Here is a 56,628-nt window from a genome sequence, read left to right on the forward strand (position 1 = left end):
GGCATCGTTAACTTAAGATACAAAAGCTGTCCGGAAATGGCGGGTCAAGATCACCAGCGGCGCAACGCTGAGAATCCGACATACTGTGTTCATCTCCTCACACAACAGGACTCTCACTATGAACATTACCCAAATCCGCAACGCCACCCAGTTGATTCACTACGCGGGTAAACGCTTTCTGATTGACCCGATGCTGGCGGCCAAAGACACCTACCCGGGCTTTCCCGGCACGGCCCGCGCCGATATTCGTATCCCGATGGTGGAACTGCCTCTGCCGATCGGCGAGATTATCGACGTGGATGCGGTGATTGTGACGCATACTCATCTCGATCATTGGGATGACGCGGCCGCCGCTGCTCTTCCAGGGTCGATACCGATTTATGTGCAGAATGCCCATGATGAAGCACTCCTGCGCGCTAAGGGCTTTAGCGAAGTGCGCCTCCTTTCAGCTGACAGTCATTTTGGCCACATCCGTTTGCTCAAAACCGACGGGCAGCATGGATCAGACGCCGCCTACGCGATACCTGAACTGGCAGAACGACTTGGCGAAGCCTGCGGCGTAGTATTTCAGCATCCGGAAGAAAAAACGCTCTATCTGGTTGGCGACACAATCTGGATCGACGCCATTGCTGAAAATATGCGCCACTATCAGCCGGAAGTGCTGGTGATGAATACCGGATGGGCACACGTGCTGGGATTTGGCCCGATTATTTTTGGCAATGAAGATCTGCTAAAAGCACATGCACTATTGCCGCAGGCGCAGATCGTTGCCACCCATATGGGGGCGATTAACCATTGTCTGGTGACGCGAGAAGCGCTGCTGGAATATGCTCGAGATAACCAGATAGAGGATTTCGTCTGTGCCCCAGTAGATGGTGACACTGTCACGTATTAAAGAGTGAGAACATAATGACCCCCACCTCCGTTGCGATTGTGGCCAGTGAAGGGTTCAGCACCTTTCATTTTTCGGTACCGCTAATTTTGTTTGGCGACAGCGCCAGCATTTCGCCGTATCATATGCGCTGAAACGCCTGGGATGGTCTGGTCTAAGGAAGGTACAGCGGTATTGGCCACGGCAGATTTTACCGCGCTGACACAAAGCGATATTGTCATCGTGCCCTTCTGGCGAGACGTGAACGAGAAACCGTCGACCGCATTGTTGGCCGCGTTGAAAACCGCACGTGCTAACGGTGCGACAGTGGTCGGTCTGTGCCTGGGAACATTTGTTCTGGCCTATGCCGGGTTACTCGACCACCGTCGAGCCGCGACGCATTGGGAATATGAGCCTGACTTTTCACGGCTTTTCCCTCAGGTAACGCTCGATGTCAACGTTCTGTATACCGACGACGATGGTCTGATTACCTCGGCTGGCACCGCCGCCGCGCTGGACTGCTGCCTGTATGTGATTCGTCAGCGTCTTGGTGCGAGCGTCGCAAACCAGATAGCCCGGCGTATGGTCACGCCGCCACACCGTGAAGGCGGCCAGGCCCAGTTTATTGAACCTACGGTACCACTGCGAACTGACGATACGCGGATTAATCAGCTTCTTCTTTTCCTGCAAAATAACCTCGGTCAGACACTTAACATCGACTCACTGGCCGAGCGAGCGGCGATGAGCCGCCGTACGCTAACCCGCCATTTTCAGAAAGCTACCGGTATGTCGATTGGTGAATGGATCACCGCTGAGCGGTTAAGACGGAGTCAGAGCCTGCTGGAGAGCAGCCAGCTTTCCATTGAGCAGGTCGCGGAGCGCGCAGGCTTTCAGTCATCTATTACGTTTCGCCAGACCTTTCGTGAAAGAATGGGCGTCAGCCCGGGGGAATGGCGTAAAACCTTTCGCGGATAACTTCGCTGAGGTTATCCACAGAAACGGTGCACAACCTTGTGGGTAATTAGCCTAAAAGCCGTTGATTAATGAGGCGTTCATGAAATGTACAGGGGCGCAGCGTGTCCTGCGCCCGTTTCAGCCGAGCGTACCGCTTACCAGCCAAGCGCGCGTACCAGCGACAGATCCCAGGCGGTAGCGAACAGTGAAATGAACAGAATGATGTTAACGGCAGTCTCGATTCGTTTTTCCATTTTGATTCTCCTTATGTCGGTGCAACCATTAAACAGGGAAAACCTTAATGATTTATTCTGCATCCTGGCTTTACAGCCTAACACAATAACGTACGTAATCATCTGCGGAGATGAATTCATCATAAAGCTTACGGGCAGGATTATGAATACGCGTATGCCAGTAGAAACGCGACCATTTCTGTTCTTTGGCTTCATTTAGCACGAAATGCATGAGTTGCCGGGCAATGCCCAGGCCACGAAATGACGGGTCCACGAACAGGTCTTCCAGATAACAGATGGGTTGGGTCACCCACGTGCCTTCGTGTAATACGCACAGGGCAAAACCGGTCACGCGCCCTTCTACCACCGCCACTCGGCCAAAAACAGGCGATTGCGGATTGAGCATTCGCTGCCACGTGTTTTCCGTGACATCGTCGGCCAGTGTCGCGCCATAAAAAGTGTTGTAACCCTGCCATAGCGCCAACCACTGCGCTTTATCTTCAGCCTGTATGGCACGAATGATTACGGTCACGCGTTTTTCCTCTTAGCTGAGCTGGTAATGCTTATCGACGGTAAGGCGCTCAGGTATCTGGGGTTCATCGTTCATTTGCAGCAGATCGATTTCGATAGCGTTGCAGATAGCATCCAACGGTAAATCATTATTTTCCATACCGAAGGGTTCTTCAAGCTCTTCCGCCAGCGTATCCAGAGAGATAAAGGTGTACGAAATCAGCACCGAGACAAATGGCGTCATATAGTGTAAGTCAACAACCAGCGCGAACGGCAGCATGATGCAGAACAGGTACACGGTGCGATGTAAAATCAGGGAATAGGCAAAAGGCACCGGCGTATTGGCAATACGTTCACAGCCGGCCAGCACGATGGACATATCGTTGAGGCGAATGTTCAGACTATGGTACAGAATATCCGACAGTTGCCCTGCCCGACGCCTCTGAGCCAGCCACTCCCCCATAATCAGCAAAATACGATTTGCCGGCGACTGGGCGGTCATCACCTCATGAAGATGCGATTCGGAAAGATACTTCGCCAGCACCGCACGCGTAGGCTGGCGGCGTAGCGTCAGACGCAGACAGTGGGCAAACGCAATTTGCAGACCCACAAATTCATTCAGATGCGGATCGTCGTGCAGCGTGTTTTTTACCTCACGCAGCAAAGAGCGTGAGGCAATCATCAGTTGTCCCCAAAGCTGACGGGCTTCAACGTAGCGGGAATAACAGGCGTTATTGCGAAAACCCAGGAATATGGCAATGGCCACGCCGAGAATACTGAACGGGGCGACCGTCAGCTTCACCCCCAGCGAAGAATACCAGGGCAAAATCAGGATCACGACTATCGATAGCAGGAAGTTAAGCAGCAACCGCGAAAAGATTTTCGGCAGCACGGAACCGTGCCAGACAAAGATACGGGCCAGCCAGTGCTGGTGAGGACGAACGATCATTTTGATATCAATCAGGTTAATGAATTGTATATTAAACGTGATCTACGTCATGTATTCAAGCGGTACTGACGGTGAAATGGTATGCTAGCGAAGCCCTTTATGGGCTGTTACGCGGTTTATGCTCGGTGTTTCAGTGGGATAGTGATAAAAGAAAATATGTATGTTGTAACTAAGTTGCCTTGTTACGGCCATAGAAAACCCGGCCGGAGCCGGGCTTGATAAGCGTTGAACCGCCGTTAGCAGAGCGGTTGCACGGCTTTACGCATTCCCTGAGTCAGAATCGCGTCAAGATCGGTTGCCACCTGTTCGACCAATCCGGAAACCTGTGTAAGATCTTGTTCCCAATGTTCGCTCACGGAAAGTACCGCGCTGACCAGATCGCGGGTAGTAATCTGGTGGTCACGATGCTGCGCCCATAGCTGCTGATAACTCTCGATCCAGTGCGCGTCGTCTTGTACCGGATACGCTTCCCCGTTACGTTCCGCGCGATAGAAAGCGATCAGCGCAGCCAGCGCAAAGGTCAAGCGTGCAGGCAGCTTACCGCTGGCCTTCTGCCCTGCTAGCAGCTGCGGCAAAATGCGGGTACGGAATTTTGTCATACCGTTCAGGGCAATAGACAACAGCTGATGCTTGATGTACGGGTTACGAAAACGACCGGTAACCGCGCTGGCAAAGGATTCCAGCTCGTCTTTCGGCAGATCCAGCACCGGAATAATTTCCTGATAAATCGCTTTTTCAACAAATGCACAGATTTCCGCATCATTCATGGCTTCACCCACGGTATCGATACCGGCCTGATAGGCCACCGGCACTAGGGCGGTATGTGCACCGTTCAGAATCGCGACTTTACGCTCTTTATACGGTTTAATATCGTCAACAATCAGTACGTTAAGTGCAAGCTTGTCGAGACGCAGTTCGCTGGCGAGGGATTTTGGCCCCTGAATCACAAACAGATAGAAGTGCTCAGCGGTATCGAGGAAGCCGTCTTTGTAACCCAGCTCCGCTTCCAGTTTTGCCGCTTCATCACGCGGGTATCCTGTGACGATACGGTCCACCAGCGTAGAGCAGAAAGCGTTTGATTCATTCAGCCAAGTCATGAATTCGGCCGGCAGCGCCCACTCCTGCGCATAGCGAACCACCAGCTCGTGCAGCGCCTCACCGTTATAATCAATCAGTTCGCAAGGAATGATCACCCAGCCTTTATCGGCTGCGCCGTTGAAATGGTTGAAGCGTTCGAACAGCAGGCGTGTCAGTTTCGCCGGATAACTTACCGCCGGGGCGTCATCAAACTTGTCGCCCGCGTGATAGCTGATACCCGCTTCGGTGGTATTGGAAAACACAAAACGCATGTCCGGGTTGTGAGCCAGCTTAAGGAATTCTGCGTAATCGTTATAAGCGCTGATTTCACGGTTCACCGAACGGATCAGGCGAGCATCGCTGACCGCCTCACCCTTTTCATTCAGACCACGAATAATTGTGGTGTACAGGCCGTCCTGAGTACTCAGAGAAGGCGGGAAGTCGCTGGCAATCGGGCGAACGATAACCACGCCTGAATTCAGGTCAGTGTGTTCGTTCAGCAGGTCAATCTGCCAGTCGACAAACGCGCGCAGGAAGTTTCCTTCGCCAAACTGGATAATACGTTCAGGGTATTGGGCACCGGGGAAATCATGGCGGTTCAGTGTTTTCACAATGGGTTCCTTTCTGGATTAGTCATACAACCTGCTCAATTGGTCTAATAACTTATCAGATTTTCCGCTTATGAAACCCTGTTTTGATCAAAAGTGAGAGAATAAATAGCGAGTCTATAAAAATTTGTAAAAAATCGACGTCGCCGTCAACTCACCGTCCGGCATACAGGCATAGCGCGGAATTTCCCCCACCTTTTGCCAGCCGCAGCGCTGATAGAAACTTTCCGCCCCGCTACCGGTCGCCGTATCCAGCACCAGCACGCTTTTATGCCTGTCAACGGCGACCGCTTCCAGGCGCTGCATTAGCGCACGGGCAATCCCCCCGCGACGAGCACGTTCATGCACTAACAGTTTCGCGACATCGGCGCGGTGCGGCTGGTTTTCCGGCTGGTCAACAATCAGCTGTACGGTCCCGACGATATGCTGGTCGACATCTTTAGCGACCAGCACGACACGCTCATCTCGCGCCACGCTACCGGCAGTCCGCTGCCAGAACTGCTGTGCGGTTTCCGGGCTGAACGGCAGCATAAAGCTGACGGATGCGCCGCCGTTAACGCAGTTTGTCAGCACGCCGGACAACGCATCAAGATGTGAAAGGATATCGGATTCAGAAAAGATATGAAGCGAGTACATTGAATTCATGGCGATCTCCGAAAAAGGGGTACCACCGATTTTACGTTAACAAGTTGACAACACAACAGAAGCCGCCATCGCATTTTCTTATCGGTATTAATGGGCAAAAATCTGGTTCTTACCGCGCCGTTTGGCCTCATACAGCGCATTGTCCGCCGCCTGCAACCAGTCCGAAACTTCAAGCATCTCCGGCAGCGCTTCGGCAATACCGATACTGAGCGTCAACGTTTGAGAGTGGTCCGGACGTTCGGTGACCAGCGATGTAGCATCCATAATCCGCTGAGCTATCGACCGCCCTTCTTCCAGCGACGTATCGGGCAGCAGGATAACAAACTCGTCGCCGCCTAAACGCGCGGGCGTATCGGTAGCACGCGTCGCCATCTGCAAAATTTGTGAGACGGTTTTAAGCATGACGTCGCCCACTTTATGCCCATAGCGATCGTTGATCTCTTTAAAGTTATCCAGATCGATAAACATCAGCAGCGAGTGGCCACAGTGCTGTTGCAGGCGCACCAGTTCCCACGCAATACGCTGTTCCAGCAGGCGGCGGTTGGCGATATCCAGCAGCGGATCGAGCATCGCAATACGCTCCAGTTCCTGACTCTTCAGCCGCAGCCTGACGGCAATACCATCTGTCAGCAGGCTTAAGGCAAGTACATATAAGGAAATCAGCGGCAGCGTCGCCAGCATAGTGCGTTGAGAAACATAGCCAATAAAAGGCATGCCGGTCAGAACCCAGCTAAGGGCGAAGCAGGAAACCAGCATGAATGCCGCTTTACGCATCAGCGTCACCCCACCGGCGGAAAGCCTGTCGGTGAGCAGAATGGTCGCTATCGTTACCGAGGGTAGCGGGTTCAGTGACATCATGGCTATCCAGAAGCCACCGACGCCAGCATCCAGCAGCAAATTTTGCTGCTCCACCAAACGCGGTATCGGCGCACGTATCGCGCGCAGATAGGCAACCGTCGGCCAGATAAAGGCATTAATGGCAAGCAAGACCTGAAGATAAACCGGCCGGTGATGCTCAGACAGGACGGAAAGAATCGGTAGAAAACACAGGAAAGTGCCGAGCATCCGCATCAGATACATCCGTCTGACAAACCGGGCTCCCGCCACCTCACTATTCGTAATAAGTTTGTCAAAACTATTCATAACGCAATTTATTCCGATACGACGCCCGGCTCATCTTATTAAGAGCCGGAACGCCGATCAAGCTATCAAAATCGATAGCTATTCAGAATAATCTTAGACGTGCTACCGATCCTGACGATTCATCTGAATCACCAGCCAATGGTGAATAACACTGACAATATAGCGCTGCGCCTCATCGCTGAGGACCTGACCTTGCGGAATATGGTGCCACTTTGCCAGACAGCCGCGGCAGCAGGTCGCCGTGGCATGCTGGGCGATAAACACCGGATGACCGCGCATTGGCGTCTGCTTACCGTCGTTGATCGGCTGTGCAGGTGCTAAGCGGTTGGCGATAAAATCTGCCGCGTGGCTATCAATCACCTCCGGCCCTTTATCAATACAATACTGCCGTTCTTTCACCCCAAGGCGAAAACGGCTGCGAAACGTTGAGCGCTGCAGCCGGGCAAATAAGCTATCAAGCGTGTCCATCAGTAAACTGAACGTCCTATCTGCTGAGTGAGTTTTTCCAGGGCAGCAACGCCCGCCAGCGAGTTGCCCGCTTCATCCAGCTCCGGGCTCCAGACGGCAATCGCCATTTCGTGCGGCACGATGGCGACCACCCCGCCGCCGACGCCGGATTTTGCCGGCAATCCCACCCGCCAGGCAAATTCGCCGGCATTCTGATACATGCCGCTGGTCGCCATCAGCGCATTAACCTGACGCGTCTGCATCGGCGTGATCACCGGCGCGTCGAGGTGCAGCGCCTGCCCCTGATTCGCCAGAAACAAAAACGTCTTCGCCAGCTCCACGCAGTTCATTTCCAGGGCGCAGTAGTGGAAATAGTTCTGCAATACCGTCGTGACATCCTGGTGGAAGTTACCGAACGATTTCATCAGCCAGGCAATGGCCGCATTGCGCGCAGAATGTTCAAACTCAGAGCGCGCCACCTGTGCGTTATAACCAATACTGGATACGCCGCTCAGCTTACGCACAATTTCCAGCATCCGCTGACGCGGCGCGCTAAGACGCCCTTGTAACATGTCGCAGACCACCAGCGCCCCGGCGTTAATAAACGGGTTGCGCGGGATCCCCTGTTCTATTTCCAGCTGTAATAGGGAATTAAACGGCTGCCCGGACGGATCTTTACCAACGCGGGACCAGATCTCCTCAGCCTGATAGTGGTTCATCGCCACCACCAGACTCAGGACTTTAGAAATTGACTGGATAGAGAATCGCTCGTTCGCATCACCGGCGCTAAAGTGCTGCCCGTCAACGGTGCTGATCGCGATCCCCAGTTTTTTGCCGCTGACGCAGGCCAGCGCCGGAATGTAGTCCGCCACCTTCCCCTGTCCAATCAGCGGCCTGACGTCGTCGAGGACAGACGCCAGCATGGCATTATTGATAACCGTAGCCACTCACACTCCTTGCCCACAGGCTATTTTCGGCCTGGAAGTATAACAGAGCGAAATGGCTACGTCGTTTCGCTTATCGGCGATCTTTCCATACCGTCTGAACGTTACAGAATTCACGCAGGCCAAAATGCGACAGCTCGCGGCCAAAGCCGCTCTTTTTCACGCCGCCGAACGCCACTCGGGCATCGCTCGCGCTATAGCCATTAATAAATACGCCACCGCACTCCAGCTCATCAGCAAAATGCTGCGCCTGCGCCGTATCGGCAGTAAAGACGGTAGCAGAGAGCCCAAACTCACTGTCGTTGGCTAACGCCAGCGCATGATCGGCGTCGCGAGCAACGGTGATCGCAGCGACCGGGCCAAACATTTCCTGTCGGAAGGCGGTCATCGTCGGCGTTACGTTGGCAAGCACGGTTGCCGGGTAGAAGTTACCTTCCCCGCCGCACTTCTCCCCCCCCAACAGCAGGCTAGCCCCTTCTTTGACGGTGGCCATCACCTGACTGTGAAGCTCATCGCGCAAATCAAAACGGGCCATCGGTCCAAGATAGTTGTCTTCCTCACGCGGATCGCCCATTTTCAGCTGCGCGGCGGCATCGACAAACTTCCGGGTAAAGGTATCGGCAATACCCGCTTCGACAATAAATCGTTTCGCCGCGGCGCACACCTGCCCGGTATTCTGATAGCGCCCCGTTACCGCCGCCTGTACCGCCAGGTCGATATCGGCATCATTCAACACGATAAACGGATCGGATCCGCCAAGCTCCAGCACGCATTTCTTCAGCGCCGCACCGGCCTGAGCGCCTATTGCTTTACCCGCACGAACGCTACCGGTGACCGTGACCGCCGCAATGCGCGGATCGTTTATGATCTGCGTGACGCCATCGTTAGTGGCATTCACCCAATTAAAAACGCCAGCGGGTACGCCTGCCTGGGTGATAATCTCACCAATCAGCGCCGCGCAGCCCATCACGTTCGGCGCATGTTTTAATAAATAGCTATTCCCCGCCAGCATAATCGGCACCGCACCGCGCAGCACCTGCCACAGCGGAAAGTTCCACGGCATCACCGCCACCACCGGTCCCAGCGGACGGTACTCAATCACCGCCTGATGATTTTCAACCAGGGTCGCTTCGGTGGCGAGCATGGCCGGGCCGTGTTCAGCATACCAGTCGCACAGGTGGGCTGATTTCGCCACTTCGCTACGCGCCTGTTTAATAGGTTTTCCCATCTCGCGGGTAATACATTGCGCCATCTCTTCGGCACGCTCGCGCAGCACGCGGCCAATCGAACGCAGCGCATCGGCACGCTGCGCAACGGAGGTCTTACGCCATTGACGGAAAGCCGTCTCCGCCAGCGTCACCGCCCGATCCACGTCAGCAGAGGACGCCCACGGCAGCGCGGAAATCGTTTCGCCATTCATCGGGTTCACGGAGACGGCATGAGTTGCAGGTGAAGTCATCTTTTTCTCTCTGATTGATTGCGTTGTGGTCACATACTCACCTATTCTTCCGTTTATGAAAACTGAATAATATTAACCACCCCATTCACGATACGAGAATACGCATGGATTTAACTCAGTTGGAAATGTTTAACGCTGTCGCCCAAAGCGGCAGTATCACGCAGGCCGCAAAGAAAGTTCACCGCGTACCGTCCAACCTGACGACCCGTATTCGCCAGCTGGAGGCCGATCTTGGCGTTGAGCTGTTTATTCGGGAAAATCAGCGCCTGCGTCTGTCGCCCGCGGGACACAGTTTCCTTCGTTACAGTCAGCAAATTCTCGCCCTGGTCGATGAAGCACGCATGGTGGTCGCCGGTGACGAACCGCAGGGGTTATTTGCACTCGGCGCGCTGGAAAGTACCGCAGCGGTGCGCATCCCACAGACGCTGGCCCGCTATAATCAACGCTATCCGCGAATCCAGTTCGATCTCGCTACCGGCCCATCCGGTACGATGACCGATGGCGTACTGGAAGGCACCCTGAGCGCGGCCTTTATTGATGGACCGGTGATGCACCCCGGCCTTGATGGCATGCCGGTCTATCAGGAAGAGATGATGATTGTCGCCGCCCACGGTCATCCTCCCATCACCCGCGCCAGCGACGTCAACGGCGCCAGCATTTATGCGTTTCGCGCCAACTGTTCTTATCGTCGGCACTTTGAAAGCTGGTTTCACGCCGATCGAGCCACGCCCGGGCGTATTCATGAGATGGAGTCCTATCACGGTATGCTGGCCTGCGTTATCGCTGGCGCCGGGCTGGCGCTGATGCCGCGCAGTATGCTGGAAAGTATGCCCGGTCATCATCAGGTCAGCGCCTGGCCGCTGGCGGAGAAATGGCGCTGGTTAACCACCTGGCTGGTGTGGCGACGCGACGCGATGAGCCGCCAGCTGGAAGCGTTTATTGCGTTGCTGGATGAGCCTCAGACGCCAGCGGTTTCATCATAAATACGCTGAGCGGGTCCGGCGAGTACGGTGCAAAGGCTTCGCAGTTGCGATAGCCGCATCGCGTGTACAGGCGAATTGCCGCATGCTGATGAATTCCGGTTTCCAGGCGCAACAGAGTGCAGCCACGCTGCACCGCCACCGTTTCAAGCTCCACCAGCAGCCGCTCGCCCAGTTGCTTACCCCGGTGCGTCGGCTCGATAAACACCCGCTTCATTTCACCATGGCCGTCTTCCCCCATCACCACGGCACCGCAGCCGATTGCCTTCTCGCCATGACGAATGAGCAGAATGATCACCTGTTCGGCAGGTAGCATCGACAAGTCCAGAAGATGGTTACTTTCTGCTGGATAAAGCATGGACTGATATTGGTCTAGCGCAGCAATCAGGCGCACTACGGCGGGTTCAGCGGGAGATGTAAGCATGAAAGCGTACATAGCAGGCTCCTGTTTGTGATTATCTTGCCACTCTACCATTCCCTCTCGCCGCCGCTCATAGCATTAACTTATATTGTCCGCAGACACTTGCGCTAACCGCTTGTTAACGAGTAGCTTTATTCCCGTCGTTTGGCCATACAATGGAAGATTCATGAATACGAAAGCCCGTAAAGTGATGATCATCGGCGCCGGCAACGTTGGCGCATCCGCAGCCTATGCGCTGCTGAATCAGAATATTTGCGAAGAACTGATCCTGGTCGATCTCAATAAAACCCGCGCCGAGGCCCACGCGCAGGATCTCAGCGACGCGGCCGCTTATATGCCCGGCATGATGACGATTTCCTGCCGCGACGCCAGCGACTGCGCCGATGTGGATATCGCCGTCATTACCGTTTCCGGCGGTGCGCTGAAACCCGGCCAGACGCGGCTGGATGAATTAAAAAGCACGGCCAAAATCGTCCACAGTATTGTGCCGCAGATGATGGCCGGCGGATTTAACGGTATTTTTTTGATTGCTACGAACCCGTGCGACATCATTACGTGGCAGGTATGGCAGCTTTCCGGTCTGCCACGCAGCCAGGTGATCGGCACCGGCGTCTGGCTCGATACTACCCGCCTGCGCCGCAAGCTGGCGCAGGATCTGGATATTGGCGCACAGAGTATTGATGCCTTTATTCTCGGTGAGCATGGCGATAGCCAGTTCCCGGTATGGTCGCACTCCTCGGTGTACGGCTCTCCGATTGGCCAGGTTTATCAACGTCGTACCGGCCGCGAGCTCGATCGTCAGGCAATGGCCGATAGCGTGCGCAAGCTGGGGTTCGAAATCTATGCGGGTAAAGGCTGCACCGAATACGGCATCGCTGGCACCATTGCCGAAATCTGCCGCAACGTCTTTACCGGCAGCCACCGCGCGCTGGCTATTTCCTGCATTCTTGACGGTGAATATGGCGTGAACGGCGTGGCCATTGGCGTGCCGGCGGTTCTGGCGCAAAGCGGCGTTCAGCAGGTCATTGAGCTACAGCTGGCGGCGGACGAACGAGAGAAATTCGCCCGCTCGGTCGAGGTGATTAAGGCAAATATCGCCTTGCTGCCGTAGCCGTGTCAATTCTCTGACCCGGTCAAGAGGCCGGGTTAATCCAGCAGCACCTTACCCTGCAAATAGGTTCGCGCTTTTCCCCCCATCAGCACGCGGTCGCCTGCCCACTCACAGCGAATATCGCCGCCCCGCGTCGACACCTGCCGCGCCAGCATCTGCGTTTTACCGAGCTTCTCCCCCCAATACGGGATCAGCATGGTATGCGCCGAGCCGGTAACCGGGTCTTCCCATACCGCCTCGCCGGGTGAAAAGAAGCGGCTGACAAAATCACATTCGCCCTCACCGACGGCCGTTACCGACACCTTATGTTCGCCGGGGGTCATCGCGCCGATATCCGGCTGAAGCGCCTCTACCTGCTCGCGGTTATCCAGTTCAATCACCCACGCGCGCCCGCGACGCGCATGACGATAGGTACTGATGCCCAACGCACGCAGCATCGCGGGGGGCGGTGCCGCCGCTTTGGTGCCGCCGGCCGGAAAATCCAGCGTCAGCCAGTCACCGCTGCGCGTCACGGTTAAGCGCCCCGATAGCGTCTCGAAATGGATGCGATCATCCGGGTAGTTGAGATGGTTAAACACCACATGCGCGCTGGCGAGCGTACCGTGACCACACAGGTTGACTTCATTGCGGGTGGTGAACCAGCGTAGCGCAAAACCTCCCGGTTGATTGACGATAAAGGCCGTCTCGGACTGATTATGCTGCTGGGCCATACTGAGCAGTAGCGCATCCTCTGGCCACTCGCGAAGCAGACACACTGCCGCCGCATTGCCGCCGAACGCCTTGTTGCTAAAGGCATCAACCATAAAAAAATCAATCTCGTGCATCTGCTTCTCCGTGTTGTCATGGCGTTAAGGCAAACTGACACAGAACGTTAACAGCAACAAGTCTCTTTTGTCCGCCTAAACGTGACACTGTCACCACAATGTAAAAATGAGATGTAAATCACATAATGATTGTATTTGCGGCGGTAATAGCTTTAAGATCGTGCGTCTCTTCATTCCTCTCATACTCCCGGTGCATTTACCTATGACAACGAACACGGTCTCTCGTCGGATCGCGTGGCTTCGGGTAGTCACGCTGGCTATCGCCGCCTTTATTTTCAACACCACGGAATTCGTTCCGGTGGGCCTGCTTTCCGATATTGCGCAAAGTTTTGGTATGCAAACCGCCGAAGTGGGCATCATGCTGACCATCTATGCCTGGGTGGTGGCGCTGATGTCATTGCCGTTTATGCTGCTCACCAGCCAGATGGAGCGACGTAAGCTGCTTATTGGTCTGTTTATTTTATTTATCGCCAGCCACGTTCTTTCCTTCCTTGCATGGAATTTCACCGTGCTGGTGGCCAGCCGTATCGGTATTGCGTTCGCACATGCGGTGTTCTGGTCAATTACCGCCTCGCTGGCTATTCGCATGGCACCAGCAGGTAAACGCGCGCAGGCGCTGAGTCTGATAGCCACCGGCACCGCCCTGGCGATGGTCTTCGGTATCCCGATTGGCCGGATCGTCGGCCAGTACTTCGGCTGGCGTACCACCTTTTTCGCCATTGGCGTTGGCGCGCTGCTGACCCTGCTGGCGCTGATCAAACTGCTGCCGCGTCTGCCAAGTGAACACTCTGGCTCGCTGAAAAGCCTGCCGGTACTGTTCCGCCGACCGGCGCTGGTCAGCATCTATCTGCTGACCGTGGTGGTGGTGACCGCGCACTACACGGCCTACAGCTACATTGAACCGTTCGTGCAGACCGTGGCAGGCCTGAGCGGCAATTTCGCCACGATCCTGCTGCTGATTCTGGGCGGCGCGGGCATTATTGGTAGCATTGTCTTCGGCAAACTGGGTAATCAACACGCCTCCGGGCTCATCAGCAGTGCGATTGGCATGCTGCTGATTTGCCTGCTGCTGCTGCTGCCTGCCGCGCGCGACGCGAGTCACCTCGCGGTGCTGAGCATCTTCTGGGGTATTGCCATTATGGTGATTGGTCTGGGAATGCAGGTCAAAGTGCTGGCGCTGGCGCCGGATGCAACCGACGTCGCCATGTCGCTGTTTTCCGGGATATTTAATATCGGTATTGGGGCCGGTGCGCTGCTCGGTAGCCAGATCAGCACCCACTGGTCGATGTCATCTATCGGCTACGTGGGCGCGCTGCCGGCACTGGCGGCTTTTATCTGGTCAGTGGTGATTTTCCGCCGCTGGCCAGCGGCGTCGTTGGAAGAACAAGCACATCAGCATTAATGACCCGCGACCGCAGCGCTGTTCCGTGCTGCGGTCGCGGACTGTATCAGGCGGGATAGGTCTTAATAATTTCGAGTACGCCGTTAATAATAAACTGTACCCCCATACATACCAGCAGGAAGCCCATCAGGCGCGAGATCGCCTCGATGCCACCTTTGCCAACCAGCCGCATGATCGCCCCAGAGCTGCGCAGGCACCCCCACAGAATCACCCCGACCAGTGCGAAGATTATCGGCGGTGCCACCAGCACCACCCACTCCGGGAAGTTAACCCCGTGTTTCACCGTAGATGCCGAGCTGATAATCATGGCAATGGTCCCCGGACCTGCCGTGCTGGGCATCGCGAGCGGCACAAACGCGATATTGGCAGTAGGCTCATCCTGAAGCTCTTCCGATTTACTGCGCGCCTCCGGGGAGTCATGCGCTTTTTGCTGCGGGAACAGCATCCGGAAACCGATAAAAGCCACGATAAGCCCACCGGCAATACGCAGCCCTGGTATTGATATGCCGAATGTATTCATCACGACCTGGCCCGCATAATAGGCCACCATCATGATAGCGAAGACGTAAACTGACGCCATCAGCGACTGGCGGTTACGCTCCGCGCTGTTCATATTCCCCGAAAGCCCAAGGAACAGCGCAACGGTCGTTAGCGGATTAGCCAGCGGCAGCAAAACCACCAGCCCCAGTCCAATAGCCTGAAAGAGTTCCTTCATAAGCGTTCAAAAATCCTGTCTGTGTTACGGAAAATGGCCTTTACGCCGCGCTGTCGCTTTTTACACAGCATGTATGACTTCAAAGCGACACTTTAGAGGATATCCTATTTGGGTCGATTTGGAGCGTTTTAGCAATTCGTGGCATCGCCCAATCCATTCAGTTGACTTATGGTTGCGTGAGAAATAATATCCACCGCAACTAAAGTACTTGCCAGGGCAACCATCGTGAACAGCACAAGCAATCTCTTCAATGAAATGATTCCACTTGGGCATTTGATTCACCTGGTTAACCAAAAAAAAGATCGCTTACTCAACGAGCATTTATCGCCGGAAGACATTACAGCCTCACAGTTCAGAGTGCTTTGCTCTATTCGTTGTCAAGGCAGTATCACCCCCGTGGAATTGAAAAAAACCTTGTCGGTGGATCTGGGCGCGCTCACCCGCATGCTCGATCGCTTGCTGTGCCGGGGCTGGATTGCCCGGTTACCCAATCCAAGCGATAAACGCGGTGTGTTGATTCAGCTGACGCCTGAAGGCGCAGCCATTTGTGAACAATGCCATCTGCTCGTTGGGCAAAACCTGCACCAGGAATTAACAAAAAACTTAACGGCAAATGAAGTTGCAACGCTCGAACTTCTCCTTAAAAAAATATTGCCGTAAACAGAAGAAGAGGTAAGACGATGTCCAGACGCAACACTGACGCTATCACTATTCATAGCATTTTGGACTGGATCGAAGATAACCTGGAATCACCGCTGTCGCTTGAGAAAGTGTCAGAACGTTCCGGTTACTCTAAATGGCACCTGCAGCGGATGTTTAAAAAAGAAACCGGCCATTCATTAGGTCAGTACATTCGCACCCGCAAGCTGACGGAAATCGCCCAGAAACTCAAAGAAGGCAACGAGCCGATTCTCTATCTGGCCGAACGTTACGGGTTTGAGTCGCAGCAGACGCTGACGCGGACATTTAAAAACTATTTTGACGTGCCGCCGCACAAGTATCGCGTCACCAATATGCACGGAGAGTCTCGCTATCTCCACCCTATTAATCACTGTGTTTGTTAATCGCCTGCAAAAGACGTATTGAGGAAATCATGAAACTGTTCGCTTCCGTTGCCTTCGCCCTACTGGCGATGGCCTCCATGCAGAGCTACGCGGAGCAACTTCCAGCCCACAAGAACGCGCACGACACCATGCTGATGCCGTCCGCCAGCAGCCAGTCACCGTTTGACTTTAATCATATGGGTTCCGGCAGCGATAAATCCGATGAGCTGGGCGTACCGTATTACAATGAAAACAATCGCTAAACGCTAATTGCCCCGCCTTTGCGGGGCTTTTTTTAGCCCTTCACCGCTCGCCTCAGTCCCGGCAAACGCAGCCCGAAGACATTAATAAACAGCCCGGCCATAATCAGCAGCGCACCGATGAGCTGCATTACCGATAGCGTTTCATCTAACAGCAGCGCTGCGCTGGCCAGCCCCACCACCGGCACCAACAGCGACAGCGGCGCCACGCGCCAGGTTTCATAACGCCCCAGCAACGATCCCCAGATGCCATAGCCGACAATACTGGCGACAAAGGACAGATAGGCCAGCGACAGCGCGGTAGTCAGATCAATATGAATCAGGCTCTGCGCCATTTGCTGCGATCCTTCAAAAATCCACGAGCTGAGCATGAAAGGTAAAATAGGAATCAGCGCGCTCCATACCACCAGCGACATCACGCCCGGCTTCGAATCATGGTGCATGATCTTTTTATTGAAGATATTGCCGCAGGCCCAGCACAGTGCCGCCGCCAGCGTCAGCATAAAACCTAGCAGCTTGACATGCTGGCCGGTCATGCTGGTTTCTATCAGCACCAGCACACCAAACACCGCCAGCGAAATGCCCACCAGCTGCTTGCGCTGCAGTCGTTCACCGAACGCGAAGGCACCGAGCACAATAGTAAAGAAAGCCTGTGCCTGGAGGACCAGCGAAGCCAGACCGGCCGGCATACCGAAATTAATGGCGCAAAACAGGAAGGCAAACTGGCCAAAGCTAATGGTCAGCGCATAGCCCAGCAGCAGCGAGAGCGGCACCCGCGGACGCGGCACGAAGAACAGCGCCGGGAAGGCAACAAATAAAAAACGCAGACCTGCCAGCAGCAGCGGCGGCATACCGTGCAGCCCCACTTTGATAACGACAAAGTTCAGCCCCCATACCACGACAACCAGCAACGCCAGCAGTCCATCTTTACGCGTCATACCCGCCCCGTCATTTATTAAATTTATGTAAACACAATCAAAGTAACGAAAAATTCACCCCAGGAATAGATCATTATTTCTGGCAGGCTGAAATCGCACTTCCCGACAAGACCCTGGCTATACAAGCCGCTTATGGCGTGATATTTCTGAAAGCGATAACAAAAAATAAGCCAACCACACTTCTCGGGCAGGAAAATGAAACCAACGACAAGGCGATCCACGATTGCGCTGCTGGCATCGTCGTTACTGTTAACCATCGGGCGCGGTGCCACACTTCCCTTTATGACCATTTACCTCACGCGCCAGTACGCGATGACGGTAGATACCATCGGCTACGCGATGTCTATCGCGCTGGTGATTGGTGTGGTGTTCAGCCTCGGCTTCGGCATTCTGGCCGACAAGTTTGATAAAAAACGCTATATGCTGATCGCCATCGCGTTCTTCATCTGCGGTTTTGTGGCTATCCCTCTGGTGCACAGCGTCACGCTAGTGGTGTTTTTCTTTTCGCTGATCAACTGTTCGTACTCGGTGTTCTCCACCGTGCTGAAAGCCTATTTTTCCGATACGCTTGCGCCTACCACTAAAGCGCGCGTGTTCTCGCTGAACTATACGTTCCTGAACATCGGCTGGACCATCGGGCCGCCGATCGGCACGCTGCTGGTCATGAGCAGCATCAACCTGCCGTTCTGGCTGGCAGCCATTTGCGCGGCGTTCCCGCTGCTGTTTATCCAGCGCTACGTTGAGCGTGTCTCAGCGGCCGAAATGGCCGAATCGCCGGTCGCCTGGTCACCGTCGGTTCTGCTACGCGATCGGGCGCTGCTGTGGTTTACGCTTTCCGGCCTGCTGGCGTCGTTTGTCGGTGGTTCATTCGCTTCCTGCCTGTCACAGTATGTGCTGGCCATCGGCGACAGCACCTTTGCTGAAAAAGTCGTGGCGGTGATCCTGCCGGTCAATGCCGCCGTGGTGGTGACCTTGCAGTATGCGATTGGCCGCCGGCTTACCTCGACCAACCTGCGTCCGTTGATGACCTTTGGCACCGTCTGCTACGTGCTGGGCCTGGCGGGTTTTATGATGTCGGGCAGCAATCTGCTGTTCTGGGGGCTGGCGGCCGCCGTCTTCACGTTGGGCGAGGTTATCTACGCCCCGGGAGAATATATGCTCATCGACAACATCGCCCCGCCGGGAATGAAAGCCAGCTATTTTTCCGCTCAGGCGTTGGGGTGGTTAGGGGCGGCGCTGAATCCGCTGCTGACCGGGCAGATCCTGACGCATTTCGCGCCCCTTGCGCTCTTCCCCATCATGATGGTGGTGATTGTGCTGGCCTGGCTGTTGATCTTCCGCGGCATTAAAGCCAGCGGCTGGCACCCTGAGCTTAACGCCGTGTGATAGCGCAATCGGCCGGATAAGCCTGCTGCCTAATCCGGCCTTTGCCTGCGCGAATCACCAGACCTGTGCGGCAATCCCCGTCACCAGACGTACCTTATCCCACTGTTGCTGTTCACTCAGACTATTGCCCTCTTCAGTGGAGGCAAAGCCGCACTGCGGGCTCAGGCAGATTTGATCCCGCGCCACGTAGTTTGCCGCCTCTTCCAGGCGCGCCTTCACCCCTTGCGGATTTTCCAGCTCACCGTTTTTGGTTGTAATCAGACCCAGCACCGCTTTTTGATGCCCAGGACGGATGAAGCGCAGCGGTGCAAAGTCGCCAGAACGATCGTTGTCATACTCCAGGAAGAACGCATCAACGTTCACACGGCCAAACAGGATCTCGGCTACCGGTTCATAGCCGCCTTCCGAAATCCACGTCGAGCGGAAGTTACCGCGACAGACGTGCAGGCCGATAATCAGGTCGTCCGGTTTACCTTCCAGCGCGCGGTTCAGCACATCGGCATAAATTGCCGCCAGTCGATCCGGATCGTCACCGCGCTCACGCACCTGCCGACGCTGGTCTTCGGAACACAGATAGGCCCAGACCGTGTCATCCAACTGAAGGTAGCGGCAGCCCGCATCATAGAAGGCACGGATGGCATCACACCAGGTATCGGCCAGATCGTTAAAATAATCCGCCAGATCCGGATATACGGTGGCATCAATATCTTTGCGCCCGCCGCGGAAGTGCAGCACGCTGGGGCTTGGAATCGTCATTTTCGGCGTGGCATCGCCGCTGATGCTTTTCAGGAAACGAAAATCGTCCAGCATAGGATGGTCACCAAAGCCCAGCTTGCCGGTCACGCGAATGCCATGGGCCCGCGTCTGCACGCCGTTAAACTGAATGCCCTGCTCCGCATCATAGCGTTCAACGCCCTGTAGGCCGTCAAAGAAATCAAAGTGCCACCAGGCACGACGGAATTCACCGTCGGTCACTACGTGCAGGCCGCAGTCGCACTGGTGCTGCACAACGCGACGAATTTCCTCGTCCTCTACCGCACGCAGCTGCTGTGCGGTGATGTCTCCGTTAAGCCACTGCTGACGCGCCTGCTTTATTGCCAGCGGACGTAAAAAGCTGCCGACGATATCGGCGCGATAAGGAGCGTGTTGATGTGCCATGCGTTTCTCCTGACTTCCCGGGGGCATGTGTTTCCCCTGGGTGATTATTGGTTATTTAAATTATTTAGACTTCTGGATGGCTAGATATCCAAATAATGTCATCCGTAACCCACGCAGGCAAACGAGAATAATTCATGGATGATGAAGAAAATTCACGATCCCACGTTAAAAGCGAAACCTTCATCCTGCCAACCGGTGATACCGCCAATCATTATTTTCACCGGACGCCCAAGCATCGCCAGCTTAAGCGCTGCGCGATCTGCGCCGTTACAGTGCGGCCCCGCGCAGTAGACCACAAACAGCGTTTCCGGCGGCCATGTCTGCATACGCTCAGCGTTGATCTCTGCGTGACGAAGGTGAATCGCACCGGGGATATGGCGGAACGCAAAGGTCTCGGCGTTGCCCACCACGTGCAGTAATACAAAATCTAACGGCGGCTGCTGGAGCGCGGCATGAACATCAGCACAATCCGTTTCAACGCTCAGACGCTGGCGGAAATGGGCGGCGGCTTCGGCGGCGCTGACGGCCGGAAATTCAGTTACGTAACTCATCGTTGACTCTCTCATTATGTGTTACCACTATGGTAACGATGCGATGAGTATAAACAGGCACCTGCCGAGAGGACCGCCCCCAGAGATGACAGAAAACGGCCAGAATATGACAATCCGCGCCCCTCGCGTGGTGGTGCTCGCCTATGACGGGCTATGTACCTTCGAATTTGGCGTAGCGGTCGAGGTCTTTGGCCTGCATCGCCCGGAAATGGGCGACGACTGGTACCGTTTCGCCGTCGATGACGGTGAACTTCGCGCCACCGGCGGCATTCGGATTATGGCCGATGGCGGCCTGACGTTACTCGACGACGCCGACACCATCATCGTTCCCGGCTGGCGTGGAATAGACAGCCCGGTGCCCGATGCGCTGTGCCAGGCGCTACGCCGCGCGCACCAGCGTGGTTGTCGGGTGATGTCGATTTGTTCCGGCGTCTTCGTCCTGGCGGCAGCCGGGCTGCTTGATGGCCAGCGGGCAACCACCCACTGGCGATATACCGCCCCGCTACAGCAGCGCTACCCGCAAATCAAGGTGGCGGAGGACGTGCTATACATCGAGGAAGGACGCGTATTGACTTCCGCGGGCAGCGCTGCGGGGATCGATCTTTGTTTACACGTGGTGCGCCTGGATTATGGTCTGGAAGCGGCCAATCGCGTTGCCAGGCGGCTGGTCATCCAGCCGCACCGCGACGGGGCCCAGAAACAGCAGGTAAGTCGGCCGGTTGCCCGCTCCCGTGAGAGCCAGCGTCTGGGCGTGCTGTTTGATTTTCTTCATCAGCATCTGGCCGATAGCCATAGCGTCCGTTCGCTCGCAGAACGGGTGGGCATGAGTGAACGGACATTTCTGCGACGTTTCCAGGAGGCCACCGGCAAAACGCCCGCCCGTTGGCTGCTTGATGCCCGCCTGCAGCAGGCACAGCACCACCTGGCGTCCGGCAGAGACAGCGTAGAGCGAGTGGCGGAGATAACCGGTTTTGGTAACGCCAAAAATTTGCGCCTGCGTTTTCAGCAGCATTTGGCCATCAGTCCGCTGGCCTACCGTAAGAAATTTACCGCAACAAATAATTAATTCACAAATGACTGCGTTAGTCTAAGTTTAAAACAGTACGCTAAAGGATGTCCGGAGTGGAATCGTTAAAAGAGGAGGTCATCATGCTGGATAATATGCACGTGTTTCTGGTTGCAATGGGGCTTATTCTGTTTTCCGGTTTTCTGACTGCCTATTTTAGCGGGAAATGGAACGATTAACGACAACCGAAATAAGCCTGTAGCATATCGCGCATAAAAAAACCGCCAGGAAACTGGCGGTATAAATGCTTGCATGGATAGATTTTTACTTCTCCAGTTCCCCATCCGTCCTGAATGAAGAAACCGTTGCTGTAAAGGGATCTTATCACTGCTTTATTCAACTAATGCTAAACGGCCAACGCATTATTTAAGGCGGTGTGTTTCCACGCCTTCTTGCTCTGGCAGCCGGCCCGCCGGCCCGCCCACAATCTGCCGGAACGCGACTCCTGTAAGTCCTGATGCTCAGGACGGGTAGACCAGATGGATTCGCGACGAGCGTTACGCTGGGATTTTTTCATTATTGCCTCCGGGCAGATTGTCGATATTAAATCCATTAACTCAACGATTTACGCAGACATGTTAGCAAGCTGAATGGCGAGTTATTTCAACAACTGCACGTATTTGTAAAGAGCCTGTGAGCCAGCGCACCTCTCTGCGCCAAGAGGTGATACCCTACCGAAAATGTCAGGTTGCGTAATTGTTATCACCACGTAAAATCACAGCGGTTGCCTTCGCTCCAGGAATGGCAGCAACAATGCTCTATTTATTGTGGTACTTAACCCGCCAGCCCTGTGTGCGGGTTTTTTTTCGTTTTTACGCTCGTCCGGAATATCTAAACAGCCGGACGAGCGGTGCGAGTATTAATCCGTTTCGCTTAAACCACGATTTTTCAGCATCGGCGCAATGCGCGGATCGTGTCCCCGCCAGCAACGATACAGTTTTTCTAAATCGCTGCTGTTACCGCGCGATAAAATAGCATCGCGAAAACGTTGACCGTTCTCGCGATTTAAACCGTCGCGCTCGACGAACCATTGATAACCATCATCGGCCAGCATTTGCGTCCACAGATAGGCATAATAACCCGCCGCGTAGCCGCCGCCGAAAATATGCGAAAAATAGCTGCTGCGGTAACGCGGAGGAACGGCAGCAAGATCGATACGCTCGCGCTGTAGCGCCTGGGCTTCGAACTCGTCTACGCTCTCAGGCAATGAATTTGCCGACAGGCTGTGCCAGTTCATGTCCAGCAGCGCCGCGCTGAGCAGTTCGCTCATATCGTAGCCTTTATTGAAGTTCGCTGCGCGGAACAGGCTATCTCGCAACGTTTCCGGCATCGGCTCACCGGTTTCGTAATGACGCGCATAGTGGGCAAACACCTCCGGATGGCTCGCCCAGTGCTCGTTTATTTGCGATGGAAACTCAACAAAATCACGTGGCGTATTGGTGCCGGATAACGTCGCATAACGCTGATTCGCAAACAGGCCGTGCAGCGCGTGGCCGAACTCATGGAATAGCGTAATGGTATCATCCCACGAGATCAGCGCGCTTTTTCCGGCAGCCGGTTTCGGGTAATTGCACACGTTGTAGATAACCGGACGCGTGCCCAGCAGCGTTGACTGCGGGACGAAGTTGTCCATCCACGCCCCGCCGCTTTTGCTGTCTCGGGCAAAGAAGTCGCCATAGAACAGCGCCATTCCCTCACCATCGGCATCAAAAATCTCCCACACGCGCACGTCGGGATGGTAAACCGGCAGATCGAAGCGCTCGATAAAACGAATGCCAAACAGCTGGCTGGCAGCCCAGAACACGCCATCAATCAGCACACGCTCCAGCGCCAGGAAAGGCTTAATTTGTGCTTCATCTATCGCGTATTTTTCGCGCCTGACCTGTTCGGAATAATACAGCCAGTCCCAGGCCTGTGCGCTGAAGGGCGCATCACCGTTATCAATCAGCGCCTGAATATCGGCCAGTTCACTTTCAGCGCGAGCGCGGGCCGCCGGGGTAATTTCGCGCATGAACTCAAACGCCGCCTGCGGCGTTTTTGCCATCTGGTCAGCCATGCTCCAGCTGGCATAATCGGCATAGCCAAGCAGCTCGGCCTGACGCGCGCGGATGGCGACCAGTTTGAGAATGCGTTCACGCGTATCGTTATCGTCGCCGCGCTGATTGCGCTGCCAGGCCGCATTAAAGAGTTTTTCACGGGTTTCCCGAACGCGCAGACTCGCCAGCACGGGCTGCTGAGTGGTGTTCACCAGCGGAATCAACCAGCGTCCCGCCAACCCGCGTTCCGCGGCCGCAGCGGCGGCCGTGGCAATCTCATCTGCACTTAAGCCGGCTAACGCCGCTTCGCTGTCCACCACCAGTCCACCGTTTTTAGCGGCACCGAGAAGGCACTGGTGAAACTGGCTGCTCAGCGTGGCGGCTTCGGTATTCAGCGTTTTCAGCTCTGCCTTTTGCGTTTCACCCAGCATCGCACCGGCCTGGATAAAACGGGCGTAAATCACCTCAACCAGACGGTGAGACTCGCTATCCAACCCCAGCGATTCACGCTGCGCCCAGACGGACTGGATACGCTTAAATAGCGCATCGTTAAGATAAATATCGTTCGCCAGTCCGGCCAACTCGGCAGAAAACGCTTCATCCAGCCGCTGAATGGTCTCATTGCTGTTTGCGGCGGCCATGGCAAAGAACACGGCGGTGACGCGCGCCAGCATCTCGCCGCTTTTTTCCAGCGCCACGAAGGTATTGTCGAACGTTGCCGGCTCAGGGTTATGTGTGATGTCGGCAACCTCCTGACGTTTGCGCTTCAGCGCTTCATCAAAAGCCGGACGATAGTGCTCATCGTTAATCATATCGAACGGCGGCGCCTGATACGGTAAGGTGCTGCTGGCAAAAAAGGGATTCATGGCCGACATGGTGTACTCCTTAACAAAACGGTTAACCGTAGCAGAATAAACAAAACGGCGCGGGGCTGCCCGCTTATCTCAACATTCCCGCATTTTTCTTCCTCGCGGGTTATCGCCTTTCTTTCAGTAAAGCGCAGGGCCGTGATAGTTATGCCCCAGGCGTTCTGCTATCGTAATGTGACAGTTAAACGTTGAAGGAACAGAGAAATGATCGTACTGGTAACCGGAGCAACGGCAGGATTTGGCGAAAGCATAACCCGCCGTTTTATTGCCAACGGGCATAAAGTCATCGCCACAGGCCGTCGTAACGAACGTTTAAAAGCACTCAAAGATGAGCTGGGCGACAGCATCCTGACCGTGCAGCTTGACGTGCGCAACCGCGCGGCGATTGAAGAAACCATTGCTAACCTGCCGGCAGCGTGGCGCGAGATTGATATTCTGGTCAATAACGCCGGGCTGGCTCTGGGTCTGGAGCCCGCACACCGCGCCAGCGTTGACGATTGGGAAGATATGATCGACACCAACAACAAAGGCCTGGTGTATATGACCCGCGCGGTACTGCCGGGCATGGTAGAACGCAATCGCGGCCATATTATTAACATTGGTTCCACCGCCGGTAGCTGGCCTTATGCCGGTGGCAACGTCTACGGCGCCACCAAAGCCTTTGTGCGCCAGTTCAGCCTTAATCTGCGTACCGATCTGCATGGTACCGCCGTTCGCGTCACCGATATTGAGCCAGGGCTGGTCGGCGGAACCGAGTTTTCCAACGTTCGCTTCAAGGGTGACGATGCGAAGGCCGGAAAAACCTACGAAAATGCCAATGCCCTGACGCCAGAAGACGTTACCGAGGCGGTCTGGTGGGTCGCGACGCTGCCAAAACACGTCAATATTAATACCGTAGAAATGATGCCGGTCAGCCAGACCTACGCGGGTCTGAGCGTTCATCGCGAAAGTTAGCATTTAATCCCAGCCCGACCCCCGGTCGGGTCTGGGCTCGGCGGCAAAAAGAGCGTAAAATAGCTGCTTAATCAGCTGATAAGAACGACTCAATGGCCGCCGAAACCCAACTGAACCCAACACAGCCCGTCAACCAACAGATTTATCGCATTCTGCGTCGCGATATTGTGCACTGCCTCATTCCGCCAGGCACCCCGTTGTCGGAGAAAGAGGTATCTCTGCGCTTTGACGTTTCGCGTCAGCCGGTGCGCGAGGCCTTTATTAAGCTGGCTGAAAACGGACTTATCCAGATTCGTCCGCAACGCGGCAGTTACGTGAATAAAATTTCGCTTTCTCAGGTTCGTAACGGCTGCTTCGTGCGCCAGGCGATTGAGTGTGCGGTCGCGCGCCGTGCAGCAACCATGATTGACGATGCGCAAACCTATCAGCTCGAGCAAAATCTGCATCAGCAGCGAATGGCGATTGAGCGCCAGCAGCTGAATGATTTCTTCCTGCTCGACGATGAATTCCACCAGCTGCTGTCGAATATTGCCGATTGCCAGCTCGCCTGGGACACGATTGAAAATATCAAAGCGGCGATTGACCGGGTCCGTTATATGAGCCTCGATCATATTTCATCACCCGAAATGCTGCTGCGACAGCATCACGAAATTTTCAGCGCGCTGGAACAGCGGGATGCCGATGCGGTTGAGAAAGCCATGACTCTGCATCTTCAGGAAATTAGCGAGTCGGTGCTGTTAATTCGTCAGGAAAATCGCGACTGGTTTAGCGAAGAGTAATAAAAAAGGCCTTCATTGCTGAAGGCCTTTTTTTATCGAATAACCATCGTCGGTATATTTGCGTAACGCAAAATTGATTCTGCGTTAGACCCCAGCAGGTGGGTGGTCATGCCGCGCTGGCGCGAGCCAATGACAATCGCGTCGTACTCGCCGGTTTTGCTTAACGCGATCACTTCATCGCGAATATTACCAAAGCGAACTTCGGTGTGCAGTCGCGACTCTGGAATATCAAACAGCCGCTGCAGGCTCTTCATCTTCTTTGCCGATTCCATCTGCATGAAATCTTCAAATTTTTTAATATCTGACGCGAATCCGCGTAATATTGAACGGTTACTGTTCGGCAATACGTTTAATAACGTAATTTCACCAAACTCCCCCGCCAGATACGCGGCATGTCGAATTGCTTTGTCGCTCAAATCCATTTCGAAAATATCTACAGGCATGAGAATTTTTTTGTACATAGCCCGAGCTCCTTATTTCAGAGAATCCATTTTTGTTTCGCTATAACCATGACACAAGCAGGACTTTCTACATAGCATTAATTCACCAAAATGATAGTTTCAGCATGAAAATAATCGTCCATTATTTCAAGCGAGATGAATTAACTTAAAGAAGTGTAATGCGGAGGAAAAACAGGCAAGAAAATGCCGCCAGGGCTGGCGGCATTATAGGGTGTCATTAACGCGCAGCAAACTCGGCGACGGTCGCCTTCGCGCCTTTGCTCACCAGCGACAGGTAGGCCTGGGTCACCAGATCCACGAATTTGCCTTCCTGCGGCAGATCGTGACCGAAGATGGCTTCGATAGCCAGCAGTGCTTTCACGCGGGATTCGCCCTCTTCGCTCTGCTGGACCGCCGCCTGAATGACCGGCAGCAGCGGATCGCAGACTTCAATGGCGTTACCCTGTTCATCTACTCCACCCACATAACGCATCCAGCCAGCCACGCCCAGCGCCAGCAGCGCAAAGCTGCTGTTATCCGCCAGGTGCCAGCGTACGGAGTCCAGCATACGCTGAGGCAGCTTCTGGCTACCGTCCATGGCAATCTGCCAGGTGCGATGACGCAGCGCAGGGTTGGTGTAACGAGCGATAAGCAGGTCGGCATAGCGCGCCAGGTCAACGTTCTGCACTTTCAGGGTCGGAGCCTGCTCTTTCAGCATCAGATCGTGCGCAGCGCGGCGATAATTTTCATCGCCCATGCAGTCGTTAATGTGCTGATAGCCCGCCAGGTAGCCCAGATAAGCCAGGAACGAGTGGCTGCCGTTAAGCATACGCAGCTTCATCTCTTCAAACGGGATCACGTCGCTGACCAGCTCAGCGCCCGCTTTTTCCCAAGCCGGGCGGCCCGCGACAAAGTTATCTTCGATAACCCACTGACGGAACGGCTCACAGGCCACACCCGCCGGATCGCGTACGCCAGTCAGCTGTTCAATTTTATCCAGCGTTTCCGGCGTCACGGCCGGTACGATACGGTCAACCATTGTGGACGGGAACGTCACATGGGACTCGATCCAATCGGCCAGACCCGCATCCACGGCGCGCGCATACGCGCACACGACGTTGCGCATCACGTGACCGTTTTCCGGCATATTGTCGCAAGACATAACGCTGAACGCCGGCAGACCCGCCGCTTTACGACGTGCCAGCGCTTCAACCACCACGCCCGGCGCTGATTTAGGCTGATGCGGGTTTTGCAGGTCAGCCGCGATAAGCGGATGATCGAGCATCAGTTGGCCGGTGGCCGGAGAGTGGCAGTAGCCTTTCTCAGTGATCGTCAGGGAGACAATCGCCACCTGCGGTTCACACATTTTTGCCAGCACGGTTTCCAGACCATCAACCTGGGCGTGCAGCGCTTCTTTGACCACGCCCACCACGCGGGCAGTCCATGCATCCGCGGACATTTCCGCCACGGTGTATAAATTGTCCTGATGATTCAGGTCGGCAATCTGCTGCTCACCGCCGATCAGGTTAACTTCGGTATACCCCCAATCGCTGCCGTGCTCAGCGGCAAGGATATCGGCATAAACAGCCTGATGTGCGCGGTGGAATGCGCCGAAGCCCAGGTGCACAATACGTGGCACCAGTTTGCTGCGATCGTAGGTCGGGAGATTCGCCTTCGCGGTTAATAGCATATTCTGCATCTTTTTTACTCACTGTAGAGAATGTTGATTGCCATACTAGATTAACGAGTTCATCAAGCGAGATTTTGATTTGCATTAATTTATTGGCGATTGGTATGACATGATTTTCAAGCTGTGTGACAGCATCAGCAAAAGTCAGCGGCCGTTGCTGATGCTGTCACGGCGGGCGGTTAGTTTACGCGCGCTGGGCGGCGGTATGTGCTGTCGGTTTTCTGCGGCACATTCCAAAGGTCGTCATAGGAATAGCCGGTCAGGTCTTCCACAATATGCCGCGTTTCCGGCGTCACATCTTGTTTTGCCCCATTCGCCTTCAGACGTTCAACTTCATCAACGAAAATCTTATGCGTGCGTTTATTCAGGCGGAACGTCACCGCCTGCCACAATGCGATGACCAGCAAACCGGCGGTACCGATAAACAGCAGGATGGCAATGGTATTGACCGCACTCTCCGGCTGCACCTGGCTGCCCTTGACGAAGCCCCCTTCCTGCAACATCACGCCGACGATGAACGTCGCAATCGCAACGGTCGTTTTACGCGAGAACGTCATGACCGCAGCGAACAGCCCTTCACGGCGCTGACGGGTGATCATTTCATCAATATCCGGGATAAACGGGAACACGTTCCACGGCGTAAATTCCAGCACGCAGCGGCCAACCTGATACAGCGCGGCCAGTACGACCAGAATCGTCACCTTATTGTCAGTCGGGAACTGGTAAACCATAAACAGCCCGGCCAGGCATAGCATCATCAGGGTATAGGCAAAAACGTACAGTCGTGACGGCCCGAACTTAATGATTGCCACCCCCGCCAGCAGCGTGACCGGCAGGCCGACGATACTCATCGACAGCAGCGTGCCGGACAGCGATGGCGACACGTTCAGGCAATATACACAGAAGAAAACAAAGACCGTGTTATAGACATCTTTTGCCGTAAAGGAGAACAAATAGATAGCCAGATGTTTACGGAAAGCGCGAACTTTCAGCGTCGAGTAATACTCTTTGAACAGTTTGCCCGTGGCGGCTACTTTCGCTGCAAAGGTGGTCGGCTGATGATCTTTTTCCAGCTCGGCCAGCATTTCCGGCGTGAGTTCACGCTCCCAGGTGACTTTCCAGGAGATGAAGACGCAGAACATAAACAGCACTGCAAATACAACGCCATTAATAAAATAAGCGTTTGGATCGTGCTCGCCAAAGTGGCTAATCAGCAGGCCAGGAATAAAGGTCGCCAGGAAAGTACCGGAAGCCGACAGGAACATCCGGCAGGTCGAGAGCTTAGTACGCGAGTTAAAATCTTTGGTCATCTCCGACGGCAGCGTCTCCCACGGGATCAGCACCATTGCCGCAATAATTTCAAAGGCAAGATACACGGCGAGGTAGAACCAGAAGCTCATCCCGGTAATCCACAGCAGAATGTACACCAGCATCAGCGGTGCGCCGATCAGTAAGAAGAAACGGCGGCGGCCAAAGCGTTTGCCTAAGCGGTTTTTATAGAAATGGTCGGTGAAACTGCCCATAAACAGGCTGACGATAGCATCAACGATACGAGCAATCGCTACAATTGAAGCGGCTTCAACCGGCGACAAACCGACAAAGGTGGTATAAAAGAATAAAAGCCAGGCGCCAATAACGGTAAACGCACCGCCCCCCATAATATCTGTTAAGCCATAACCAATGCTGACTGGAATTGTTATTTTTCTATTAGTACGAGACATGTTCTACCCTCATGTAAGGAAGGACGTTAGAATCTAAAATAGTTCACTGCATTATCGTGACAAATATTCTTAACCATCCGCGTTAATATCCTCTCATCATCAGGAATTTCACCACGGTCAACCCAACTACCTATTAAATTACAAAGAATACGCCGGAAATAATCGTGACGAGGATAAGACACCAGGCTACGTGAATCCGTTAGCATGCCAACGAAGTGCATTAATAAACCCTGATCGGCCAGGCTATTCAGTTGGTTTTCCATTCCCCGGCGAGTATCGTTAAACCACCAGCCGGAACCAAACTGCATCGGAGATTTGACACCGTCATCCGCCGACTGGAAATTAGCGATAGTTGTCGCAACAATATCGTTATAACTGGCGTTCAGATTATAAATTATGGTCTTCGGCAGACCGCTATTCTGCGCCATCGCATCCAGCAGGCGATTGAGACCCGAGGCCAGATGATGCTGGTCGGCAATGGAATCAAACCCGGTGTTAATGCCAAGCTGCGCATGCATTTTGCCGTTATTGTTGCGAATAGCGCCAAAATGCACCTGCATCGCCCAGCCGCGCTGTTTATACTCTTTCGCCAGCATCACCAGCATAGCGCTATTGAGTTGTACGGTTTCCCGCTCGCTTAGCTGCATACCGCGGCATTTCTGGCTAAAAAGCGTATTAATCGTTTCCGCATCGGCAGCAAGATACGCAATGCTGACCGGCCCGTGGTCGGAGATGCGACAGCCCACTTCGTGAAACACCTCAATACGCTGCGCCATCGCAATGGCAAAATCGTTAAAGGAGCGAATCGACTGTCCGGTAGCCAGCGCGAGCTTGTCAATAAAGCGGCAAAATGCCTGGGAATCTTCGGTAAAAATATCATCCGGGCGGAACGTAGGCAGTACCCTGGTCGTGAAACTCGGGTCCTGCTGTAGCCGTCGATGATATTCCAGCGTATCCAGCGGCGCATCGGTGGTGCAAATAACTTCAACGTTGGAGCGAGAAATTAAATTACGTGGTTTAAAATCATCGCCGGAAATTAAACCATTGCAATGCTGCATAATTTCCTGCCAGTTATCACTAGACAGCATTTCATTACAGGAAAAATACTGACTTAACTCTAAATGCGTCCAGTGATATAACGGATTACCAAAAGCGGCTTCGACGGTTTCCGCATAGGCCTTAAATTTTTCTTCCGGCGTGGCATCACCGGTTATATACTTCTCGGCAATTCCATTTGCGCGCATCGCTCGCCATTTATAGTGGTCACCAGCCAACCACAGCTGGGTGATATTTTCGAAATTTTTATTTTCGTAGATTTCTTTTGCATCAAGGTGACAGTGATAGTCGATGATCGGTAATTTTGCAGCAACGTCTTTATATAACCGAACACCGACTTCACTATCGATCATGAAACGATCGTTAATGAAGTCCATGTTTATTCTCTTGTTAAGATAAAGCTTACTTTACTGATTCCGGGGGATTACCAGTTCCACAGCGTGCCGTCTTCAAGACGAGCTACCGGTAAATATGCAGGGTCATACGGATATTTTGCCGCCAGTTTTTCATCAAACTCGATGCCTAAACCGGGTTTATCACCTGGGTGCATATAGCCGTTATCGAAGGTCCAACTGTGCGGGAAGACTTCCAGCATCTGCTCGGAGTAGCCCATATATTCCTGCACGCCAAAGTTGGGTACCCACAGATCGAAGTGCAGCGCCGCGGCCATACACACCGGAGAAAGATCGGACGGGCCGTGTGAGCCGGTACGCACCTGGTAAAGCGAGGCAAAATCGGCGATGCGGCGCATACCGGTGATGCCTCCCGCGTGGGTAATCGTGGTGCGGATGTAGTCGATAAGCTGCTCTTCGATCAGCTGCTTGCAATCCCAGATGCTATTAAAGACTTCACCTACCGCAATCGGCGTCACAGTATGCTGGCGAATCAGACGGAAGCACTCCTGGTTCTCCGCTGGCGTTGGGTCTTCCATCCAGAACAGACGGTAATCTTCAACGCTCTTACCAAAGCGTGCGGCCTCAATTGGCGTCAGGCGGTGGTGCATGTCATGCAGCAGATGTTCGTTAAAGCCAAACTGGTTACGAACGGCATCAAACAGCTTCGGCGTAAAGTCGAGGTATTTTTCCGTTGACCACAGTTGTTCCTCCGGCCACAGACCCTTGGTCGCCGGTTCGTATGCCTGCCCTTTTCCTTTTGCCATCCCGTAGGTGGTTTTCATGCCCGGTACGCCGCACTGAACGCGTATGGCCTTGAAGCCCATCTCTTTATGACGTGCATAATCTTCCAGCACTTCATCAATCGTGTGGCCGGTGGTGTGACAGTAAACCATGACCCCTTCGCGTGACGCCCCGCCCAGCAGTTGATACAGCGGCATACCGGCCGCTTTGGCTTTAATATCCCACAGCGCCATATCCACGGCGGAGATAGCCGACATGGTCACCGGGCCACGACGCCAGTACGCGCCTTTATAAAAGAACTGCCAGATATCTTCGATGCGGTGCGCGTCGCGCCCCACCAGCTGCGGGCAAAGGTGATCTTTTAAATAAGATGCCACGGACAGCTCGCGGCCATTCAGCGTCGCATCGCCGTAGCCAATTAATCCGCTGTCGGTAGTAATTTTCAGCGTGACAAAGTTACGACCCGGACAGGTTACAAAAACCTCAGCACCCACAATTTTCATCTTCAATCCTTACATCTCATCGGTTAGTGCGAAAAATTTACGCCCTGAACTACTACCATACAAGTATAGAGATCAAAAATTACCGAGAAGGATCACAAAAAAAGGGGAATGCGTGCTGAAGAAGGCATGACAAGTCACACCCGTTATGTCGAAAACTGATGGTCACGCGCGACTATAGCACTACGCTCTGCCCCAGCCGGCAACGATGATCAGCATGCCGCACAGCGCAACCGCCGCGCCAAGCCAATCGTACAGGGTCAGTTTTTCCCCCTCCACGACCCGCAGCCACAAGAGTGCGGTGAAGATATACACCCCACCGTAGGCGGCGTAGACGCGCCCGCTGGCCGCCGGATGCAGCGTCAACAGCCAGACGAACAGCGCAAGCGACAGCGCGGCAGGCAGCAGCAGTAACGGCGTAGCGCCACGCTTAAGCCAAAGCCATGGCAGGTAGCAGCCGATAATTTCACACAGCGCGGTAGCAAAAAAAAGCAGCGAAGTTTTGAGCATCATGACGGATCGATAAACGAAGAATGGCGCCATCATACGGATAAATCATGACGAATCGACCACATGATTTTCGCTGGTATGCCAGCCAGAAGAGATGTAGTAGACTGCTCAACAGGAGCCATCGTTTTTATCACGTTAAAGGAACCCAAAATGAAAATTACACTTAGCAAACGCCTGTGCCTGACGGCAATGCTGACGCTGGGTGCCGTCGTGTACACCGCTTGCGCATCGGCTGAAACCAGCAAACTGATTATTGAATCCGGCGATAGCGCACAGAGCCGTCAGAATGCAGCGATGGACAAGGAGCAGTGGAACGATACGCGCCAGCTGCGCCAGAAAGTGAACAAACGCGCGGAAAAAGAGTGGGACAAAGCCGACGTGGCGTTTGACGCTCGCGATAAATGCCTGCAAAGCCCGAACGTCAATGCCTACTGGGAACCCAACACCCTACGCTGCCTTGATCGCTCAACGGGCCGCACCCTGCATCCATAAAAATCGCCGTGGCCGTAATGCTTGCCAGTTAAGGCGTTGACTTCAGAAGTCAGGAGCAGGAACGGTAGGCCGGATAAGGCGTTTGCGCTGCCATCCGGCAATCAGCGTGCAGTATGCCGGATGGCGCTTTGCTTATCCGGCCTACGCTACGTATTCAGCATTACGCCGTGGGCGTCTTTTTCATTTCACGGCGGCTAGTAGTATTCAATCGTATTTTTGATCGTGTAGCGCTGGGTCGTCGCAGGTTTGACGCTCTCATCAACGATCGTTAAATCACAGCTCACCGGGTTGTCATGGCCATCGTAATCGCAACGCTGGATCACGTTGCCAACCGGCTGTTTGTCCAGCAGGCTGACCGAGGTATAGTCAAGCTTCTTACGACTGTCCTGTGACGGGGTGGCCACAATCGACAGCGTTTTATTCTTCGTCGTTGACGTTTTCCCCAGCGGGTAGCCTTCCGCATCATAGCGATAGTCGACCTCACTCTCTTTGCCCTGTGCTTTCACCACAAAACCGTTATCGTCCGTTTCCCACGAAACGCCCGCCGACGGAAACTCGGCCAGCTGACATTTGCCCTGCAAACGCACGCGTTTTTCGCGCGTGACGCCGTCGAGATAATAGTTCGCGTCCAGCACCAGCAGCGCGCCGGTGTCATCCTCAATATTGTGAAACTCCAGCATATCGAAGCACCCCTCACGCGAAAGCTGTGCGCTAACGCGTTTCGACACTTCGCCCTTCTCGTTGAGCAGCGTCTGGCTGAAATCCTTCACCGGCCCGCGCAGCGGATCAAAATCAAATTCGTTAGAAAAACTGGCCATTTCCGGCGTGAATGCCGCGGGAGCGCCGGGTTTATCGCAACCGCTGAGCAGGGTCAGCGCTGACGCCAGTAATAATAATTTCTTCACACCGCCATCCTGTTTCGGGAGTTTTCTCAATCATATTAGGAAATACAATTGTTTACACTAGCACTGCTATACTTTTTGCGAGTCTAAAGATAAAGGAGCCGACCATGAGATCTTCACGCTGGTTACTGGCACTTCTGTTAGCAGGCGCGATGCCCGCGCTCGCGGCAGTACCGGAGTCCTGCGAGCGCGTTCGTAGTGACATTCAGCAGAAAATTGAGCAAAACGGCGTAGCACAAGACGCGTTCAGTCTCGATATCGTCCCCAATGACCAGGCCGACCAGCCGGGGGCACAGGTGGTAGGCCACTGCGCCAACGACACCTTCAAAATTCTCTACACCCGCACCGATAACGCTCAGTAACCCCCTGCCGCCTTCGCCCGGAGGCGGCTCGCTTTATCCGCCCTGCTCAACGGTAAACTCAAGCGCTACGCCAATCAGCACGGCATCACGCAGTGAATGATCGTCAGACAGCGCGTCGAGATCTCCCTGAAAACGCAGCTTCTGCGTAGTCGTATTGATAGTCAGCCGCGAATGCAAACAGGGCAGCGACTGCGAGGTGATGGGATACACCACCCGACCGGAAACCAGCACCGGGATCTTGCGCAACGCCGTCGTTTGCAGCACGCCAACCGTCGAATAAAGCACCGCCAGCGGCGTCACCGCGATCACCGGTTTATCGGTGACGCTAATGAAATCGAGCAAAATTTCGGGGCGCAAAAAATTCAGCCCCTTATGCGGAACGGTGACCGTCTCAATCGCGGGCATCGGGATAACGTGGGTAGCAATATCGTGCATAGGGGAGGTTCCATCAGCATCAGAGTTTCGCATTGCCGGAGGGCCCGAAATGCGCTTTTTTTGTTGTGAAACAATTATGCATAGCCCCTCGAATACTGGCAAATATCGTTACGCAATTCCTTTACGCCGTTCCGTTGAGTTTTGACCACGGTTAATACTTGTATACCACTTAGCGGGTAGGATGACGCTCCATTAGCGTGTTTCTAATTGCACGATGTAATCATTAAATAATAATGGAGTGAGCAATGTCCGATCAGGAAAAGCCCGGGGGGCTAAGTCGACGCACCCTCATTAAATCGTCAGCGATTGGTTCGCTGGCCCTCGCCGCCGGTGGTCTATCGCTGCCTTTCTCCCTGCGAGCAACGGCAGCGGCCGTGCAGCAGGCGCGCGGTAAAGACGATAAAGTGGTCTGGGGCGCTTGCTCCGTTAACTGCGGCAGCCGCTGTGCGCTGCGGCTGCACGTGAAAGATAACGAAGTCTACTGGGTTGAAACCGACAACACCGGCGAAGATCGCTATGGCGATCACCAGGTGCGCGCCTGTCTGCGCGGTCGCTCCATTCGTCGGCGAATCAACCATCCCGATCGCCTCAACTACCCGATGAAACGTGTCGGCAAGCGCGGCGAAGGTAAATTTGCGCGTATCAGCTGGCAGGAAGCGCTGGACACCATTGCTGACAACCTGAAGCGCGTGGTGAAAGATTACGGCAATGAAGCGGTTTACATTAACTACTCTTCCGGCATCGTCGGCGGCAACATTACCCGCTCTTCACCGTCCGGTTCGGCCGTCATGCGTCTGATGAATTGCTACGGCGGCTCGCTCAACCAGTACGGAACCTACAGTACCGCGCAAATCGCCTGCGCCATGCCGTATACCTACGGCAGCAATGACGGCAACAGCACCTCTGATATCGAAAACAGCAAGCTGGTGGTGATGTTCGGCAACAATCCGGCGGAAACGCGCATGAGCGGCGGCGGCATTACGTATTATCTTGAACAGGCGCGGGAACGCTCAAATGCGCGCATGATCGTTATCGATCCACGCTATACCGACACGGCCGCCGGGCGCGAAGATGAATGGATCCCTATCCGCCCCGGCACCGATGCCGCATTGGTTGCCGGTATTGCATGGGTATTAATTGACGAAAACCTCGTCGATCAGCCGTTCCTCGACAAATACTACGTCGGTTACGACGAAAAAACGCTGCCGGAAGGCGCACCGGCCAACGGACACTACAAAGCCTATATTCTCGGCCAGGGCGACGACGGTATCGCGAAAACGCCACAGTGGGCATCGGGCATCACCGGGATTCCGGCCGACCGTATTATTAAACTGGCGCGTGAAATAGGCAGCGCGAAACCGGCGTACATTTGTCAGGGCTGGGGCCCGCAGCGTCAGGCCAACGGCGAACTTGCCGCCCGTGCGATTGCTATGCTGCCCATTCTGACCGGTAACGTCGGAATTAACGGCGGCAACAGCGGCGCGCGTGAATCGACCTACACCATTACCATCGAGCGCTTCCCTGTGCTGGAAAACCCGGTGAAAACCGCGATTTCCTGTTTTACATGGACCGATGCCATCGACCGCGGAGCAGAAATGACCGCCACCCGCGACGGCGTACGCGGTAAAGAGAAGCTGGATGTTCCCATCAAGTTCTTCTGGAACTATGCGGGCAACACCATCATTAACCAGCATTCGGACATCAACAAAACCCACGAAATTCTGCAGGACGAAAGTAAATGCGAAATGATCGTGGTGATTGAGAACTTTATGACCGCGTCGGCAAAATACGCCGACATTTTGCTGCCGGATCTGATGACCGTCGAGCAAGAAGACATCATTCCAAACGACTACGCGGGCAACATGGGCTACCTGATTTTCATCCAGCCCGCCACCGCGCCGAAGTTCGAACGTAAGCCAATTTACTGGATCCTTAGCGAAGTGGCTAAACGCTTGGGCGACGAGGTGCACCAGAAGTTTACCGAAGGTCGCACTCAGGAACAGTGGCTGCAATATCTGTATGCCAAAATGCGCGCAAAAGACGCGGCACTACCGGGTTACGATGAGCTGAAAAAAATGGGCATCTATAAACGCAAAGATCCCAACGGCCACTTCGTGGCCTATCGCGATTTCCGTCAAGACCCGCAGGCGAATCCCCTGAAAACTCCATCGGGAAAAATTGAAATTTACTCCAGCCGTCTGGCCGATATTGCCGCGAAATGGCAGCTGGAAAAAGATGAAACTATCAGCCCGCTGCCGGTGTACGCCTCCACCTTTGAAGGCTGGGACGATCCGCTGCGCGACAAATTCCCGTTGCAGCTGTTTGGTTTCCACTTTAAGGCCCGCACCCACTCCAGCTACGGCAACGTGGATGTCTTAAAAGCCGCCTGTCGCCAGGAAATTTGGCTCAACCCGATAGACGCGCAAAAACGCGGGATTCAGAACGGCGATATGGTTCGCGTATTCAACGAACGTGGTGAAGTGCGCATTGCAGCTAAAGTGACGCCGCGCATCATGCCCGGCGTGTCGGCCATGGGCCAGGGCGCATGGCACGACGCGAAGATGGATGGCGATCGCATTGACCACGGTTCCTGTATCAACACGCTGACCACTCACCGCCCTTCGCCGCTGGCGAAAGGCAACCCGCAGCATACCAACCTGGTTGAGATCGAGAAGGTATAAGGATTAGTCAATGAGCACGCAATACGGATTTTTCATCGACTCCGCCCGCTGTACCGGTTGTAAAACCTGCGAGCTGGCGTGTAAAGATTACAAAGACTTAACCCCGGACGTCAGCTTCCGCCGTATTTATGAATACGCCGGCGGCGACTGGCAGGAAGATAACGGCGTCTGGCATCAGAACGTTTTTGCCTACTACCTGTCCATCGCCTGTAACCACTGTGAAGATCCGGCCTGTACTAAAGTATGCCCGAGCGGCGCGATGCATAAACGAGAAGATGGCTTTGTGGTCGTCGACGAAGACGTCTGCATCGGCTGTCGCTACTGCCATATGGCCTGCCCGTACGGTGCCCCACAGTACAATGCGGCAAAAGGCCACATGACCAAGTGCGACGGCTGCCACGAACGCGTGGCGGAAGGCAAAAAACCGATCTGCGTCGAGTCCTGCCCGCTGCGCGCGCTGGACTTCGGGCCGATTGAAGAGCTTCGCCAGAAGCACGGGCAGCTGGCGGCCGTTGCGCCGCTGCCGTCGGCGCACTTTACCAAGCCGAGCATTGTGATTAAACCTAACGCCAATGCACGTCCGTGCGGCGATACCACTGGCTACCTGGCCAACCCGAAGGAGGTGTAAGATGGGCAACGGATGGCATGAATGGCCACTGGTGCTGTTTACGGTACTGGGGCAATGCGTGGCGGGCGCCATCATCGTGAGCGGGATGGGCTGGCTGGCGGCACACAGTGAAACCGACGATCGGCGACGCATCGTACGCAATATGTTCTTCCTGTGGGTGATAATGGGCATTGCCTTTTTTGCCTCGGTTTTGCACCTTGGTTCGCCGCTGCGGGCGTTCAATTCGCTCAACCGCATCGGCGCCTCCGCGCTCAGCAATGAAATCGCCAGCGGCTCGCTTTTCTTCGCCGTCGGCGGCTTCTGGTGGCTGTTTTCCGTACTGGGCAAAATACCGGAAACCCTGGGCCGTATCTGGCTGGTGATCGCCATGGCGCTGGGGCTGATATTTGTCTGGGCAATGACGCGCGTTTATCAGATAGATACGGTGCCAACCTGGTATAATGGCTATACGACGGCCACGTTCTTCTTAACCGTCATGCTAACCGGCCCGCTGTTTGCTGCCCTGCTGCTTAAGCTCTCGAAGGTGCCTTTTAACGGCAAGTTCTTTGCCGGTTTAAGCACGCTGGCCTTTCTGGCGAGCCTGGCCATTGTGGTAATGCAGACCAACGATCTGGGGTTTATTCACAGTTCAGTACAGCAGGCCAATGCGTTGCTCCCCGACTGGGGACTCTGGCAGGTCGTGCGCTTCGTGCTGCTGGCGGCGGGTCTGGGCTGCTGGTTATGCCCGCTGCTGCGCCGTGTACCGCCTCGGGCCGTCGGCCTGGCGATCGGGCTGCTGCTGCTGATCGTGGGTGAACTGATCGGCCGTGGGCTGTTCTACGGCCTGCATATGACCGTCGGCATGGCGATTGCCGGATAAACTCTCGGCGCGGGACCTCTCCCGCGCCCTTTTAAGGAATTTGCAGTAATGAATGACGTTCAGCACAACGACGCTTTAGCTTTCTCTGCTCGCGTACTGGGAGCACTGTTCTATTTCGCGCCGGATAGCGCACTCGCTGAGCCGCTGGTCGCCGCCTTACGCGACGGCGAGTGGGCCGGGCAATGGCCGTATCCGCTCGAAAACGCCGATGCGCTGTCCACCGCATTTGCCTCCCACAGCGATGAATCGCTGGCCGAGGCCTGGCAGCGGCTGTTTATCGGCCCATCGGCGTTACCGTCGCCGCCGTGGGGCTCCGTCTGGCTAGACCGGGAAAACGTGCTGTTTGGCGATTCCACGCTGGCGCTACGCCAGTGGATGCGTGAAAACGCGATCGCGTTCGACGTTGAACAAAACGAGCCGGAAGATCACTTTGGTACCCTGCTGATGCTGGCGGCATGGCTGGTTGAAAATGACCGACCAGAAGCCTGCGAGCAGCTGCTTGCCTGGCATCTGCTGCCGTGGGCTCCGCGCTTCCTCAAGGAGTTTGTCGAGAAAGCCAATCACCCCTTCTTCACCGCGCTGGGGCAGCTCGCGCAGCATACTCTTACGCAGTGGCAGTCGCAGCTGCTGATCCCCGTCGCTGATAAAAAGCTCTATCGTTAAGCGTTTCAGCCTCATGCAGCGTCTTCATCATTATCCCGACATCAATGCGATGTTTCGCCGCCTTCTGCTCGCTTGCATCATTGGCGTTCTGGCGGCCCTGGCGGTCTCGGCGTTTCGCCATGCCATGCTGCTGTTGGAATGGCTGTTTTTAAGTAACGACAGCGGCAGCCTGGTGAACGCCGCCGAAGGGCTAAGCGGCTGGCGACGCCTGATTACCCCGGCGCTGGGCGGTCTGGCCGCCGGTACGCTGCTGTGGGGCTGGCAGCGCTATACGCGTCAGCGGCCCCATGCGCCCACCGACTATATGGAAGCACTGGAGAGCGATGAGGGCCGATTTGACGCCAGCTCCAGCCTGATCAAATCCACTGCCTCGCTATTGGTGGTTGCTAGCGGTAGCGCAATCGGCCGCGAAGGGGCAATGATACTGCTGGCCGCGCTGGCGGCATCGTTTTTTGCCCAGCGCTTTACGCCAAAAGCCGAATGGAAACTATGGATTGCCTGTGGTGCGGCCGCCGGGATGGCCAGTGCCTACCATGCGCCGTTGGCCGGGAGTCTGTTTATTGCCGAGATTCTGTTCGGCACGCTGATGCTCGCCTCTCTGGGGCCGGTCGTGATTGCGGCCGTGGTTGCCCTGCTCGCCAGTCAGCTACTCAATGGCGACGCCAGGCCGCTTTATCAGGTCGACGCGCTGCCTGCTCTCACTGCCGTTGACTATGGACTGATGCTTGCCGCCGGGTTGATCTGCGGCCTTGCCGGGCCGCTATTAATGTGGCTAATGGATACCACTCACCGCGGTTTTGTGGCGCTGAAGCTGTCGCCACCGTGGCAGCTGGCGCTCGGTGGGCTTATCGTCGGTCTGCTGTCGCTACTGACCCCCGCCGTCTGGGGCAATGGCTACAGCGTGGTACAGGGTTTTCTGCTCACGCCACCGACCCTGGCCATCATTACGGGGATCTTCGTGTGTAAACTGCTCGCCATTCTCGCCAGCAGCGGCTCCGGCGCGCCCGGCGGGGTATTTACGCCCACGCTCTTTGTCGGACTGGCTATCGGGATTTTGTTTGCTCAGGCATGCAGCGCCGGATTCCCGGGAAACGAGAGCCTGCCGATACTGCTGGCGATGACCACGCATGCGCCGATTATGTCAGCGCTGATGATTTGTGAAATGACCGGGCAGTATACGCTGCTGCCCGGTTTGCTGATGGCCTGCGTGCTGGCGTCGGTGCTGTCGCGTACCTTACGCCAGAATTCTATCTACCGTCAGCACGTTCCGGAGCATCGCTAAATCAACGTACTGGCTGAGTTCACGCTGTTCCGGGCGCGGCAGATACGGCAATTCGCCAATGAGCGGCGCCGGCAGTTTCTTGCTCAACACATCGATAATTTCCGCGTAGTGCGCCAGCCCAGGGTTGATACGGTTGGCAACCCATCCGATCAGCGGCAGGCCGTCATTAGCGATGGCCTGCGCCGTCAGCAGCGCATGATTGATGCACCCTTCCTGGATCCCCACCACCATCAGCACCGGCAGTTGCTCCTGCACGACCCATTCAGACAGCGGGCGCAGATCGTTCATCAGGCTACGCCAGCCGCCCGTACCTTCAACCACCACGTTGTCCACCATGCCGCTGAGATTGGCCAGGCCGTCGGACAGCAGCGTGTAGTTGATTGGGCAACTGTGCGCCACGCTGCTTTCTTCTTCGCTCAGTGCGATAGGATTAATCGCTTCATAGGGCAGCGCCAACGACGAAACGCTTTGCAACACCAGCGCATCTTTGTTACGCAGCCCCTCGGCGGTTTCTTTGCTGCCTTTGGCTACCGGCTTATAACCTGCCACACGTTTCCCGCTGGCGGCGAGCGCCTGTAATAGCGCACGAGAAACCACCGTCTTACCGACAGAAGTATCAGTTCCAGTAATAAAGAAACGATTTAGCATCACTCACGAACCCCACAGGTATGCCGATAAAATATCAAGACAATGAATAATTCAACGGGGTGAAAGTTTACGTGATGCGCCAGGGGGTCGGATTGAGGTAGCGCAATTTTTTGCAAAACCGCGAAAAAATGTTAACCCTGTAACAGTCTGATCAGCAGCGTTCCGTTATACAGCGCATCTTTGACCAGCGCGGCACCGGCCATGGTGCCTCGGTTGGAGAACTGCGTTTGCTCCACGGAAATATGCTGGCTGTAGGCTGGCAACGACTGCTGGCGGATGCAGTCGCCAATGGCGGGGAAGAGAATGTCGGCCGCCTGGTTGAACGGCGAACCGATAAGAATTTTTTGCGGATTAAACAGATTCACCATGATTGCCAGTATGCGCCCGACGTTGGTACCAATACTGCTGATGATATCTTTGGCGAGCAAATCGCCCTGCTTTGCCGCCTGGCACAGCCAGTCGACGGTCAGCGGCTGTTGATGCAGCATCGAGCTCATCGACTGCTGCATTCGCACCTGGGTCAGCTCCAGCACGCTTTCCACGCTGGCAATGGTTTCCAGACAGCCGTGGTTGCCGCAGTAGCAACGCTTACCATACGGATCAACCTGGGTATGGCCGATTTCCACCAGGCTGCTGCTGCCTGCATGCAGCAAACGCCCATCGGTAATGACACCGGCACCTACGTTGTGATCGATGACCACCTGAATGACATCGCGCGCGCCGCGCGAAGCGCCGAACAGCGCTTCAGCCATGGTCCAGGCGCTGATGTCGTGCTGAATGTACACCGGCACGCCGGTGTGCGCTTCCAGCGTTTCACCCAACGGTATATCCTTCACATCGTAAAATGGCATGCGGTGAATAATGCCGTTTTCGGTATCGATAATACCCGGCAGCGTAATCGCAATCGCGGTTAACCGTTCAAGCAGCTTCTGATGGCGGATAAAAAATTGATCGATATGGCTCAGTACGCGGTTAAGGAAAGGCGTTTCGTCCTCCAGCGCCAGCTCGAGCAACTCTTCCACCACCAGTTTACTGCTCAAGTCGCGCAGCGCCAGATGGATATCACCACGGCTAATGCGCACGGACAGATAGTGCCAGGCTTCAGTTTCTACCATCAGCCCAACCGCCGGGCGGCCGCGGCTACCCGCTTCCTGAATTTCGGTTTCCTGTACCAGGTGAGCTTCCAGCAGTTCGCGTACAATCTTGGTAATACTGGCGGGGGCCAGTTGCGCAAGTCGGGAAAGGTCAATGCGTGACACCGGGCCGAGCTGATCAATGAGGCGATAGACCGCCCCCGCGTTGGTCTGCTTGATTTGATCGATATGGCCTGGCTGACTATCCGCTACCACCGTTAACTCCCTTATTTTCGCGCTTCGAAATAAACTTTGGGCTATGGTGAATGACTTCAATGGCTGTCGTCAAATATTTACTTAGCCTTGTGATTTACCGCACAATTTTTCACGCTTTTTATCGCTCAACGCTCAGCTTTGCTGCATTTATCAGCTGCTGTTTAAAACGTTCCGCCGCCTGGCTAAGCTCATGATGTTTTGACCACACCAGCCACATTTCCGATACCGCATCCACCTCAGTAATGGGTACCCAGCGCATTTCATTCAGCTGCACGCGGCTAAACGAGGCCGGCAGGATGGAAACACCAAGTCCTGACGCCACGAGGCCGATAATGGTCATCGCTTCCCCAACCTCCTGAGCGATCGCCGGCGTCACGCCGTAGCGACGCATCAAGCCGAGAATATCGTCATACAGACCGGTCCCAACGTGAGGGTCAAAAAAAACGAACGGTTCTTTGCCCAGCTCAACCAGGCTGACCGAGGGTCGCTGAGCCAGCGGGTGGTCACGGTGGATCATCGCCAGCAGCGGCTCGCGCAGGATAATCTGCCAGTCGAGCGTGTCCGGCAGTTGCGTATTACGCATCAGACCCAGCTCAAGCGTCCCTTCAGTTAACGGCGCAATCTGTTCGCGCGTATTGGTTTCGCGAGTCTGAATGTGCACGTCCGGGTAGCGCTGTCGAAAGGCCGACAGCGTATCGGAAACGGCCTTGATAAATGGCGCAGAGGAGGTAAAGCCGATGTGCAGCTCGCCGGTTTCACCATGGTGCAGGCGGCTTGCGCGCGCGGCGGCTTCGTTGACCTGTAATAGGATCTGGCGGCTGTCGGCCAGAAACTGACGCCCGGCTTCCGTCAGGCTAACGCTGCGGTTAGTGCGGGCAAATAAACGGGCGCCCACCTGCTGTTCCAGGATCTGGATCTGCTGGCTCAGCGGGGGCTGCGAGATGTTCAGGCGGGCGGCGGCGCGGCCAAAATGCAGCTCTTCTGCGACAGCGATAAAATAACGTAAATGACGCAGCTCGATATTCATATTTAATACATATCAATTGAGATTATTAATATATTAGACAGAATATTTACATTTTCCTACTCTGATTATGTGACCTATGTCGCCATTACTCGTTGTTTTTAGCCAAGGATCTTCCCGTGAGCCGCACAACTACCGCAGACCATACGCCCGTTATTGATGTCCGCGATGCTAGCCCAACCTCCACCCATGTTTTTATCCGCCGCGGTACGCCGCCGTTTATCCGCGTCACGCTCGCCCTGTTTTCCGCGGGTCTTGCGACGTTCGCCCTGCTGTACTGCGTGCAGCCCATTCTGCCGGTGCTGTCGCATGAATTCGGCATCAGCCCCGCCGGAACCAGTATTTCACTCTCTATTTCAACGGCGATGCTGGCCGTTGGTCTGCTGTTTACCGGCCCGCTTTCCGATGCCATCGGGCGCAAGAAGGTCATGGTGACCGCCCTGCTGCTGGCCTCCTGCTGCTCGCTGCTGTCGACCGTCATGACCAGCTGGCACGGTATTCTGATCATGCGTGCGCTGATCGGCCTGTCGCTGAGCGGCGTGGCTGCCGTTGGCATGACCTACCTGAGCGAAGAGATCCACCCCAGCTTCGTGGCCTTTTCCATGGGGCTGTATATCAGCGGCAATTCCATTGGCGGGATGAGCGGCCGTCTGCTTACCGGCGTACTGACCGATTTCTTCGGCTGGCGCCTCGCGCTGGCGGTGATCAGCGCCTTTGCGCTGGCCGCCGCCATTATGTTCTGGCGTATTTTGCCGGAGTCACGCCACTTCCGCCCCAGCTCACTGAAGCCAAAGTCGCTGCTGATTAACCTTCACCTGCACTGGCGCGATCGCGGCTTACCGCTGCTGTTTGTCGAAGGGTTCCTGCTAATGGGGTCGTTTGTCACCCTGTTCAACTATATTGGCTACCGTCTGATGCTGTCGCCGTGGTCGCTGAATCAGGCGGTGGTAGGTCTGCTTTCCGTCGCCTATCTGACCGGCACCTGGAGCTCGCCGAAAGCCGGCGTCATGACCAGCCGCTACGGGCGTGGCCCGGTGATGATCTTCTTTACCGGCGTGATGCTGCTCGGCCTGCTGCTGACGCTGTTCTCGCCGCTGTGGGTGATTTTTCCGGGTATGCTGCTGTTCTCCGCAGGCTTTTTCGCCGCGCACTCGGTGGCCAGCAGTTGGATTGGCCCGCGCGCGCGCCGCGCCAGAGGCCAGGCCTCATCGCTGTATCTGTTCAGCTACTATCTGGGGTCCAGCATTGCCGGTACGCTAGGTGGCGTGTTCTGGCACCAATACGGTTGGAACGGCGTCGGTGCCTTCATCGCCATACTGCTGGTGGGTGCTCTGGCCATTGGCTACACCCTGCATAAACGCTTGCGTTGATCATAAGCGGCGGCGCACGCGTCGCCGCCCATTATTTTTAATGCTTATGTTATTGACATAAAATGCCTTGTTGTCTCGCCATACTAGATGGCACTTTCTATAATAAGCCCACCTTTGTCTTACCCGCTTCGTGTGATGACTACCTACGCTAACAATACCCAGCTCAATCTGCGCATTATCTCGATCGTTGTTTTTACCTGCATCTGCTACCTCTCCATTGGTCTGCCGCTGGCGGTGCTGCCTGGATTTATCCATTACCATCTTGGTTACAGCACGCTGGTCGCGGGTGCAGTGATTAGCCTGCAGTATATTTCCACGCTCGTTAGCCGCCCTCACGCCGGGCGTTACACCGATATCTGGGGGCCGAAAAAGGTCGTCAGCCTCGGGATCATCTGCTGTATGTTGAGTGGTCTGTTCACTCTGGCCGCCGCCGCCGCACACGGCAGCCCGCTTCTGGCGGTGACGATGCTGCTGGTTGGCCGCGTATTCCTTGGCGTCGGCGAAAGCTTTACCTCCACCGGGTCCACGCTTTGGGGCATAAAAACGGTCGGAGCCGTTCATACCTCGCGGGTTATTTCCTGGAACGGCGTCGCCACCTACGTTGCGATGGCCGCAGGCGCGCCGCTGGGCGTGATGCTGAATGACGCATTTGGTATCAGCGGATTTGCCGCGCTGATTGTGATTATCTCGGTCGTCGGTTTACTGTTTGCCCGCACCCGCGCCGACGTGAGCGTCAGCGCAGGCGTCAGAGCCCCCTTCCACGTCGTGGCACGTAAAATCTGGCCATACGGCCTGGGGCTTGGGCTGGGTACGGTGGGATTCGGGGTCATCGCGACGTTTATCACGCTCTACTTCACCGCCCACGGCTGGCAGGGTGCAGCATTCACGCTGTCATTATTCAGCGTCGGCTTTATCTGTATTCGTCTGGTACTCGGCAACACCATCATTCGCTTTGGCGGTATTCGCGTGTCGCTGGTCTGCTATCTGTTCGAATGCCTTGGGCTGCTGATTATCTGGTTTGCGCCGAATGCGTGGGTTGCCGGGTTCGGCGCTTTCCTGACGGGCTCCGGCTTCTCGCTGGTCTTCCCGGCCCTCGGCGTCGAGGCGGTCAGGCAGGTTGAAGAGCAAAACCAGGGCACCGCGCTGGGCACCTATTCTGCCTTCCTCGACCTGGCGCTGGGTATTACCGGGCCGGTCGCCGGATGGATCGCCGGCTATCACGGGCTGGACAGTATCTACCTGCTTGCCGCTATCGTGGTGGCAATGGCCTTTGTGCTTATTTTCCGCGTCTACCTGTCGCAGCGATCTGACCGGGCAACCTGCGCTGACTAACCTATTGAGGGCGATGAAAAATCGCCCTTGTACGTTTGTACAACAAGTCTTGTACATTCCGTTACACGCCGATACCAATCACTCACGGAAAGACTTATAGCCTGCGGGTATAGTTCTTTCAACGGCCCCGCAGTGGGGTTGAATGAAAAAACCAATTCGAGGGTATGAGAATGAAAAAAGTATTAGCTCTGGTTGTTGCCGCTGCTATGGGTCTGTCTTCTGCTGCTTTCGCTGCTGACGCGACTGCCACTCCGGCACCGGCTGCTGCTGCGACGGCGACTCACGCTGCTCCGGCAAAAGCGACTCACCATAAAAAACACCACAAAGCAGCTGCACCTGCACAGAAAGCTCAGGCTGCCAAAAAACACAAAAAAGCCGCTGCTAAACCAGCAGTAGAACAGAAAGCTCAGGCTGCTAAAAAACACAAAAAAGCAGCAACTAAACCGGCCGTAGAGCAAAAAGCTCAGGCTGCTAAAAAACACAAAAAAGCAGCAACCAAACCGGCTGTAGAGCAAAAAGCTCAGGCTGCTAAAAAACACAAAAAAGCAGTGAAACATCACGCCGCTGCTAAACCGGCTGCACAGCCAGCTGCTTAATCATTATTGATAGACATCGGCGCGGTGAACGCGCCGGTTCAGACCGCCGCGTTATCCCGTCACGTCATTCTCTGGCGTCGGATTCGCCAACGGTCTGAACGATCAACTATTCGCATCGGCGCTATTACAGCGCCGATTTTTTCCCGGAGAGCCAATCATGTTGCGGCGCTATCGTTTCGAGCTCATCCTGGCATTACTGATCGTCTGCGCGCTTATTGCGACCCAGTTCTTCTTTTACTGAGTGTAGTTCGCTGATTTTGCTCCCACTTTTCATTGCTCCCGTCTATAGTAGTCTCACTGGGTTTCGTTTTTATAATCATAATTGCCCCATCAGAGAGTGATATGCGTACAGCCTTTGTGTGTTGTTTACTGGGATCGTTATCCGTTCAGCCCTTCATGACTCATGCTGATGACAGTGATAGCGGCATCAGCGCAAAAGATATTAAAACCCTGTTCTTTGGTCAGGACGATCGCACCCTGGTCAGTCATCCATCGCAAGAGCCGTGGGATGCCATCGGTCAACTGGAAACCGCCAGCGGCAACCTGTGTACCGCCACGCTCATTTCACCGCACCTGGCATTAACCGCCGGACACTGTCTGCTGGAGCCGCCTCGCGGCAAGCTGGATAAAGCCGTTGCGCTGCGCTTCGTATCGCAAAAAGGCAGCTGGCGCTATGAAATTCACGGTATTGAGGGGCGCGTCGATCCTTCGCTGGGTAAACGGCTGAAGGCCGACGGTGACGGCTGGATTGTGCCATCTTCCGCCGCACCGTGGGACTTTGGGCTGATTGTGCTGCGCTATCCCCCCTCCGGCATCACGCCGCTGCCGCTATTTACCGGCAACAAAGCCGAGTTGACCGCCGCGCTGAAAGCCGCCGGGCGCAAAGTCACGCAGTCCGGTTACCCGGTCGATCATCTGGATTCACTCTATAGCCATGAAGACTGTACCGTCACCGGCTGGGCGCAGGACACCGTCCTTTCCCACCAATGCGATACGTTGCCTGGCGACAGCGGTTCTCCGCTGCTGCTGAAAACCGACGCCGGATGGCAGCTGATTGCCGTACAAAGTTCGGCACCGGCGGCGAAAGATCGCTGGCGCGCCGATAATCGGGCCATTTCTGTTACCGGTTTTCGCGATAAGCTGGAAGCGCTGGCCGCCGGTAACTAACTCTGCCGCTGCTGGCGACGCAAAGCCAGCAGCGACGATAACGGCATCGGTTCGCTAAAATAGAAACCCTGCAGCTGATCGCAACCCGCCAGGCGCAGTAGCTTCATCTGCTTCTCTGTCTCAACCCCTTCTGCAATCACCGTCATTCCCAGCGCACTGGCAATACGAATCGTACCACCGACCAGCGCCGCCGCCTGTTCATCATCGTCCACCAGTCCGGCCAGTGATTTATCAATTTTGATGGTGTCAAAATTAAACCGGCGAAGATAACCGATGCTCGAATAGCCGGTACCGAAATCATCCAGCGCAACGGCGGTACCCAGGGCCTTAAGGTTGGCAATCGCCGCGCGGGCGCGTTCAGGTTTCTCCAGCACGTAGGTTTCCGTCACCTCAAGCTGTAGACGTGAAGGCGGGAAACCGGACGACCTGAGTACGCTCGACACTTTATTTTCGAACTCAGGATCGCGGAACTGCGCGGGTGAAATGTTCACCGAGAGCTTTAGATCCGGATGCGCCAGCAGATCGCGGCAGGCCCGCGCCAGCACAAACTGCCCGAGAGAATAAATCAGACCGCTGGTTTCGGCGATGGCAATAAACGCTTCGGGCATCAGTTCACCCTTTGGCCGCCGGGGCCAACGCACCAGCGCTTCCACACCAATCATTACCTGAGTGCGCGCGCAGACAATCGGTTGATACCATACCTCGAACTCATCATGTTCCAGGCCGTGGCGGATATCGTTTTCAATAGAAAGCTGGTACTCGCGGGCACCGTTCAGCTCGGCGTCATAATGGGTAATGCGCCCCTTTCCGGTGACTTTAGAGTGGTACATGGCGATGTCGGCCTGGCGAAACAGCTCGGAGCTTGAAATGGTTTGCAGGCGACCGCTGGCAATACCGATGCTGGCGCTGATGTGCAGCGTTCGTTCGCCGATACGTATCGGCGTGTTAAGATAATCCAGCACGCGCCCCGCAAACGCCGAGGCGCGCGCTTCCGACTGTTCACCGCCAACGGTCATTGCAAATTCGTCGCCGCCCATTCGCGCCAGCATGCCCCCGGTTGGCAGTAACGTTTGCAGCATATCGGCAATGCGAATAATCAGAATATCACCGATATCGTGACCATAAATGTCGTTAACATCCTTAAAACCATCGAGATCGATAAATACCACCGTGTTGATATCATCATCGCCGCGACGGCTAACGCGCTCAAGCTGTTCGATCAGCGCCCGCCGGTTTGGTAAATGGCTCAGCCAATCGGTCAGCGCGATTTCACGTGCCTGGCGTTCCCCGCGCGCCAGTTTCCAGAGCCCTAAGCTACTGAGCAATATAAAGAGCAAAATGAGCCCGGCGGCCAGCAGCGCAATGATACGGATCTGCGGCGATGCCGCGCTGGCCGCTTCAGCGCCCGGTTGACGAAGCTGCCAGTCTAGCCAGCCAACGACCTTATCGCCTGAGGTACGTAGCGGAATGTTGTACATATTCCTGGGCGCATCGACCAGGGTCAGGTTCTCAATCTGAAACGTATTACCAAGGTTTTTCAATAAAACAGGATTGATATGGCGGGTGATAACCAGATAGCGGCGCGTGGCGTCACGCACCTGTAAACGACCGACCATGGGGCGAATCAGGCCGACCCCCACAAAGGCAATCCCTTCACGGGTGCGGGTAATACCGGCGAAAATATTGCTACCGCGACGCAGCGCGTCTTCATTTTTGGCAATCAGCGCGGACAATCCTTCGCCAAAAAAATCGAGATTGGTTTCCGTAAACGGCGCGCTGCGAAACGATCCCCACAGTACTTTATCGTGTTCATCAAGCACGAACGTACCGTCATAGAGATTGTTAATTTTAAAGCCTGCGCCCCAGGTATTGTACAGCCAGGTCGTGTTCAGCTTCGGAGCATACACCTCGCGCACCGCGTCATCCCAGATGGCGTTATCGATAACCAGCGACAAAACGCGGTTAATGGAGGTCTGTATCGCGCCATCAACGGAGAGTGCCGAACGGCGAGCATCAATATCGTTTGTTTTGCTGCTTATCAGATTCTGTGAAAGGTACAGTAAAGCGATAATGGAAAAAATCAGGCCGATGCCTGCTAAAAAGATCATCACGAACAGCGTTTTGGCCGTGGCAATATTACGCCAGCGTGACGGATTGAACATGTATCACCCTCGCAGAAACAAAGCGAACCCTTTGTTACAAGCGTAATACAGACAGCGAATTTCGCTGCCCGATTTCTCAGGCAGCGATCACATCAGGCCAGTTTAATCATCACCATACCGACCAGCAGCAGGGCCAGCCCCATCCAACCCTTATGGTTCAGACGTTGGCCGAAAAGAATCCAGCCCGCCGCCAGCGTTGCCGCGACGCCAAAACCACCCCAAATGGCATAGGCAACCGACAGGTCAATCCCCTTTACCGCCTGAGACAGCGCGCTAAAAGCGGCTAACACCGCCGCCAGCGACAGGAAGCCGTAAAGCTTGTGACGGAAGCCGTCCGAAAACTTGAGGAAAATATTAGCGACTATCTCCAGTACAATGGAGCCCGCCAGCCACAAGCCGTGAATCAATTCAAACTTAGGCATGATTCACCTCTTTTTTCATCATAACGCTTTTCTTCGGCGCTTTTCGCGTACCCGATTTGATCAACACGATGCCGACAACCAGGGTCGCCAGGCCGGTTGCTTTCATCACCGTCAGGCTTTCGTCAAACAATAAAACGCTGAACAGGGTAATCAACAAAATGCCGACCCCTTCCCAGAGCGCGTAGGCGACACCGAGAGCTATTTTCTTAACTGCGAACGAAAGAAAAATATAAGACAGTGCGATCATAACAAGCATTAAAATAAAACCAGCGTTGCCATCACTGACGCTCGCCCATTTCATAGACAGCGTACCCGTAATTTCAGCAACGATAGCCAGGGCTAATAAAATCCAGTAAAACATGATCCTTCTCCTGCATGAGAATATAATCTGCTACGGCTCGCGACGTGCGCAAACCGAAATAAAATGATTAGTATTTAGCTCAAACGAAGAGACGGACTATAGCGCGCTGCGCCAGTGATGCTCACCACAGAAGGCAGAAAAGGAAGGAAAAACAGAAGTTTTGGCAGAAACAAACGTCCTGAACATATTGTCCATAAAATTACAATCATCCGCGGTATTGCTTCTCATCGTTGCGGATTAAAATTGTCCTCAGTAGTTAAACACAGTTAATTTCTAACACAGCCAACGAAGTATTTCAAAATGTTTTCAAATCTTTACTAAGGTTGTTTGATGTAAATGCATTTATTATTAGATGATTCGCAATTATCATAATCAGCAGAATTTATAGCAGGAGCAACCATGGCCAGGCCGATCATCACGCTTAATGGATTAAAAATCGTCATCATGCTCGGCATGCTGGTTATCATTCTTACCGGTATTCGCTTTGCGGCAGAAATTATCGTGCCCTTCGTACTGGCGCTGTTTATCGCCGTGGTGCTTAACCCGGTGGTTCAACTGCTGGTGCGCTGCCGCGTCCCGCGCGTGCTCGGCATTTCGCTGCTCATCGCCGTGATTATCCTGGTTGCCGTGCTGCTGTTAGCATCGCTGGGCACCTCGCTTAACGAGCTGACGCGTACGCTACCGCAATATCGTTCGTCGTTGGCGGTACCGCTTTATAACCTTCAGCCATGGATGCAGCGCTTCGGCATTTCCGTCTCTCCCGATGAACTGATTAAATATATCGATCCCAACGCCGCCATGACGCTGGTTTCACGTTTGTTAAGCCAGCTGTCAAACGCCATGTCGTCAATCTTCCTGCTGCTGCTCACGGTCGTGTTTATGCTGCTGGAGGTGCCGCAGCTCCCGGCAAAATTCCAGCAAATTATGTCGCGACCGGTGGAAGGGATGGCGGCCATTCAACGGGCGCTGGACAGCGTGTCGCACTATCTGGTGCTGAAAACCGCCATTAGCCTCGTTACCGGCCTGATTGTGTGGGGAATGCTGGAACTGCTGGGCGTGCGGTTTGCGTTTATCTGGGGTCTACTGGCATTCGCGCTCAACTATATCCCCAACATCGGGTCGGTGCTGGCGGCCATTCCCCCTATTCTGCAGGTGCTGGTGTTCAGCGGCTTTTACGACGCGCTTATCGTACTTGCGGGGTATCTGATTATAAATCTCGTTTTCGGCAATATTCTTGAGCCTCGCATCATGGGACGCGGCCTTGGGCTCTCCACGCTGGTGGTCTTTTTGTCGTTAATTTTCTGGGGCTGGCTGCTGGGCCCGGTCGGGATGCTGCTATCGGTACCGCTGACGATTATCGTCAAAATCGCACTCGAACAGACTGAAGGCGGTAAAAGCATCGCCATTCTGCTCAGCGATCTTAGCCATTAGCGTCAGAACAGCGACAGCAGTAGCGCAACGGGGAAGCTGAATGGCCACGTTGCGCCAATCAATACCGTCGCTATCAGACGAATAGAGGTACTTTCTTTAGTGAGAAACCAGGTGATAAAGGCACAGATCACGGCCATCACGGCGTAGAAAACAAGCATGTGTTGATACAGCGTCACCAATTTAGTCCTTACAATTGATCGTTAAAGCGGCGCAATATGCTACGTTTTTTGACGCACATCAAGTTTTTGCCGCTTTTCGCGTAGGGATCGCTAATCCACACACATTCATCTCCAGATGAATTCACTGCATGGATGAATTAAAACCAAAGCAACGGTACGCCTCTTTAGTTTTTAATTCTGTGATATGGGTTACGATTAGCGTTTTGGTTGGGAAGCGGTAAAAATCGTATCAGCGACCGGGTCGCTCACCGCATAATTGGGATTGAACTGCGCGATAGGGTTCACTTTCTCCGTATCCCAGGCCTGCGCCAGGCAGGCGGCATCAAGCCGATGTTCGCCGTGACAGGCGGCAATATGATTCGCGGAATAGATAATACCCACGCCGATTAAGGCCGCGATAACGGCAGCGCTACACACAATACTCTTTTTCATGATGCTGACTTTGCCCGGTTTTACAACGGCGCGCATCCTCGCACGTTGCTCCGGGCATGTCAAAAATGGCGCAGTGGGCGGCAGGTTTTTCGCCTACCGCGAAGGGGGTAATCAGTGCTTAATCATCACATGGCGCACGACGGTGTAGTCCTCCAGTCCGTACATCGACATATCCTTGCCGTACCCCGATAGCTTCTGCCCGCCGTGGGGCATTTCGCTGACCAGCATAAAGTGGGTGTTGATCCACGTACAACCGTACTGCAAACGCGCGCTCAAACGGTGCGCGCGCCCTACGTCGCGGGTCCATACCGACGAGGCCAGGCCATACTGTGAATCGTTGGCCCACGCCAGCACCTGCTCTTCACTGTCAAACACCGTCACGCTGACTACCGGGCCAAACACTTCACGCAGAACGATATCATCTTCCTGCAGCGCGCCCGCCAGCAGAGTCGGCTGGAAGTAATAACCGCTTCCCTCTGCCTTCTCACCACCGGTTACCACCTTAATGTGCGGCAGCGCCCTGGCCCGCGCCACGGCATCGCTGACGCGCGTCAGATGTGCCAGTGAACTCAGCGGCCCCAGTTCGGTGCTCACATCCTCCGGGTCGCCGAATTTAAGGGTTGCCACCGCCGCACCAAGGCGAGCCACCAGCCGGTCATAAACGCCCCGCTGCGCATAGATTCGACAGGCGGCGGTACAATCCTGTCCGGCGTTGTAAAAACCAAACGTCCGTACCCCCTCAACCACGGCATCGATATCCGCGTCGTCAAACACAATCACCGGCGCTTTCCCTCCTAGCTCCATGTGCGTGCGCTTAACGGAAGATGCCGTATGCGCCAGAATATGCTCGCCGGTGGCGATTGAGCCGGTCAGCGACACCATGCGTACCTTCGCGTGGCCGGTCAGCGGATCGCCAACGGTATGACCGCGACCAAACAGAACGTTCAGCACGCCGGCAGGGAAAATATCTTTCGCCAGCTCGGCCAGCGTGAGCGCCGTAAGCGGCGTAATTTCAGACGGTTTCAGTACCACGCAGTTGCCCGCCGCCAGCGCCGGTGCCAACTTCCACGCGGCCATCATCAACGGATAGTTCCACGGTGCAATCGAGGCCACCACGCCAACCGGATCGCGGCGAATCATGGAAGTGTGGCCTTCAAGATATTCCCCGGCCGCCAGGCCATTCAGGCAGCGCGCCGCGCCGGCAAAGAAGCGGAATACATCCACCACCGCCGGAATTTCATCACCGGCCACGCAGTGCAGCGGCTTGCCGCAGTTAAGGGATTCCAGCCGGGCGAACGTCTGAGCATGCGCTTCAATCACGTCGGCCAGTTTTAACAAACACTCTGCGCGGTGCTTTGGCGTGGTTTGTCCCCATTGTATGAATGCACGGTCGGCGGCATGCACCGCCGCATCTACCTGCGCGGCGCTGGCCTCCGCGATGTTCAGCAGGATCTCACCCGTAGCGGGGTTATAGACCGGCTGCGCTTCGCCTTCACCCGCGACCAGCTCACCGTTAATCAGTAACTTATGTTGCATAGCATGATCCTGTTTTATTTAAATGTCGTACCACCGCCGGTGGCCGCGTCGTCTTCGCGCGTCAGCCACCATGCCCCTAAAATCGGTATCATTGTCAGTATCATCACCAACAGCGCGACCACGTTGGTCACCGGCACATCGCGCGGGCGCCCAAGTTGGTTAAGCAGCCACAGCGGCAACGTGCGCTCATGGCCTGCCGTGAAGGTGGTGACGATAATTTCATCAAACGACAGCGCAAATGCCAGCATTCCCCCTGCCAGCAGCGCCGAGCCCAGATTTGGCAACACAACGTAACGGAAGGTTTGCCAGCCGTTAGCCCCTAAATCCATCGACGCTTCGACCAGGCTCCATGAGGTCCGCCGGAATCGGGCAATGACGTTGTTAAACACCACCACCACGCAGAACGTGGCGTGACCGATCACAATCGTGAACAGCCCCGGCTCCAGATTCACTACCTTAAACGCGGTCAGCAGCGCCAGTCCGGTAACAATGCCCGGCAGCGCAATCGGCAGCAGGAGCAGCAGCGATATCGCGCTTTTGCCAAAAAAATCCCGCCGCCACAGCGCTGCTGCAGCAAACGTGCCAAGTACCAGCGCAATGGCCGTCGACAGCGCGGCAATTTTCAGTGACAGTGTCACAGCCTCGTAGATATCACTGCGCCCAGCAGCCTCGCTAAACCAGCGCAGCGTCAGGCCTTGCGGCGGGAAACTGAAGGCGGCGTCTTCGGTGTTGAAGGCGTAAAGCGCGATAATCACCAGCGGGAAGTGCAGGAAAATAACACCCCCCCAGGCGGCAATTTTGAGGAACAGCGGTGCGCGTTCAGAGTGCATCGAATGCTCCCAGGCGCTTCACAAACGCCAGATAGAGCGCAATCAGGACGATTGGCACAAGGGTAAACGCCGCCGCCATCGGCATATTGCCAATAGCCC

59 protein-coding genes and 1 pseudogene (1 of these 60 only partly in view) are annotated in these 56,628 nt (G+C 55.0%); 25 read left to right on the forward strand and 35 right to left on the reverse strand.

The annotated features are described in order from the left end of the window. The first annotated feature begins 118 nt into the window (after positions 1–118). Both V6942_RS10000 and V6942_RS10005 read left to right on the forward strand, forming a co-directional pair. Positions 119–895: an MBL fold metallo-hydrolase gene (locus V6942_RS10000; RefSeq protein ID WP_333501198.1), complete on the forward strand. Its 777-nt coding sequence runs from the start codon at positions 119–121 to the stop codon at positions 893–895. A gap of 14 nt (positions 896–909) precedes the next feature. Next, positions 910–1,846: pseudogene (locus tag V6942_RS10005) on the forward strand (GlxA family transcriptional regulator). 303 nt (positions 1,847–2,149) lie between these two features. On the opposite strand, the gene V6942_RS10010 reads toward V6942_RS10005, so the two are convergent. From V6942_RS10010 to sad, 8 genes are all read right to left on the reverse strand, one after another. Next, positions 2,150–2,590 carry a GNAT family N-acetyltransferase gene (locus V6942_RS10010; protein ID WP_106930644.1) on the reverse strand — a complete coding sequence of 147 codons (441 nt, stop codon included), beginning with the start codon at positions 2,588–2,590 and terminating at the stop codon, positions 2,150–2,152. 12 nt (positions 2,591–2,602) lie between these two features. Further along, a complete protein-coding gene (locus V6942_RS10015) occupies positions 2,603–3,517 on the reverse strand; it encodes a bestrophin family protein (protein ID WP_106930642.1) in 915 nt (304 codons plus the stop codon). 236 nt (positions 3,518–3,753) lie between these two features. Further along, entirely contained in the window at positions 3,754–5,205 is a 1,452-nt protein-coding gene (locus tag V6942_RS10020; RefSeq protein ID WP_182928927.1) for a tagaturonate reductase, read from the reverse strand. A 114-nt stretch (positions 5,206–5,319) separates the two neighbouring features. Then, positions 5,320–5,847, reverse strand: a complete 528-nt coding sequence (locus V6942_RS10025) for a GNAT family N-acetyltransferase (protein WP_182928928.1) — start codon at positions 5,845–5,847, stop codon at positions 5,320–5,322. 87 nt (positions 5,848–5,934) lie between these two features. Continuing rightward, complete coding sequence (locus V6942_RS10030; RefSeq protein ID WP_106930636.1) at positions 5,935–6,927, reverse strand: sensor domain-containing diguanylate cyclase; 993 nt, start codon at positions 6,925–6,927, stop codon at positions 5,935–5,937. A 165-nt stretch (positions 6,928–7,092) separates the two neighbouring features. Further along, positions 7,093–7,458 (reverse strand): DUF4186 domain-containing protein, encoded by a 366-nt coding sequence (locus V6942_RS10035; protein WP_106930634.1) that lies wholly within the window; start codon positions 7,456–7,458, stop codon positions 7,093–7,095. Continuing rightward, on the reverse strand, positions 7,458–8,384 hold the full coding sequence (gene glsB, locus V6942_RS10040; RefSeq protein ID WP_106930632.1) for a glutaminase B: 927 nt from the start codon (positions 8,382–8,384) through the stop codon (positions 7,458–7,460). The genes V6942_RS10035 and glsB overlap by 1 nt, the downstream gene beginning before the upstream one ends. A gap of 70 nt (positions 8,385–8,454) precedes the next feature. Next, on the reverse strand, positions 8,455–9,840 hold the full coding sequence (gene sad / locus V6942_RS10045; protein WP_333501199.1) for a succinate-semialdehyde dehydrogenase: 1,386 nt from the start codon (positions 9,838–9,840) through the stop codon (positions 8,455–8,457). Positions 9,841–9,944: 104 nt separating this feature from the next. Here sad and ptrR point away from each other — a divergent pair, with 104 nt between their 5' ends. Then, entirely contained in the window at positions 9,945–10,823 is an 879-nt protein-coding gene (ptrR, locus tag V6942_RS10050; protein ID WP_333501200.1) for a putrescine utilization regulator PtrR, read from the forward strand. On the opposite strand, the gene V6942_RS10055 is transcribed toward ptrR, so the two are convergent. Beyond that, a complete protein-coding gene (locus V6942_RS10055; protein WP_333501201.1) occupies positions 10,777–11,256 on the reverse strand; it encodes a GNAT family N-acetyltransferase in 480 nt (159 codons plus the stop codon). The two genes, ptrR and V6942_RS10055, sit on opposite strands and share 47 nt — an antisense overlap. A gap of 151 nt (positions 11,257–11,407) precedes the next feature. Between V6942_RS10055 and V6942_RS10060 the strand changes: the two genes are divergently transcribed. Then, positions 11,408–12,352 (forward strand): L-lactate dehydrogenase, encoded by a 945-nt coding sequence (locus tag V6942_RS10060; RefSeq protein WP_182967843.1) that lies wholly within the window; start codon positions 11,408–11,410, stop codon positions 12,350–12,352. A gap of 35 nt (positions 12,353–12,387) precedes the next feature. Here the strand turns inward: V6942_RS10060 and V6942_RS10065 are convergent, their stop codons facing one another. Beyond that, entirely contained in the window at positions 12,388–13,176 is a 789-nt protein-coding gene (locus V6942_RS10065) for a PhzF family phenazine biosynthesis protein (RefSeq protein WP_333501202.1), read from the reverse strand. Positions 13,177–13,378: 202 nt separating this feature from the next. Between V6942_RS10065 and V6942_RS10070 the strand changes: the two genes are divergently transcribed. After that, positions 13,379–14,578: a sugar transporter gene (locus V6942_RS10070; protein ID WP_182934731.1), complete on the forward strand. Its 1,200-nt coding sequence runs from the start codon at positions 13,379–13,381 to the stop codon at positions 14,576–14,578. A 46-nt stretch (positions 14,579–14,624) separates the two neighbouring features. On the opposite strand, the gene V6942_RS10075 is transcribed toward V6942_RS10070, so the two are convergent. Then, complete coding sequence (locus V6942_RS10075) at positions 14,625–15,293, reverse strand: MarC family NAAT transporter (protein ID WP_106930620.1); 669 nt, start codon at positions 15,291–15,293, stop codon at positions 14,625–14,627. A 225-nt stretch (positions 15,294–15,518) separates the two neighbouring features. On the opposite strand from V6942_RS10075, the gene marR reads away from it, so the two are divergent. The 3 genes from marR to marB are packed head-to-tail and all read left to right on the forward strand — an operon-like array spanning position 15,519 to position 16,599. Further along, the gene (gene marR, locus V6942_RS10080) at positions 15,519–15,953 is read left to right on the forward strand and encodes a multiple antibiotic resistance transcriptional regulator MarR (RefSeq protein WP_106930618.1); all 435 of its coding nucleotides are present in this window, start codon (positions 15,519–15,521) and stop codon (positions 15,951–15,953) included. Between the two features lie 20 nt (positions 15,954–15,973). Then, positions 15,974–16,357 carry an MDR efflux pump AcrAB transcriptional activator MarA gene (gene marA / locus V6942_RS10085; RefSeq protein ID WP_064545350.1) on the forward strand — a complete coding sequence of 128 codons (384 nt, stop codon included), beginning with the start codon at positions 15,974–15,976 and terminating at the stop codon, positions 16,355–16,357. Between the two features lie 29 nt (positions 16,358–16,386). After that, positions 16,387–16,599, forward strand: a complete 213-nt coding sequence (gene marB / locus V6942_RS10090) for a multiple antibiotic resistance protein MarB (RefSeq protein WP_106930616.1) — start codon at positions 16,387–16,389, stop codon at positions 16,597–16,599. Positions 16,600–16,631: 32 nt separating this feature from the next. Here marB and eamA read toward each other — a convergent pair whose 3' ends face one another. Then, positions 16,632–17,534 carry an O-acetylserine/cysteine exporter gene (eamA, locus tag V6942_RS10095; protein WP_106930614.1) on the reverse strand — a complete coding sequence of 301 codons (903 nt, stop codon included), beginning with the start codon at positions 17,532–17,534 and terminating at the stop codon, positions 16,632–16,634. Between the two features lie 195 nt (positions 17,535–17,729). Between eamA and ydeE the strand changes: the two genes are divergently transcribed. Then, positions 17,730–18,920, forward strand: coding sequence for an efflux MFS transporter YdeE (gene ydeE, locus V6942_RS10100; protein ID WP_106930612.1), 1,191 nt, complete (start codon positions 17,730–17,732; stop codon positions 18,918–18,920). A gap of 54 nt (positions 18,921–18,974) precedes the next feature. On the opposite strand, the gene V6942_RS10105 is transcribed toward ydeE, so the two are convergent. Both V6942_RS10105 and V6942_RS10110 read right to left on the reverse strand, forming a co-directional pair. Continuing rightward, positions 18,975–20,078 carry a cobalamin-independent methionine synthase II family protein gene (locus V6942_RS10105; RefSeq protein ID WP_333501203.1) on the reverse strand — a complete coding sequence of 368 codons (1,104 nt, stop codon included), beginning with the start codon at positions 20,076–20,078 and terminating at the stop codon, positions 18,975–18,977. Between the two features lie 152 nt (positions 20,079–20,230). Next, entirely contained in the window at positions 20,231–20,629 is a 399-nt protein-coding gene (locus tag V6942_RS10110) for a rhodanese-like domain-containing protein (protein ID WP_333501204.1), read from the reverse strand. An 85-nt stretch (positions 20,630–20,714) separates the two neighbouring features. On the opposite strand from V6942_RS10110, the gene ftrA reads away from it, so the two are divergent. Beyond that, the gene (gene ftrA, locus V6942_RS10115; protein ID WP_333501205.1) at positions 20,715–21,695 is read left to right on the forward strand and encodes a transcriptional regulator FtrA; all 981 of its coding nucleotides are present in this window, start codon (positions 20,715–20,717) and stop codon (positions 21,693–21,695) included. An 83-nt stretch (positions 21,696–21,778) separates the two neighbouring features. After that, on the forward strand, positions 21,779–21,874 hold the full coding sequence (gene mgtS, locus V6942_RS10120; protein WP_146145744.1) for a protein MgtS: 96 nt from the start codon (positions 21,779–21,781) through the stop codon (positions 21,872–21,874). Positions 21,875–22,041: 167 nt separating this feature from the next. On the opposite strand, the gene V6942_RS10125 is transcribed toward mgtS, so the two are convergent. Further along, complete coding sequence (locus tag V6942_RS10125) at positions 22,042–22,212, reverse strand: hypothetical protein (protein WP_181358056.1); 171 nt, start codon at positions 22,210–22,212, stop codon at positions 22,042–22,044. A gap of 342 nt (positions 22,213–22,554) precedes the next feature. Next, complete coding sequence (gene dcp, locus V6942_RS10130) at positions 22,555–24,606, reverse strand: peptidyl-dipeptidase Dcp (protein ID WP_333501206.1); 2,052 nt, start codon at positions 24,604–24,606, stop codon at positions 22,555–22,557. A gap of 198 nt (positions 24,607–24,804) precedes the next feature. Here dcp and ydfG point away from each other — a divergent pair, with 198 nt between their 5' ends. Both ydfG and V6942_RS10140 read left to right on the forward strand, forming a co-directional pair. After that, positions 24,805–25,554, forward strand: a complete 750-nt coding sequence (gene ydfG, locus V6942_RS10135; protein ID WP_106930602.1) for a bifunctional NADP-dependent 3-hydroxy acid dehydrogenase/3-hydroxypropionate dehydrogenase YdfG — start codon at positions 24,805–24,807, stop codon at positions 25,552–25,554. 92 nt (positions 25,555–25,646) lie between these two features. Next, on the forward strand, positions 25,647–26,333 hold the full coding sequence (locus tag V6942_RS10140) for a GntR family transcriptional regulator (RefSeq protein WP_333501207.1): 687 nt from the start codon (positions 25,647–25,649) through the stop codon (positions 26,331–26,333). Positions 26,334–26,365: 32 nt separating this feature from the next. Here the strand turns inward: V6942_RS10140 and V6942_RS10145 are convergent, their stop codons facing one another. The 6 genes from V6942_RS10145 to V6942_RS10170 all read right to left on the reverse strand — a co-directional run bounded on the left by V6942_RS10145 (position 26,366) and on the right by V6942_RS10170 (position 33,386). Continuing rightward, positions 26,366–26,794: a universal stress protein gene (locus V6942_RS10145; RefSeq protein WP_106930598.1), complete on the reverse strand. Its 429-nt coding sequence runs from the start codon at positions 26,792–26,794 to the stop codon at positions 26,366–26,368. Between the two features lie 217 nt (positions 26,795–27,011). Then, positions 27,012–28,472: a mannitol dehydrogenase family protein gene (locus V6942_RS10150; protein ID WP_333501208.1), complete on the reverse strand. Its 1,461-nt coding sequence runs from the start codon at positions 28,470–28,472 to the stop codon at positions 27,012–27,014. A gap of 170 nt (positions 28,473–28,642) precedes the next feature. After that, positions 28,643–30,184 carry an MFS transporter gene (locus V6942_RS10155; RefSeq protein ID WP_333501209.1) on the reverse strand — a complete coding sequence of 514 codons (1,542 nt, stop codon included), beginning with the start codon at positions 30,182–30,184 and terminating at the stop codon, positions 28,643–28,645. Positions 30,185–30,210: 26 nt separating this feature from the next. Beyond that, a complete protein-coding gene (uxaC, locus tag V6942_RS10160) occupies positions 30,211–31,617 on the reverse strand; it encodes a glucuronate isomerase (protein WP_106930592.1) in 1,407 nt (468 codons plus the stop codon). A 47-nt stretch (positions 31,618–31,664) separates the two neighbouring features. After that, on the reverse strand, positions 31,665–32,879 hold the full coding sequence (gene manD, locus V6942_RS10165; protein WP_106930590.1) for a D-mannonate dehydratase ManD: 1,215 nt from the start codon (positions 32,877–32,879) through the stop codon (positions 31,665–31,667). Between the two features lie 180 nt (positions 32,880–33,059). Next, complete coding sequence (locus tag V6942_RS10170; RefSeq protein WP_106930666.1) at positions 33,060–33,386, reverse strand: YnfA family protein; 327 nt, start codon at positions 33,384–33,386, stop codon at positions 33,060–33,062. A gap of 150 nt (positions 33,387–33,536) precedes the next feature. On the opposite strand from V6942_RS10170, the gene V6942_RS10175 reads away from it, so the two are divergent. Continuing rightward, positions 33,537–33,878 (forward strand): DUF1283 family protein, encoded by a 342-nt coding sequence (locus tag V6942_RS10175; RefSeq protein WP_106930588.1) that lies wholly within the window; start codon positions 33,537–33,539, stop codon positions 33,876–33,878. 194 nt (positions 33,879–34,072) lie between these two features. On the opposite strand, the gene V6942_RS10180 is transcribed toward V6942_RS10175, so the two are convergent. Next, positions 34,073–34,783, reverse strand: a complete 711-nt coding sequence (locus V6942_RS10180) for a YnfC family lipoprotein (protein WP_106930586.1) — start codon at positions 34,781–34,783, stop codon at positions 34,073–34,075. Positions 34,784–34,887: 104 nt separating this feature from the next. Between V6942_RS10180 and V6942_RS10185 the strand changes: the two genes are divergently transcribed. Further along, positions 34,888–35,142: a DUF1161 domain-containing protein gene (locus tag V6942_RS10185; protein ID WP_106930584.1), complete on the forward strand. Its 255-nt coding sequence runs from the start codon at positions 34,888–34,890 to the stop codon at positions 35,140–35,142. Between the two features lie 33 nt (positions 35,143–35,175). Here the strand turns inward: V6942_RS10185 and V6942_RS10190 are convergent, their stop codons facing one another. Then, positions 35,176–35,577: a dTDP-glucose pyrophosphorylase gene (locus tag V6942_RS10190; protein WP_106930582.1), complete on the reverse strand. Its 402-nt coding sequence runs from the start codon at positions 35,575–35,577 to the stop codon at positions 35,176–35,178. A gap of 245 nt (positions 35,578–35,822) precedes the next feature. Here V6942_RS10190 and ynfE point away from each other — a divergent pair, with 245 nt between their 5' ends. Genes ynfE through clcB form a run of 5 tightly spaced genes read left to right on the forward strand, consistent with a single transcriptional unit; the run spans position 35,823 to position 41,690 of the window. After that, positions 35,823–38,258, forward strand: coding sequence for a selenate/tellurate reductase subunit YnfE (gene ynfE, locus V6942_RS10195; RefSeq protein WP_333501210.1), 2,436 nt, complete (start codon positions 35,823–35,825; stop codon positions 38,256–38,258). A gap of 10 nt (positions 38,259–38,268) precedes the next feature. Next, entirely contained in the window at positions 38,269–38,886 is a 618-nt protein-coding gene (locus V6942_RS10200) for a DMSO/selenate family reductase complex B subunit (RefSeq protein WP_333501211.1), read from the forward strand. 1 nt (position 38,887) lies between these two features. Next, positions 38,888–39,745, forward strand: a complete 858-nt coding sequence (locus V6942_RS10205; protein ID WP_333501212.1) for a dimethyl sulfoxide reductase anchor subunit family protein — start codon at positions 38,888–38,890, stop codon at positions 39,743–39,745. Between the two features lie 48 nt (positions 39,746–39,793). Further along, positions 39,794–40,408: a Tat proofreading chaperone DmsD gene (dmsD, locus tag V6942_RS10210; RefSeq protein WP_182967859.1), complete on the forward strand. Its 615-nt coding sequence runs from the start codon at positions 39,794–39,796 to the stop codon at positions 40,406–40,408. A gap of 13 nt (positions 40,409–40,421) precedes the next feature. Next, entirely contained in the window at positions 40,422–41,690 is a 1,269-nt protein-coding gene (gene clcB, locus V6942_RS10215) for a voltage-gated ClC-type chloride channel ClcB (RefSeq protein WP_333501213.1), read from the forward strand. Here clcB and bioD read toward each other — a convergent pair. The 3 genes from bioD to V6942_RS10230 all read right to left on the reverse strand — a co-directional run bounded on the left by bioD (position 41,643) and on the right by V6942_RS10230 (position 44,714). Beyond that, positions 41,643–42,338 carry a dethiobiotin synthase gene (gene bioD / locus V6942_RS10220; protein ID WP_106929064.1) on the reverse strand — a complete coding sequence of 232 codons (696 nt, stop codon included), beginning with the start codon at positions 42,336–42,338 and terminating at the stop codon, positions 41,643–41,645. The two genes, clcB and bioD, sit on opposite strands and share 48 nt — an antisense overlap. A gap of 131 nt (positions 42,339–42,469) precedes the next feature. Next, positions 42,470–43,687 carry a sugar metabolism global transcriptional regulator Mlc gene (mlc, locus tag V6942_RS10225; RefSeq protein ID WP_182934728.1) on the reverse strand — a complete coding sequence of 406 codons (1,218 nt, stop codon included), beginning with the start codon at positions 43,685–43,687 and terminating at the stop codon, positions 42,470–42,472. A 118-nt stretch (positions 43,688–43,805) separates the two neighbouring features. Beyond that, on the reverse strand, positions 43,806–44,714 hold the full coding sequence (locus tag V6942_RS10230) for a LysR family transcriptional regulator (RefSeq protein WP_106929068.1): 909 nt from the start codon (positions 44,712–44,714) through the stop codon (positions 43,806–43,808). A 116-nt stretch (positions 44,715–44,830) separates the two neighbouring features. Here V6942_RS10230 and V6942_RS10235 point away from each other — a divergent pair, with 116 nt between their 5' ends. From V6942_RS10235 to V6942_RS10250, 4 genes are all read left to right on the forward strand, one after another. Next, positions 44,831–46,081, forward strand: coding sequence for an MFS transporter (locus tag V6942_RS10235; protein ID WP_106929070.1), 1,251 nt, complete (start codon positions 44,831–44,833; stop codon positions 46,079–46,081). A 135-nt stretch (positions 46,082–46,216) separates the two neighbouring features. Continuing rightward, complete coding sequence (locus V6942_RS10240) at positions 46,217–47,413, forward strand: MFS transporter (protein ID WP_106929072.1); 1,197 nt, start codon at positions 46,217–46,219, stop codon at positions 47,411–47,413. Between the two features lie 170 nt (positions 47,414–47,583). After that, entirely contained in the window at positions 47,584–48,009 is a 426-nt protein-coding gene (gene asr / locus V6942_RS10245) for an acid resistance repetitive basic protein Asr (protein WP_106929073.1), read from the forward strand. 342 nt (positions 48,010–48,351) lie between these two features. Next, a complete protein-coding gene (locus V6942_RS10250; RefSeq protein ID WP_106929075.1) occupies positions 48,352–49,176 on the forward strand; it encodes a trypsin-like serine peptidase in 825 nt (274 codons plus the stop codon). Here V6942_RS10250 and V6942_RS10255 read toward each other — a convergent pair. The 3 genes from V6942_RS10255 to mdtJ form a co-directional block, all read right to left on the reverse strand. After that, the gene (locus V6942_RS10255; RefSeq protein WP_333501214.1) at positions 49,173–51,338 is read right to left on the reverse strand and encodes a bifunctional diguanylate cyclase/phosphodiesterase; all 2,166 of its coding nucleotides are present in this window, start codon (positions 51,336–51,338) and stop codon (positions 49,173–49,175) included. The two genes, V6942_RS10250 and V6942_RS10255, sit on opposite strands and share 4 nt — an antisense overlap. Before the next feature lie 92 nt (positions 51,339–51,430). Continuing rightward, the gene (mdtI, locus tag V6942_RS10260; RefSeq protein ID WP_106929077.1) at positions 51,431–51,760 is read right to left on the reverse strand and encodes a multidrug/spermidine efflux SMR transporter subunit MdtI; all 330 of its coding nucleotides are present in this window, start codon (positions 51,758–51,760) and stop codon (positions 51,431–51,433) included. Further along, positions 51,753–52,124, reverse strand: coding sequence for a multidrug/spermidine efflux SMR transporter subunit MdtJ (gene mdtJ, locus V6942_RS10265; RefSeq protein WP_181358026.1), 372 nt, complete (start codon positions 52,122–52,124; stop codon positions 51,753–51,755). The genes mdtI and mdtJ overlap by 8 nt, the downstream gene beginning before the upstream one ends. 396 nt (positions 52,125–52,520) lie before the next feature. On the opposite strand from mdtJ, the gene V6942_RS10270 reads away from it, so the two are divergent. Further along, a complete protein-coding gene (locus tag V6942_RS10270) occupies positions 52,521–53,552 on the forward strand; it encodes an AI-2E family transporter (RefSeq protein WP_106929080.1) in 1,032 nt (343 codons plus the stop codon). Between the two features lie 2 nt (positions 53,553–53,554). Here the strand turns inward: V6942_RS10270 and V6942_RS10275 are convergent, their stop codons facing one another. From V6942_RS10275 to V6942_RS10295, 5 genes are all read right to left on the reverse strand, one after another. Then, complete coding sequence (locus tag V6942_RS10275; RefSeq protein WP_106929082.1) at positions 53,555–53,728, reverse strand: GhoT/OrtT family toxin; 174 nt, start codon at positions 53,726–53,728, stop codon at positions 53,555–53,557. Positions 53,729–53,926: 198 nt separating this feature from the next. Continuing rightward, on the reverse strand, positions 53,927–54,163 hold the full coding sequence (locus tag V6942_RS10280) for a hypothetical protein (RefSeq protein ID WP_333501215.1): 237 nt from the start codon (positions 54,161–54,163) through the stop codon (positions 53,927–53,929). 111 nt (positions 54,164–54,274) lie between these two features. Further along, positions 54,275–55,699: an aminobutyraldehyde dehydrogenase gene (gene patD / locus V6942_RS10285; protein ID WP_333501216.1), complete on the reverse strand. Its 1,425-nt coding sequence runs from the start codon at positions 55,697–55,699 to the stop codon at positions 54,275–54,277. A gap of 14 nt (positions 55,700–55,713) precedes the next feature. After that, positions 55,714–56,529: an ABC transporter permease gene (locus V6942_RS10290; RefSeq protein ID WP_182928952.1), complete on the reverse strand. Its 816-nt coding sequence runs from the start codon at positions 56,527–56,529 to the stop codon at positions 55,714–55,716. Further along, on the reverse strand, positions 56,519–56,628 hold the end of the coding sequence (locus V6942_RS10295) for an ABC transporter permease (protein ID WP_374956752.1). The gene runs 820 nt beyond the window's last position; the window shows 110 of its 930 coding nt (coding positions 821–930); the start codon falls outside the window, past its right edge; its stop codon occupies positions 56,519–56,521. Before V6942_RS10295 ends, V6942_RS10290 begins: the two co-directional genes overlap by 11 nt.

It is taken from the genome of Kluyvera genomosp. 2, assembly GCF_036759865.1.
Lineage (GTDB): Bacteria > Pseudomonadota > Gammaproteobacteria > Enterobacterales > Enterobacteriaceae > Kluyvera > Kluyvera ascorbata_B.

What these genes read in the sequence shown, in the direction of transcription:
- V6942_RS10000 (WP_333501198.1), top strand. Translation starts at nt 119, where the DNA reads ATGAACATTACCCAAATCCGCAACGCCACCCAGTTGATTCACTACGCG.
- V6942_RS10015 (WP_106930642.1), bottom strand. Translation starts at nt 3,517, where the DNA reads ATGATCGTTCGTCCTCACCAGCACTGGCTGGCCCGTATCTTTGTCTGG.
- V6942_RS10025 (WP_182928928.1), bottom strand. Translation starts at nt 5,847, where the DNA reads ATGAATTCAATGTACTCGCTTCATATCTTTTCTGAATCCGATATCCTT.
- V6942_RS10030 (WP_106930636.1), bottom strand. Translation starts at nt 6,927, where the DNA reads ATGTATCTGATGCGGATGCTCGGCACTTTCCTGTGTTTTCTACCGATT.
- V6942_RS10035 (WP_106930634.1), bottom strand. Translation starts at nt 7,458, where the DNA reads ATGGACACGCTTGATAGCTTATTTGCCCGGCTGCAGCGCTCAACGTTT.
- sad (WP_333501199.1), bottom strand. Translation starts at nt 9,840, where the DNA reads ATGACTTCACCTGCAACTCATGCCGTCTCCGTGAACCCGATGAATGGC.
- ptrR (WP_333501200.1), top strand. Translation starts at nt 9,945, where the DNA reads ATGGATTTAACTCAGTTGGAAATGTTTAACGCTGTCGCCCAAAGCGGC.
- V6942_RS10055 (WP_333501201.1), bottom strand. Translation starts at nt 11,256, where the DNA reads ATGTACGCTTTCATGCTTACATCTCCCGCTGAACCCGCCGTAGTGCGC.
- V6942_RS10060 (WP_182967843.1), top strand. Translation starts at nt 11,408, where the DNA reads ATGAATACGAAAGCCCGTAAAGTGATGATCATCGGCGCCGGCAACGTT.
- V6942_RS10065 (WP_333501202.1), bottom strand. Translation starts at nt 13,176, where the DNA reads ATGCACGAGATTGATTTTTTTATGGTTGATGCCTTTAGCAACAAGGCG.
- V6942_RS10070 (WP_182934731.1), top strand. Translation starts at nt 13,379, where the DNA reads ATGACAACGAACACGGTCTCTCGTCGGATCGCGTGGCTTCGGGTAGTC.
- V6942_RS10075 (WP_106930620.1), bottom strand. Translation starts at nt 15,293, where the DNA reads ATGAAGGAACTCTTTCAGGCTATTGGACTGGGGCTGGTGGTTTTGCTG.
- marA (WP_064545350.1), top strand. Translation starts at nt 15,974, where the DNA reads ATGTCCAGACGCAACACTGACGCTATCACTATTCATAGCATTTTGGAC.
- marB (WP_106930616.1), top strand. Translation starts at nt 16,387, where the DNA reads ATGAAACTGTTCGCTTCCGTTGCCTTCGCCCTACTGGCGATGGCCTCC.
- eamA (WP_106930614.1), bottom strand. Translation starts at nt 17,534, where the DNA reads ATGACGCGTAAAGATGGACTGCTGGCGTTGCTGGTTGTCGTGGTATGG.
- ydeE (WP_106930612.1), top strand. Translation starts at nt 17,730, where the DNA reads ATGAAACCAACGACAAGGCGATCCACGATTGCGCTGCTGGCATCGTCG.
- V6942_RS10105 (WP_333501203.1), bottom strand. Translation starts at nt 20,078, where the DNA reads ATGGCACATCAACACGCTCCTTATCGCGCCGATATCGTCGGCAGCTTT.
- V6942_RS10110 (WP_333501204.1), bottom strand. Translation starts at nt 20,629, where the DNA reads ATGAGTTACGTAACTGAATTTCCGGCCGTCAGCGCCGCCGAAGCCGCC.
- ftrA (WP_333501205.1), top strand. Translation starts at nt 20,715, where the DNA reads ATGACAGAAAACGGCCAGAATATGACAATCCGCGCCCCTCGCGTGGTG.
- mgtS (WP_146145744.1), top strand. Translation starts at nt 21,779, where the DNA reads ATGCTGGATAATATGCACGTGTTTCTGGTTGCAATGGGGCTTATTCTG.
- V6942_RS10125 (WP_181358056.1), bottom strand. Translation starts at nt 22,212, where the DNA reads ATGAAAAAATCCCAGCGTAACGCTCGTCGCGAATCCATCTGGTCTACC.
- dcp (WP_333501206.1), bottom strand. Translation starts at nt 24,606, where the DNA reads ATGTCGGCCATGAATCCCTTTTTTGCCAGCAGCACCTTACCGTATCAG.
- ydfG (WP_106930602.1), top strand. Translation starts at nt 24,805, where the DNA reads ATGATCGTACTGGTAACCGGAGCAACGGCAGGATTTGGCGAAAGCATA.
- V6942_RS10140 (WP_333501207.1), top strand. Translation starts at nt 25,647, where the DNA reads ATGGCCGCCGAAACCCAACTGAACCCAACACAGCCCGTCAACCAACAG.
- V6942_RS10145 (WP_106930598.1), bottom strand. Translation starts at nt 26,794, where the DNA reads ATGTACAAAAAAATTCTCATGCCTGTAGATATTTTCGAAATGGATTTG.
- V6942_RS10150 (WP_333501208.1), bottom strand. Translation starts at nt 28,472, where the DNA reads ATGCAGAATATGCTATTAACCGCGAAGGCGAATCTCCCGACCTACGAT.
- V6942_RS10155 (WP_333501209.1), bottom strand. Translation starts at nt 30,184, where the DNA reads ATGTCTCGTACTAATAGAAAAATAACAATTCCAGTCAGCATTGGTTAT.
- uxaC (WP_106930592.1), bottom strand. Translation starts at nt 31,617, where the DNA reads ATGGACTTCATTAACGATCGTTTCATGATCGATAGTGAAGTCGGTGTT.
- manD (WP_106930590.1), bottom strand. Translation starts at nt 32,879, where the DNA reads ATGAAAATTGTGGGTGCTGAGGTTTTTGTAACCTGTCCGGGTCGTAAC.
- V6942_RS10170 (WP_106930666.1), bottom strand. Translation starts at nt 33,386, where the DNA reads ATGCTCAAAACTTCGCTGCTTTTTTTTGCTACCGCGCTGTGTGAAATT.
- V6942_RS10175 (WP_106930588.1), top strand. Translation starts at nt 33,537, where the DNA reads ATGAAAATTACACTTAGCAAACGCCTGTGCCTGACGGCAATGCTGACG.
- V6942_RS10185 (WP_106930584.1), top strand. Translation starts at nt 34,888, where the DNA reads ATGAGATCTTCACGCTGGTTACTGGCACTTCTGTTAGCAGGCGCGATG.
- V6942_RS10190 (WP_106930582.1), bottom strand. Translation starts at nt 35,577, where the DNA reads ATGCACGATATTGCTACCCACGTTATCCCGATGCCCGCGATTGAGACG.
- ynfE (WP_333501210.1), top strand. Translation starts at nt 35,823, where the DNA reads ATGTCCGATCAGGAAAAGCCCGGGGGGCTAAGTCGACGCACCCTCATT.
- V6942_RS10200 (WP_333501211.1), top strand. Translation starts at nt 38,269, where the DNA reads ATGAGCACGCAATACGGATTTTTCATCGACTCCGCCCGCTGTACCGGT.
- V6942_RS10205 (WP_333501212.1), top strand. Translation starts at nt 38,888, where the DNA reads ATGGGCAACGGATGGCATGAATGGCCACTGGTGCTGTTTACGGTACTG.
- dmsD (WP_182967859.1), top strand. Translation starts at nt 39,794, where the DNA reads ATGAATGACGTTCAGCACAACGACGCTTTAGCTTTCTCTGCTCGCGTA.
- clcB (WP_333501213.1), top strand. Translation starts at nt 40,422, where the DNA reads ATGCAGCGTCTTCATCATTATCCCGACATCAATGCGATGTTTCGCCGC.
- bioD (WP_106929064.1), bottom strand. Translation starts at nt 42,338, where the DNA reads ATGCTAAATCGTTTCTTTATTACTGGAACTGATACTTCTGTCGGTAAG.
- V6942_RS10230 (WP_106929068.1), bottom strand. Translation starts at nt 44,714, where the DNA reads ATGAATATCGAGCTGCGTCATTTACGTTATTTTATCGCTGTCGCAGAA.
- V6942_RS10240 (WP_106929072.1), top strand. Translation starts at nt 46,217, where the DNA reads ATGACTACCTACGCTAACAATACCCAGCTCAATCTGCGCATTATCTCG.
- asr (WP_106929073.1), top strand. Translation starts at nt 47,584, where the DNA reads ATGAAAAAAGTATTAGCTCTGGTTGTTGCCGCTGCTATGGGTCTGTCT.
- V6942_RS10250 (WP_106929075.1), top strand. Translation starts at nt 48,352, where the DNA reads ATGCGTACAGCCTTTGTGTGTTGTTTACTGGGATCGTTATCCGTTCAG.
- V6942_RS10255 (WP_333501214.1), bottom strand. Translation starts at nt 51,338, where the DNA reads ATGTTCAATCCGTCACGCTGGCGTAATATTGCCACGGCCAAAACGCTG.
- mdtI (WP_106929077.1), bottom strand. Translation starts at nt 51,760, where the DNA reads ATGCCTAAGTTTGAATTGATTCACGGCTTGTGGCTGGCGGGCTCCATT.
- V6942_RS10270 (WP_106929080.1), top strand. Translation starts at nt 52,521, where the DNA reads ATGGCCAGGCCGATCATCACGCTTAATGGATTAAAAATCGTCATCATG.
- V6942_RS10280 (WP_333501215.1), bottom strand. Translation starts at nt 54,163, where the DNA reads ATGAAAAAGAGTATTGTGTGTAGCGCTGCCGTTATCGCGGCCTTAATC.
- patD (WP_333501216.1), bottom strand. Translation starts at nt 55,699, where the DNA reads ATGCAACATAAGTTACTGATTAACGGTGAGCTGGTCGCGGGTGAAGGC.
- V6942_RS10290 (WP_182928952.1), bottom strand. Translation starts at nt 56,529, where the DNA reads ATGCACTCTGAACGCGCACCGCTGTTCCTCAAAATTGCCGCCTGGGGG.